The organism is Amycolatopsis sp. NPDC104819 (assembly GCF_055583145.1).
The window spans coordinates 143,835-187,891 of the sequence record NZ_JBVJON010000017.1 but is presented as its reverse complement, the minus strand read 5'-3'; the positions used below and the strand labels follow the sequence as shown (position 1 = coordinate 187,891).

The following is a 44,057-nucleotide window of genomic DNA, read 5'->3' as shown; positions in this document are numbered from 1 at the left end:
TTCCTTCCTTCCTCCTCTTCCTCTCTTCTTTTGTTTTTCTTTTTTTTTTCCGTCTCCCCCCCCCCCCCCCCCCCCCCCCCCCCCCCCCCCCCCCAAGTCCGGGAGGGCGTTGGCCTTCGCGACGCGGCCGAGGAACCGGCCGGAGTCCTTGACCGTCCGGACCTGGGTCTCGAAGTCGACGTGCACCAGGCCGAACCGTTGTGAATACCCCATCGCCCACTCGAAGTTGTCCAGCAGGGACCACGCCAGGTAGCCGCGGACGTCCACCCCCGCGCGGATCGCGTCGTGCACCGCTCGGACGTGTGTCTCCAGGTACCGCACCCGGTCGGGGTCCGCGACGCGGCCGTCGACGACCTCGTCCACGAAGGACGCGCCGTTCTCCGCCACCACCAGCGGCAGCCCGCCGGACCGCGTCGAGATCCACTCCAGCAGCGACGTCAGCACCGGGGGCGCCTGCTCCCAGCCGAACGCCGTCACCGGGCCGACCGCCGGGAGCACGTCGAGACCGCGCAGCCCCGGCAGCGGGCAGTTGCTGCGCCCCAGCGGATCCGCCAGCGGCGTGACCCGCGCCGGCGCGTAGTAGTTGACGCCCAGCCAGTCGATCGCCGCCGCGATGATGTCCGTGTCGCCGTCGCGGACCGCGGCCGCGAACCGGCCTCCATGGTGGAGAACGTCCGCCATGACGTCCTCCGGGTAGCCGCGGCCCAGCACCGGGTCCAGGAAGAACCGGTTGTGGATGCCGTCGAACTTCCGGGCCGCCTCGATGTGCTCCGGCGACGACCCGTCCGGGATGGCCGGGGCGAAGTTCAGCGCCAGGGAGAACTCGTGGCCCGGCCGCGCCTGCTCGGTCAGCGCGCGTGTCGCCAGGCCGTGGCCCAGCAGCAGGTGGTGCGCCGCGACCAGCGCCGTGTCGTAGTCCTGGACGCCCGGCGCGTGCACCCCGCTGCCGTACCCGAGGAACGCCGCGCAGAACGGCTCGTTGACCGTCGTCCACTGGTCGACGCGGTCGCCCAGCGCGTCGTGCACCACCGCCGCGTAGTCCGCGAACCGCGACGCCGTGTCGCGGGCCGGCCAGCCGCCCGCGTCCTCGAGCGCCTGCGGCAGGTCCCAGTGGTACAGCGTCAGCACCGGCACGACTTCGCGGCTGAGCAGCTCGTCGACCAGCCGGTCGTAGAACGCCAGGCCCTGGGCCGACGTCCTCCGCCCGTCCGGCATCACCCGCGGCCACGCCACGGAAAACCGGTACGCGCCGAGGCCCAGGTCGGCCAGCAGGCCGACGTCCTCGGGGTAGCGGTGGTAGTGGTCGCAGGCGACTTCGCCGGACGCGCCTTCGAGCACCTTGCCCTCGGTGGCCGAGAAGGTGTCCCAGATGGACGGTCCTCGGCCGCCCGCTCTCACGGCGCCCTCGACCTGGTACGACGCGGTCGCCGCGCCCCACAGGAAGCCGGCCGGAAACTCGGTCATACTGGCGCCCCTTTCAGGATCCCCCGGACGATGTAGCGGCCCAGCACCAGGAACAGCGCGATGACGGGCAGGACGCCCACCGTCGCGCCGGTGAGCATGAGCGCGTAGTCGGTGTAGTACCCGCTGGCCAGCTGCGAAAGCGCGACCTGCACGGTCGGCGTCTCGTTGGGGTCAAGGACCACCAGCGGCCAGAAGTAGTCGTTCCACGTGGCCATGAACGTGAGCATCGCGAGCACCGCGGCGTGCGGGCGCAACGCGGGCACCGCGACGTGCCAGTAGGTACGCAGGATCCCGCAGCCGTCGACGGTCGCGGCGTCGACGAGGTCCGCGCTGATCGCGTTTTCGCAGGCCTGCCGCATCCAGAACACGCTGAACGCGCTGACCAGCGCCGGCACGATCACCGCTTCGAGCCGGCCGTACCAGCCGAGGTCGCCGACCACGAGGTAGAGCGGGATGACGCCGAGCTGCGCCGGCACCATCGCCGAGCCGACGACCAGCAGGAACAGCGTGTTGCGCCCCGGGAACCGCAGCCGCGCGAACGCGAACCCGGCCAGGCTCGCCAGCACGACGTTGGACACCATGACCGTGCCCGCGACGAGCAGCGAGTTGCCGATGGCGAGCCAGAAGTCGACGGTGTCGAAGACCCGCCGCACGTTCTCCACCAGGTGCCCGCCCGGCAGCAGCAGCGGCGACGTCTCCCCGATCGCCGAGTTGTCCCTTGTGGACACCACGAACGACCAGTACAGCGGGAAGACCGACGCGCCGAGCACGCCGGTCAGCACGGCGTACACCCACCCGCCCGGGCGCCGCCGGGCTCTCACGCCGACCTCACGAACCGGCGCACCAGCCGGTAGTTGACCAGCGCGAACAGCGCGCAGATCACGAACATCACCCAGGTCAGCGCGGCCGCGTACCCGGCGTCGAAGTGCGTGAAGCCCTTCTCGTACAGGTACATCACGAGCGTCTGGAACTGGCGGTCGTTGCCGCCGGTCCCGCCCGACCCGCCGGCGTCGAACAGCGACGGCTCGGCGAACAGCTGAAGGCCGTTGACCGTGCCGGCGATCGCGGTGAAGGCCAGCGACGGCCGGATGCCCGGGATGGTGATCGACCAGAACGTCCGCCACCGCGACGCGCCGTCGAGCTCGGCGGCCTCGTACAGCTCACCGGGCACGGCCTGCATCGCGGCCAGGTAGATCAGCGCGTTGTACCCGGTCCAGCGCCAGAGCACCATGGACGCCACCGCGAGGTGCGACGACCAGGTCGTGGCCTGCCAGTTGACCGGCGCGACGCCGAACCAGCCGAGCACTTCGTTGACCACGCCGTAGTCCTTGCTGAACAGCTGACCGAACACGAGCCCGATCGCGACGACGGACACGACGTTCGGCAGCAGGATCCCGGTGCGCCACCAGGTCGCCGCGCGCAGCGGCCGGTCGAGCAGCGCCGCGATGCCCAGCGCCAGCAGGAACTCCGGGACCGCGGCGAGCAGGAAGATGCCGACGGTGTTGGCGAGCGCGTTGTAGAACCGCGGGTCGGCCAGCAGGTCGCCGTAGTTCGCCAGGCCGAGCCAGCCCTGGTCGCCGTCGAGGACGTTCCAGTCGTGCAGCGAAACCCAGATCGTGTACAGCAGCGGGAAGGCGCCGAAGACGACGAACAGGCCGAAGAAGGGCGCGATGAGCAGCAGCGGCGTGATCCTGCGGTCGAAACGGCCGAGCCGGTGCTGCACGCGGGCGCTACTTCAGGACGGCTTGCGCCTGCTGAACGGCGTCCGCCCAGGCGTGGTCGACACTCTTGTCCGTCTTGTCCTCGATCCGGCCGAGGGCCCGCCCGAACTCCGGCCGGACGTCGGCGTCCCGCAGGCCGCGGTAGTTCGGCCGCAGCTTGTCGGCCGAGGCGGCGAAGATCCGCCCGATCGGCGCGTCCCCGAAGTACGGGTCGGTGTGCGCGACGACCTGCGGGTCTTCGTACACCGACGGCTCGCTGGGCAGGATGCCGTCGGAGAGGAAGAGCTTCTTCTGCTGTTCCGGCGCGGTCAGCCAGCGCGCGAGCTCGTACGCCTCCTTCGGGTGCTGGCCCTGCTTCGGCACAGTCAGGAACGAGCCGCCCTGGTTGCCGCTGCTGCCGGGCACGGTGGTGACGTCCCACTTGCCCTTGTTGGCGTCCCCGCCGGCTTCCTTGATCTGGCTGAGCATCCACGCGGGACAGGCGACGGTGGCGAACGAACCCTGCTTGATCGCCACGTTCCAGGCCTGGGTGAAGGTGGTCGCGGCCGCCGTCTGCCCCTTGGCCGCGATGCCGCCGGACAGGAAGAAGGCGTTGCGGACACTCGGGTTGCGGTCGGCGATGAACGAGTCGTCCCGCTGCGCGAAGTAGTTCTCGGGCGACTGGTTGAGCATCGCCGTGTAGACGGTGCCCGCGGAGTCGGCGAACTTGACGCCCGGCGTCTTCTGCGTGAACCGGTCGGCGGCGGCCGCGTAGGCGTTCCAGTCGGGCATCAGCTTCGCGACGTCGTCACGGTTCGTCGGCAGGCCGGCGGCCGCGAACAGGTCACGCCGGTAGCAGAGGGCGAGGCTGCCCATGTCGGTGCCGAGGCCGACCACGAAGCCGCCGTCGGTTCCCTGCGCCCACTTCCACGCCGACCACTGGTTCTCGAGGTCACGGGCGCCGTACTGGGCGAGGTCGACGAACTTGTCCTTCGCCTTCCGGTACTGCGGGATGTACTGCTCTTCGATCGCGACGACGTCGGCGGCGCCGTGCCCGGTGGCGAGCTGCGTCGCGAGTCCCTTGTGGTGGGTGTCGAAGTCGGTGACCCGGTTCTGCACCGTGATGTCCGGGTGCAGTCTCTCGTACTCGGCGATCAGCGGCGCGTACCCGAACTCGCCGAAGGTCGCGATGGTGAGCGTCGTCTTGCCACCGGCGTCACTCGGGCTGCAGGCGGCGAGCAGGACCAGCGCGGCGGCCGCGGTGGCCGCCCGGGTGATCGTTCGCACAGGCGTGAGCTTCCCTCAGATCACACCGGCTCGCACGGCGTAGGCGACCGCGTGCGGCCGGTTGCGCAGGTTGAGCCGGTTGGTCATGGCGTAGATGACATTCTTCACGGTGCGCTCCGAGTAGCAGAGCTTGCCCGCGATCTCGGCAGTGTCCCAGCCTTCGGCCATCAGGCGAAGCACATCCACCTCGCGCGGCGTCAGCGCCGCGCCGACGCCGTCGTGGGCGAGGGCCTCGACCTGGTCGCGCAGGGACGTCGTCCGGCCGCGCGCGGCCGCGAGGACGCTGTCGGTGAGCCGGTCGAGCGCGGTCCGCGGCAGGACGGCGGAAACGTGGCAGTCGGCGAGCAGGGGCAGGTGCGAAGGGTCGACGTGCCCGGCGACCAGCACGATCGCGGCGGGCGACTCGGCGGCGGCGGCTCGCAGCGCGGTGACCACCTCGCGGTCGACCTGGCCGACGGCGAACACGAGCACGGCCGCCTCACCGCGGCGGGCCCGCGGCACGACCAGCAGCTCCGGGCGGGACTTCAGGTGGTTGATCAGCCCGGTGAGCGCGATCGGATCCGACGCCCACGCCGCCACTCGCACCTGGTCCATCGAACCCTCCCTGCCCACTGTCCGTGTTCTGGTGACGCCAGTCTGCTGAGGGTGGCTTCACGAATTCTCTAGCCGGGGTGGAGCCATTCTTCACGCCGTGAAGTCAGGCCGTCGACTACCGTCGTGGCGAACGCCGACGAGTGAAGGGACCGATGAACCGCCGTCGTCTGGCCGCCCTGGGGGTGGCGTTGTGCATCGTGACCGGGTGTCTGCTGGTCGCAGGCCTGCAACCGCGGATCGTGTCCGGGCTGGCGCTGCCCCGGCCCTCGGTGCTTTCCGCTCCCGTCCCCTCGGCCGCGCCGCCGCCGGCTTCCCCCGCGCCGTCTTCGAGCCTGGCCCGGCCCGGCGACTGCGCGTCGCTGGTCACCGGCCTCGACGTCCGCGCCCAGGTCGCCCAGCTGGTCGTGGTCGGGGTTTCCGGGGACAACCCGGCCGCCACGGTGTCCATGGTGCGCGACAACCAGGTCGGCGGGATCTTCATCGGCGGTAACGCAACAGCGTTGTTGAAAGACCGGTCCCTGGACGCGGTCCAGGGCGTGGCCCACCTGCCGGTCGCGGTTTCGGTCGACGAAGAGGGCGGCCGGGTCCAGCGCATCGACGACCTCGACGGCGACATCCCGTCCGCGCGCGAGATGGCCGCGACCAAGTCCCCCGCCGAAGTCCGCAAGCTCGCCGCCGACCGCGGCCGGCAGCTGCGCGCCCGCGGCGTCACCGTGGACTTCGCGCCGGACACCGACGTCACGAACGCGCCGGACGACGACGTGATCGGCGACCGCTCCTTCAGCCCCGACCCGCTCACCGTGAAGACGTACGCGACGGCGTTCGCGGAAGGCCTGCGCGACGCGGGGATCCAGCCGGTGCTCAAGCACTTCCCCGGCCACGGCCACGGCTCGGGCGACTCCCACAAGGGCACGGTCGTCACCCCGCCGCTCGCGAAGCTGCGCACGGTCGACCTGGTGCCGTACCAGGATCTCGCCGCGTACGGCCCGGTCGCCGTCATGGTCGGCCACCTCGACGTGCCGGACTTGACGAACGGCGTCCCGGCGTCACTTTCGCCGCCCGCCTACCAGTTGCTGCGCGGCGACTTCGGCTTCACCGGGCCGGTCGTGACCGACGACCTCGGCGCGATGAAGGCGATCACGGCGCAGTATCCGCTGCCCGACGCGGTGCTGAAGGCCCTGCAGGCCGGCGCGGACCAGGCGCTGTGGTCGTCCGGCGGCCGTGTCGACGAGGTGCTGAACCGGCTGGTGAAGGCCGTGCAGTCCGGGGAGCTGCCGAAGGACCGCGTGCAGGAGTCGGTGACACGCGTGCTGCGCGGCAAGGGCGTCTGCGGCTGAGTACCTAGACTCTTCCTCGGGCATCGGCATCTATCCGAGGAGTGGCATGGCGAACCTGGGCGGCACCTTCAGCCTCGGCGGCGAAGTTCCCGTGACCCGGATGGGTTACGGCGCCATGCAGCTCGCGGGACCCGGGGTGTGGGGGCCGCCGCGGGACCACGGCAAAGCCGTCGCCGTGCTGCGCGAGGCCGTCGAAAGCGGCGTCACGCACCTCGACACCAGCGACTACTACGGCCCGCACACCGTGAACGCCGTGATCAAGGAAGCGCTCCACCCGTACCCGGAGTCGCTGACGATCGTCACGAAGGTCGGCGCGCGGCGCAGTGAGGACAAGGGCTGGCCGCCCGCGCTGTCGGCCGAGGACCTCACCCAGGCGGTGCACGACAACCTGCGCAACCTCGGCGTCGACACGCTCGACGTCGTCAACCTGCGGCTGAGCGACAGCACCGGCGGTTATCCCGCGGCGATGTCGCTCGCCGAACCCTTCGGGGTGCTCGCCGAACTGCGGGAGCAGGGGCTGATCCGGCAGCTGGGCGTCAGCCACGTGACGGCCGAGCAGCTCGACGAGGCGAAGGCGATCGCGCCGGTCGTGTGCGTCCAGAACCAGTACAACCTGGCGCACCGCGAGAACGACGACCTCGTCGACAAGTGCGCCGCCGAAGGGATCGCCTTCGTGCCGTACTTCCCGCTCGGCGGCTTCAGCCCGCTGCAGTCCGGGCTGCTCGACGACTGCGCCGCGCGGGTCGGGGCGACGCCGATGCAGGTCGCGCTCGCGTGGCTGCTCCAGCGGTCGCCGTCGATGCTGCTGATCCCGGGCACGTCCTCGCCGGAGCACCTGCGCGAGAACCTCGCCGCGGCTTCCCTGGACCTGCCCGCCGACGTTCTCGCCGATCTCGACCGGATCGGCACCGACTGATCGCTACGCTGAGCGCGCAAGCAGGCACGAGGACGGAGGAAAGCGTGGCGGAGTGGGGCGATCTGGTCGCTTACATCAGGCAGGGCTACCGGGTGGTGCGCGACGACCCCGACGAGATCCGCATCCGGCTGGTCTTCGGCGACGACCCCGACACCGAGCAGCGGGCCCAGATCATGGTGATCGCCCACGAGATCCTCGACCAGCAGGAGGACTGGGTCCAGATCGCGACGCCGTTCGCCCGCCACGACGAGGTCGACCTCCTGTCGGTGCTGACCGAGGTCGGCGAGTCGACGGTCGTGGGCGGGCTCGCGGTGATGGGTGACCACCTCGTGCTGCGCCACTCGCTGCCGCTGATCCACCTCGACATCAACGAGTTCATCGACCCGCTCGAGCTGGTGGCGGGCGCGGCCGAGCTGCTGGAGCAGCAGTTCACCGGGCGCGACGACTACTGAGGGGAACCACAGCCACGGCGGCGGCCACAGTCAGCCCGGCGGCAACGCCGAATGCCGCGGTCGTCGTCCCGGTGCGCAGGTAGAGCCCGCCGAGCAGGGCGACCCCGACCGTGCCGCCGAGCTGCTGCACGGCGTTGAGCAGCCCGGCGGCCGAACCGGTCTCGTGCGGGCGGACGCGGTGCAGGGCCGCGGTGAAGAACGGCACCGTGAACGTCCCCATCCCGAGCCCGCACAGCGCCAGCGCGGGCCTCACCCCGGCGGCGACGGCCAGGATCCCGGTCAGCAGCAGCGCGAGCCCGGCGAACATCACGCGCGGGCCGAACTTCGGCACCAGGCGCGACCCGGCGAACCACGACGCCACGGCGAGCCCGGCCGAGAGCGGCAGCAGCGTCAGGCCCGCGGTGCGGACGTCGGCTCCCTCGCCGAGCTGCAGCTGCATCGGGACGACCTGCATCAGGCCGGTCATCACCGCGAAGAACAGCAGCGACCCGGCGAGCGCGGCCGGGAACCCGCGGTGGGCGAACAGGCTCGGCTCGACGAGCGGCGCGGCCGTGCGGCGCTGCTGGATCCCGAACGCCCCGAGCAGCGCGGCGCCGGCCGCGAGCAGCGGCCAGGACGTCCCGCCCGGGGTGATGAGCGGGTAGACGAGCAGCCCGGTCCCCGCGACGACGAGCGCGGTGCCGACGAGGTCAAGCCGCGGTCGTGTGGTGGCCTTGTCCTCGCGCAGGAGCCGCGCGCCGAGCAGCACCGCGAGCCCGAGCGGGACGTTGACCAGGAAGACCGCGCGCCACGACACGGCCTGCGTCAGCAGTCCGCCCAGCAGCGGGCCGGTGACGGCGGACAGGCCCATCACCGGGCCGATCGTGCCCAGTGCCTTCGCCAGCTCGGGCCCGTCGAAGAGCGCGCGGATGAGGCCGATGGTCTGCGGGATGACCAGCGCGGCCGCCGCGCCCTGCACCGCGCGCGCCCCGATCAGCACGCCCGCCGCGGGCGCGGCCGCGCAGACCAGCGACGCGAGCACGAAGCCGGCGACCCCGAGCTTGAACACCCTGGCCCGGCCGAAGACGTCGCCGAGGCGGCCGCCGGTGATCAGGAAGACCGCGAACGGCAGGGTGTAGGCCGCGCTGAACCACGGGATGTCGGCGGCCGGGCCGGGCAGGCCGGCGTGAATCACCGGCCCGGCGACCTGCACGATCGTCGCGTCGAGGAGGTTCATGGCCTCGGCGGTGAGCAGGACGGCCAGCGCGGCCCAGCGGTGGCGGTGCAGCGTGGTGGTCGGCAAGAGGTGCCCCCTTTCGTCGGCACCGAGGGTGGCTTCGGCACGCCCACCGGTTCCAGCTTTGCCGCTTCGGTTGCTGATTTCTTCCACGTTCTGGGCTTGAATGAGGGATATGACCGAGCTGGACGACGTCGACCGCGCGCTGATCCACGCGCTGCACGTCGACGGCCGGGCGCCGTTCACGAAGATCGGCGAGGTCCTCGACGTCTCGACGCAGACGGTGGCTCGGCGCTATCGCCGTCTTCGCGCCGAAGCGTCGCTTCGCGTGGTCGGCCTGCCCGATCCGCAGCGCGCGGGGCAGGCCGAGTGGCTGGTCCGGCTCACCGCGACCCCGTACACCGCGCAGGACCTCGCCCGGGCGCTCGCGCGCCGCGCGGACACGGCGTGGATCAAGCTGATGTCCGGCGGCACCGAGATCTGCGTGAACGTCCACACCCCGGCGGCAAGTGACCATTCCCTGCTGCTGCGCGACATCCCGCGCACGACGAGCGTCACGGCGGTGTCGGCGCACCAGCTGCTGCACCGCTACTTCGGCGGGCCGCAGGCGTGGCTGGGCCGCGCGAACTCCCTCTCCGCGGCGCAGGTGGCGGCGTTGACTCCGGTGTTCACCGGCGAGGGCAAGCCACTGACCAGCGACGACGAGGCGCTGCTGGCGGCGTTGCAGCGAGACGGCCGCGCGGGGCTGGCCGAGCTGGCGGCGGCCACCGGCTGGTCGGCGGCGACGGTCGCGCGCCGGGTGGACGGGCTGCGGGCCGGCAGGACGGTGTTCTTCGACCTCGAGGTGGACACGGGCCGGCTGGGGGCCACGACGCAGGCGCTGCTGTGGATGTCGGTGGCCCCGGCGCACCTCGACGACGTCGCGCGGACGCTGGCGACCCATCCGGAGCTGGCGATCGTCGCGGCGACCACCGGACCGGCGAACCTGATGGCGCACGCGTTGTGCGCGGACGCGGCGGCGTTGCACCGCTACCTGACCCAGCGGCTCGGCGCGCTGGAGGCGATCCGGACGCTGGAGACGGCGCCGGTGCTGCGGACGATCAAGGCGGCAGCTTCGCGCTGAGCCGTCCGCGATCCTAAGTGGACTTGGGCACGGCCAGGTGGTCGAGCAGCAGGCGGACGCCTTCGAACTCCCGGACCTCCTGGCGGCAGTCCGGGCACGCGGCGAGGTGCCGCTCCACTCGCGCCGCCTCGGCGGCGTCGAGCAACCCCAGGCTGTAGGCGCCGAGGTCGGTCCGGTCGTACCGGCCCATGGGTCGTGTCTCCGTTCCGCGTCCCCGCCGGGGAACACCCGCACTACCGGACGTCTCCAGAGTCCTGGCGCGTACGCGCCTCCGGCGAGGTTCCCCCGTTTTCCACCCGATCGGCCGACAACTTCGGCCGGCGAACAGCCCATGTGAGTGACAGGACGTCGTCACGGATTTCACCCGCCCGACCACGGAAAGTCTTCTCGGCACAAACTTCGCCGTTTCGCCGTCATGGCTCGCGGGCTCGCTCGTCCGACCTGCGTCGGGCCGGGATTTCCCGGCCTCGACCTGGCAGAAGGCGACCGAAACGAGGAGAGCGATGACCGTACGGAGCCACCGGGCGGACGACGTCGTCAACGAGGTCGGGGTGTGGCTGGCCGGGGAGTTCGCCGGGCGGCTCCCCGCCGCGGAGATCGACCGCGTGGTCCGGGTGACGCGGATCGACCTCGAAGAGAGCATCGCCCCGGAGGAGCTCGGCGAGATGCTCCACCGGCTGGGCCGCGCCCGCCTGCAGCGGATCCTGCAGGTCGCGCCGGCCACCAGGGTCCGGATCCCGCAGGCGCGCTGAGCCGCGGCCGCGCAGGCGAGCGGCGCGGACCTCGCTCCGACCCCGGCTTGAGCGTCGCGAATGACCCATTGGGGACGCCAGACGTCCCCAATGACCCATTCGCGACACCGGAACCGCGGCCGATCGCGCAGACCCCTTGCCCGGAACGCCCGGATTCTTGACTGGACTAGACCAATCTGCTCTAGTGACCCCTGTCACGTTCGTCCCGGCCGGATGAGCACACATCTTCGACACCGGACGCATCCCCCGTCCGGACTCTGTCGTGGCCGAAGGAGTGAGCGAGTCTTGAGAAGACGTCTTGTCGCGGCCCTGTCCGCTTTCGCGGCCGCTGCCGCATTGGTGCTCGGTGTTCCGGCGTTCTCCGACCAGGCCCCGCAGGCGGCCGCCGCCGCGTGCAGCGGGCCGAACTGGGTTGCCGGGCAGTGGTACGACGTGGGCGCGGTCGTCAAGTACACCAACGGCAGCTACTACCGCGCCAAGAACGCCAACCCGGGTTACGACCCGATCATCAGCACCTGGTACTGGGAGCCCTACAGCTGTGACGGCGGGGGCGGCGGCACCACCTGCACCGCGCCGAACTGGGTCGCCGGGCAGTGGTACGACGTCGGCGCCGTCGTGAAGTACACCAACGGCAGCTACTACCGCGCCAAGAACGCCAACCCGGGCTACGACCCCGTCATCAGCACCTGGTACTGGGAACCCTACGACTGCGGCGGCGGCACGAACCCCGGCAACCCGGGCTCCTTCGTCGTCAGCGAAGCGCAGTTCAACCAGATCTTCCCCGGCCGCAACAGCTTCTACACCTACAGCGGCCTGACCGCGGCGCTCTCGGCCTACCCCGGCTTCGCGAACACCGGCAGCGACGCGGTGAAGAAGCAGGAAGCCGCCGCGTTCCTCGCGAACGTCAACCACGAGACCGGCGGGCTGGTCTACATCGTCGAGCAGAACACGGCGAACTACCCGCACTACTGCGACTACGGCCAGCCCTACGGCTGCCCGGCCGGCCAGGCCGCCTACTACGGCCGCGGCCCGATCCAGCTGAGCTGGAACTTCAACTACAAGGCCGCCGGTGACGCGCTGGGCATCGACCTGCTCGGCAACCCCTGGCAGGTCGAGCAGAACGCGGCCGTCGCGTGGAAGACCGGCCTCTGGTACTGGAACACCCAGAGCGGCCCCGGCACCATGACCCCGCACAACGCGATGGTCAACGGCCGCGGCTTCGGCGAGACGATCCGCAGCATCAACGGCTCGATCGAGTGCAACGGCGGCAACCCCGCCCAGGTGCAGAGCCGCGTGGACAAGTACCGCCAGATCACGTCCATCCTCGGTGTCGACCCCGGCGCCAACCTCTACTGCTGAAGCATCTGACACGAGCGGGGGTGCGCCGGATCGCGGCGCACCCCCGCCCGCTTGCTCAGCGGGCGAGGCGGTCGCCGATCAGCCGGGTCACCGCCGCCGCGTGCTCGTTGAGGTAGAAGTGCCCGCCCGGGTACGTCTTCAGCTCGAACCCACCCGACGTGCGCGCCGCCCACTGCTGGGCCTCCGCCTCGGTGACCTTCGGGTCGCGGTCGCCGATCAGCGCGACGACCGGGCAGCTCACGTCCGGGCCGGGGGTGTAGCGGTAGAGCTCCGCGGCCTTGTAGTCACCGCGGAGCGCGGGCAGCACCAGCCGGCGGAGCTCCTCGTCCTCCAGCACTTGCGTAGCGGTGCCGCTGAGCCGCTCGACCTCGGCGAGCAGCCCGGCGTCGTCCAGCTCGTGGACCCGTTCGTCGCGGGGCGCCGTGGGGGCGCGGCGCCCGGAGACGAACAGGTGGGACAACCGCGTGCCCCGCGCTTCGAGCCTGCGCGCGACCTCGAAGGCCAGGCTGGCGCCCATGCTGTGGCCGAAGAACGCGACCGGCCCGGTGAGCTCCGCGGCGAGCACGTCCGCCAGCCGGTCGGCCAGCACGACCAGGTCGTCCACCGGCGCTTCGGTGTGCCGGTCCTGGCGGCCCGGGTACTGCAGGGCCAGCACCTCCACCGAGGGGGACAGCACCGCCGAAACCGGGTGGAAGTAGCTCGCCGATCCCCCCGCGTGCGGGAAGCACACGAGCCGCGCCGCGGCCGACGGCGCCGGGTGGAACCGCCGGATCCACGCCGCGGCTTCGAGGGAAACAGTCATGCCCTCGAATCTGGCAGGCCGCGGCGCCCGCGTCGACCCCTATCTCCCCGCGAACCGGCCCGGGCGGGCCCCGGTGCCCGGACCGGGACCCGCCACGCCGGTCGGTCAGCCCACCCGCCACAACGCCGGGACGGCCGGGGGCTCCCAGCCCGGCTGGGCGGTGTGCCCCTGCAGGCAGACGTAACCCTGCCCGCCGTAGGTGACCCGGGCGCCGGCCGCGTAAGCCGTGCCCACCGCCCACGAGGTGCCGCCCGGCGGGGTGGACGTGGTGGGGGTGGTCGTGGCCGTCGGCGGGGTCGAGGTGGGCGTCTGCGGCACGTTCAGCACGAAGTCGAAGGCGGCCTCCTTCGCGGAGCCGTTGTCCCGCACGGTCATCAGCAGCCGCGCGTCGAAGATCGTGTCGGTGTTGTTGCGCGGCTCGTTGGGGAAGTACAGCTGCGTGGTCAGGATCGGGCGGCCGGGCGCCTGCACCTTGACGTGGATGTGCCGCGTGCGGCCCGGGTAGAGGCCCGGGACGATCGTCGACAGCGTGAACGCGCCCTGGGCGTCGGTGTACTGGTGGCCGCGGAAGGTGTACCCGGTGTTGTCGTACGCGCCGTTGACGTCCGCCTGCCAGAAGTCCAGCAGCGCGCGGTTCACCGGCAGGCAGGCGCGCCCGAAGACGTACCCCGTCACGGTCAGCCGGGTGCCCTGGGTGCCGGGGGTGACGAGGTTGGTCCGTTCCGGCGAGTTCGGCTTGAAGTACGGACCTTCGGTCTGCTCGATCGTGGGCTCGTCGCCGTCGTGGCACGCCGGGGTCAGCTCCGGGGCGTTGCCGGCGACGGTGGTGCGCGCCAGCGCCGGGCCGCCGATCAGCGCGACGGGCGCGGCGACACCCGCGGCGAGCGCGGCCTTCAGCACCGTTTTGCGGCTGAGCTTGCTCTCTTCGTCCATGCCTGCTCCTCGTGGGGGCGTCGGGAATCCCCTCGAACGTAGGCAGCGCGCCGGGCGGCGACGATGGACTGGACCGGTCAGTCGTGGTGCTTCTCCCCGCCGCGCCGGAAGTCACCCGGGCTCAGCCCGGTCTCCCGGCGGAAGAACCGGCAGAAGTAGGCCGGGTCGGCGAACCCGACGCGGCTCGCGACCTGCCGCACGGTGAGGTCCGTCCGCAGCAGGAACCGCTGGGCTTCCCGGGTCCGCGCCTCGCGCAGCAGCTGCGCGGCGGTCCGGCCGGTCGCGGTCTTCACGGCCTCGGTGAGGTGACCGGGCGTGACGCCGATGCGGTCGGCGTGCGCGCGCACCGACCAGAGGCCGAGGTCGGGACGGGCGGCGAGCCGGGCGAACTCCGTCGCCACGGCCCCGGCCGGCGTCGGCGGCGGCGCCCCCGCCAGCCGTCCCACGCGCGCGAGGAGAACGTGCACCAGGGCCCGCAGCACCGACTCGTCACCGTGGCGCTGTTCCTCCTCGAGGTCGGCGATCAGCCGTGAGACGTCGGCGTCGGCGCGGTCGCCGAGCTCGAGCCACGGCCGTTCGCTCAGCCGCCGCAGCAGTTCGCGGTCGGCCGGGTGGTCGAGGAGGAAGTCGTCGGTGAACACGACGACGTGCCCGGTCAGGCCGCGCACCCCGGCCCACTGGTGGACCTGCCCCGACACGACGACCCCGAAGTGCGGCGGCCGCAGCGGCCAGCGCGCGAGGTCGACGACGTGCGTGCCGGTGCCGCCGGTGACGTGCACGAGCTCGTGGAAGGTGTGCCGGTGCGGGAACTCCGCGCGCGACAGCGGTCCGATGGTTTCGAAGGTCCCGACGGCGATGGGCGGCGCGTGCGGCGCCGGCACCTCCAGCCGGTGCATCGGCAGCTCCCCCGCCCGCGGCCGGGCGCAGGGGGTGCCGGGCGGAACGGTGGTGCCGCGCATGGTCTGGTCCCTTCGCCGCTCGGCGGAAAAGTCTAGACCAATCTGGGCGCGTTTCGCCGCTTTTGCCCCGATGATCGCAATCCGATCGTCGGGTACCAAAACGGGGCCGGTCCACTGTGGACCGGCCCCGTTCGTCGAGAGTCTTGCTTACGCGCGGCTGCGACGCCGGTTCAGCAGCAGCATCAGCGCGCCGCCGCCCAGCAGCAGGCCGCCGGCGGTGAACGGAACCGCCGCGTCGACACCGGTGTTGGCGAGGTCGCCACCGCCGCCCTGGCTGCCGGCCGGGGTGGTCGGCGCGGGGGTGGTGCTCGGCGCGGCGCCGGCCTCGGACCACTTGGCGGCGGCCTTGGCCGTCACCGCGGTCTTCTCCGAGTCGGCGACGATCAGCGACTGCGCCGGCTGCTTCGCGTAGTTCTCGGCGACGAACAGGCGCCCGGTGTCCAGGTGCCCGCTGACCTTGAGCGAGAACGAGCCTTCGCCCGGCTTCGCGTCCTTCGGGACGTCGACGAACAGCTTGCTGCCGTCCTTGACGTCCGTGGCCTTCTGCTCCTTGCCGTTGGCGTCGGTGATCTTGACACCCTCGGGCAGCTCGCTGGTGAGCGAGGTGACGTCACCGGTGGTGGCGACGTCGAACGGGCCGATGCGGGTGCCCGCGGCGCCCTCGGTCTTCGGCGAGGCGACGTTCAGGGTCGGCTTCGGCTGCTGGCCGATCCCGGTGTTCTCGCTGCCGGTGAGGTAGTCGTACAGCGCGACGACGTCGGCGGCCGCGGAGGCGTCGCCCTCACCGAGCGGGTTGCCGTGGTCGAGGTTGATGCCGTCGCTGAAGTGCCAGACCGCGGCCTGGGTTGCGGAGATGGCCTCGCGGTCGCTCAGGCCGCCGTGCAGCTTGGCGCCCGCCTTGGCCAGCGTGCCGCCCAGCGCGTCCAGGTCGGCGCCCGGGTAACCGTGGTGCAGCACCCAGTTGATCTTGTCGCTGTTCTTGGTGAACGGCGACTTGGCGTCCGGGTACTTGTTCCACGGCCGCTCGACCATGTCGACGTCGTTGCGCATGCGGACCGTGATCTGCACGCAGTAGAGCTTGAGGGCGCTGCCGTCGGACAGCTTGAACCCGAACAGCTCGGTGGTCGCGCCACCGCCGCCTTCGAGGTTGACCTTGTAGCCGTAGGTGCCCTTGTCGCTGACCCGGCCCCGCGCCGCGCCGTCGTCCGCGAGGGCCGACGGGGCACTGACCATGACTGCGGCGGCCGCGGCGAGCACCGCGATCCCGCCTCGCACGAAAGCTGACCTGACCTGCATAAATCTCCTATCCGAGCCCGAACCGCGACGGCAGTACCGCGTGAGATCACGAATCCCCGACCACAACGGCCACTGATTCGGGTGAGTGATCACCCGGTCAAGCGAGACCGGAGCTTACACGGACCCCACAAGGGCTACGCGCGGTGTCCCCGTTACCCGAATGAGTGGGCGAGACAGGGAAAACCGCCAGGAGAAAAGCCGCGGATCAGCGCGTCGGAGAGGTCTCCGCCGGCGGTGTGAGCGCTTCGCCGGTGTCATCGCCCGGGACCGCGATTTCCTTGACGTCGGCCAGGGACTGGTCGAGCACGGCCAGGGTCGAGCGGAAGAAACCCAGCGAGATCGCGAGCACGGCCATCACGGCCGTGAGCACCAGGATGGCGCCCGGCGCGCCGAGACCGTCGGCGAGCAGACCGGCGCCGAGGGGGCCGGCCCATTGCAGCGCCTGCGATCCCAGCCGGGTCGCCGCGGTCACGCGGCCGCTGTAGGAGTCGGGGACCATGCGGACCTCGTACGCCTCGAGGACCGAGTTCAGCGGCACCGTCATGGTCATGGCGACCAGCAGGAAGGCGCCGATCTGCCACGGCGCGGGCAGCCACGCGATCGGCGCCAGCGCGACGACGAACACCCACAGCGCGCCGAACAGCACCCGCTTCGCCCGGAACCGCCGCAGCAGCAGGGAACTGGCGAACGCGCCGAGCACACCGCCGGCCAGCGCCATCGCGTTGACCACCCCTACGACGGACGGCGAACCGCCCCGGTAGAGCACCAGCGCGACGAGCAGCAGCACGAACCCCTGCGTGACCGCGTTGAGCAGCGCGGTCCAGACGATGGTCAGCCGCAGGTAGGAATTCGTCCGGACCACTCGCCAGCCGGCCCGGAGCTCGGCGATGAAGTCGGCTCGCTGCGCGCCTTCCGCCGCGTCGGGCCCCAGCGGCTTGCGGATCAGGGCCGTGGCCGCGGCCACGACGACGAACGAAACCGCGTCGGCCAGGAACGGGACCCACCGGAAGAGCCCGAACAGCAGGCCGCTCAGCGGCGCCCCGACCAGCCGGGCCGCCATCGTGCTGCCGAGGCCGCGCGCGGTCGCTTCGCCGATCTGGTCGCGCGGGACGATGCGGCGCAGGGCGGGAGTCGTGGCCGCGTACTGCAACCCGGCCGCGAGCCCGCTGCCGAGCGCGGCGACGTCCAGGACGAGGATGGCAGGGTCTCCGGTGTAGACCAGCAAGGCCACCACGCCCAGCGCGACGGCCTGGACCAGCGGGCACACCAGCAGGATCGCCCGGCGCGAGACCCGGTCGGCGAGGGTGCCGCCGACGAGCATCGTCACGACGGCGCCGATCATGCTCGCCGCGCCGATGCTGCCGGCTTTCAGCGCCGAACCGGTCGAACTGAGCACCAGGAGCGGAAAGGCCGTTGTCGACAAACTGGTGCCCAGCGCCGAAAGCGCACTGCCCAGCCACCAGATCCGGTAATCGCGATTTTTTCCCAGCGACGGCCGCTGGGCCGCCGGGTCTTCAACGCGCGCCATCGCCCCTGCTCTCCTGTGGCTCGTTCCAGCCGACCGTGGCAGACCGATGGTTCCCGATTCCGGGCCCGCGCGGCCCGGCAACCGACCGGCAAGGTGCTGCCGGGCGGTTGCCGGACCGGCTCAGGCCGAAACGGCGTTGACGTATTCGCGCATCAACTTGGGTACTTCGTAAACGTATTGACGATCACGCCGGACCTGGACCGCCGAGACGTCGACCAGCCCGGCCAGCACGCCGATCCCATCGACGTCCGGTTTCCCGTTCGCGGAGATCGAATCCAGCGCGTCGTCGATCGAAAACGCCTCGGTGAATTGCGAAAGGCGCAGCAACACCCCGCGTTGCCGATTGTCGAGCAGGCCGAACGCCCACGCCATTCCCTGGCGCAGGGAACGCTGGTGGGAAAGCCCGCCCAGCGAGTTCTGCTCCAGGATCGGCAGGATCGGGCCTTCCGCCAGCATCATCCGCAACGGCACCGAACGCATGCGGAAAGCGGCGATTTCGATGGCGAGCGGCAACCCGCCCAGCCGCCGGCAGAGCTGCACGACGCTCGGCATGCTCTCGCTGAGATCCAGCGTCGGCAGGGCGGAGGCGACCCGCAGGCGGAACAGCTCCGCCGCGGCGGGGTATCCGGTGGTGCCCGGCGGCAGCTCCACCGGCAGCGGCGCGACCTCCCAGACGTCCGCGGGCAGCGAGGCCGGCGCCTGCAGCGAGGTGATCAGGACGTGCAGGCCCGGGTACTGGTCCAGCAGCTGCCGGACCACCGGCATCACGGCGCCGAGCACCCGCTCGGCGTCGTCGATCACCAGCAGCATCCGCATTTCGTCGGTCTCGTGGCGATCCGCGGCGGAACCGGCCGGGAGCAGCGCGTCCAGCGCCCGGCAGATCTCGGCGACGGCGGCCCGCTCGTCCATGTTCGCCAGGCCGGGCGAACCGAGCTCGGCGACCGCCACCCCGTCGGGGAACCGGTCGATCAGCTGCGCGGCGGCGGCGAGCGCGAGCCGCGTCTTCCCGACCCCGACGGACCCGGTCAGGACCAGTGTCTTGCCCCGCCGGATCGTGGACACCACGTGCTGCAGATCGGCGCGCCGGCCCACTGTGACGTCCTGCTTCGGCCGCAGCCCGACCCATTTCGCGCCGTGCGGGATGACGCTGAAACCCGGTCGCTGGTCGTTCTCCGAACAGAACGAACCGGCCGCGTCGCCGGAATTGCTGTTTTCGGTCGAGAAAAGTGCGGAATTCTGCGAAGGCGCCGCCGAACGCAACGCATCGAGAAGGAGGTCGACCGACGAACGGCGCGGATTCCTGATCGCGCCGGTTTCCAGATTTCTAATGGTGCGAACACTGACGTTGGACTGTTCGGCCAGTTTTTCCTGGCTCCAGCCGACCAGCTTTCTTCGCGCCACTAAAATGGCTCGAACTTGCCCGCTATCCACAATGCCCCCAGAGTGAATATTAAATTAAGTGAACGAGAATTCTTGAGCAACATAAGTTTTCTGCGAGGTTCCCCCACCGAGCCGCCGAGACCCGATTTCGAATTCCTTCGGACCTTCATCAGTCAATGCCTACTCGCGAAAGCGAGCGTACCCACGGGTGGCAGCCGTGTCAAAGAGCGACGAGACGCAGGACGCGGCCGACGCCAGGTCACACGACCGGCCTACTCGATCCGATATGCGCCGCCGGATCCGATATGCGCCCCGGCGAGCGGACGGCGGCCGGCCCATTCAGCCCGCGGAATCCACTCCGGATGGGCCGATCCCGCCGTTTTCATCGGTTGCTGAAAAGGCTCCGGCCTGCGCGAACGAACGGAAACGGCCCTCGCGCCTGGCGCCTTCCACCGCCGGTTCTCCCCGGCGTGGTCGGGGGAACCGGTGGCCCGGGTGCCTCGCGACGGGCGGCGGACCCCTTGGGCCGCAGCGGTGACAGCGCCGGGGCCCGCATCAGCTCAGGTGAATGCCATGCGCGATTTGCTGGTCTGAATGGCTCATCGCGCGCCGACTGACTACTGCGACCGAGTGAAATGTGGGACATCTTGGCTTGGAACGCACTCTCCAGTCTCCGCGAATTCGGACAAATACCTTATTTCGACATATTCTGCGGGTTGGGATAACGCTTTCCGGGGTGTGGTTCCTACTACAGAGTAGCCAAAAAGCGTGGGGTGCGCCGGATGAGGGAAGGTCGCGTTCAGCCGGATGAACGGGGCGGGACCGGCGTTCGGCGGACCGGGCTCGCCGGGATCGCCTGCCCTCGACGGACCGGGATCCGGCAGCCGCCAGACCGCGCTCGCCGGGATTGCTTGCCCTCGACGGACCGGGATCCGGCAACCGGAAGCCCAGCCGACCCCGGCTGACCAGCACCGATTCTCCTGCTACCCCAACGGATCCCTAAGCAGGCATCTCCAAAACAACCTGAAAGCCACTCGCGTTAGGCTCCGCAACCAGCGCCCCACCGAGCAGCTCAGCCCGTTCCCGCATCCCGCGGATCCCATACCCCGCACCACTGGCCGCCAGCTCTCCGGATCGCTCCGGCACCGAGCCGTTCTCCGGCAGCCGATCCCGCACGCTCATCCGGACAGCGTCCGTCAGGTACTCGAGTGTGATGGTGACGTCGTTGGCCGGGGCATGTTTGCGGACGTTGGTCATTGCCTCCACCGCGACCTGGCGCACCGCGAGCGCCGACTCGGCCGACAGGGTGCGGGGTTCGCCGGTGGAAGCAAACTTCGCGCCATGGTCCGCGGCCAGCGACACCAGCTCCTCCGCCAACGGGATCCGCTCGCCACGCAGGGCGAGCACTGCCTCCCGGGCCTCGACCAGGCCCTTTTCGGCCATCCGGCGCGCGGTCTCCACCTGCTCGGTGACCTGGTCCGCACCGGGGATCCGGACAGCGATCAGTCGGGCGGCGTCCAGGTGGACCAGCTGGGCGGTCAAGCTATGGGCGAGCACGTCGTGGATCTCCCGCGCGATGCGCGCGCGTTCGGCGAGGGCCGCCGCCTCGGCTTGGGCTGCCTGGGCCGCCTGTTCCGCGGCTCGCGCGGCGCGTTCCTGGCGCAGCAGCGACCGGGTGGTTTCCCTGGCCTCTTTGTCCCGCCTGCTCAGGAAACCCACGGCGAAGGCGATCGCGGTGACGATGAAGAACGGCTGCCACGGGTGGGTCGAGGCGACGACCGTCAGCGCGGCCGCGGCGAACCCGGCGGCCACCACCACCGGCGCCAGCTGCACCATCACCAAGGTCGTGATCGTCGTGGTCGCCAAGGCCAGGAGCTCGCTGCCCAGCAGAAGCGCGCCGGCGATCACCCCGATCTTCACCGCCAGGCAGCCGAGCAGCAACCCGATGTTCCGCTGCTGTGCGGCATACCGGGCCGCGGCCGCCGCGAGGAGGAGGACCACTGCGAGGCCGATCAGCTCGAACCGCCGGGTCAGCCGGTCCTCGGCGCCCGGCAGCTCGACGACCACGACGACCAAACCGCCGACCGTCAGCACCGCTCGCACCACGCGGCCCACGGTGCGGGCGGCCGGCGACCGGAAGCGGTAGACCGCTCCGGGCGCCGGCCACGAGTCCCACCAGCCCTGTGCCCCCATGACCCAGTTCCTCACCACGGCGGAATCCGCTCGATATTCGGTCATGGCCAGGCTACTGGGAGTCATCAGGCGGCGGCAAACGCCGGTGGCTCAGCTGGTCGCGGCCGCCGCCGGCACGAGCCGGACGGACTTGGCGGAGCGAACCGCGACCACGATGGCCCGGGCGAGCAGCATCGCGCCGAAGGAAATGGCGACGAACCCGAAGCTCGTGCCGGTGTCCATGCTGTTGCCGATCGCGTGGAACGCCTGCCGGCTGAGCACCAGGCCGGCCCAGATCGGGACGGCGATCCAGCCGCCCTGCAGCCACGTGACACCGTCGGCGTCGCGGGACACCTTGAGCAGCATGCCGTACACCGCGCCGAGCACCGCGCCGACCACGACGACCGCGGCGCCCAGGCCGATCGAGGCCCCGGGCTTGGCGTCGTCGATCAGGTCCGGCTCGAGGCACCCGACGGCCACCGGAAGGATCGGCAGCAGCCACGTCAGCACCTTCAGCTTGGTCCGCCGGAACTGCCGCAGGAACACGAACAGCAGCACTGCGACCGTCAGTACCGGAGTGATCGTCTCGCTCATCGGAAATCTCCGTCCTCACTGGTGAGGGAGCTCGGCTCACCGAGTACCAGTTGTGGGTGTCGTTCGGATGGACGCGGCCGGCGCTGGGGGGCCGCCGACCGCTGAAGCAAGACTAGGGCTTCGGCACCCCTTTTCACCTCTGCGTAGGGGTAGAGGTGCACACCTCCACCCCCGGGTGGAGACCGGTGCCGGTCTCCGTGCCGCCCGGCAACGCCGAACGGCCCGCCGATTGCCGGTTCCCTGCCTGGTAGGGCATTCGCTCCCGCGCAACCATGGTCGACGCGGACCGTACCGGCCCGTCAGCGCCGGCCACCGGGCACGGCTGCCGACCGAGTGGGGAGATGCCGCCTGTGACCACCGTCGATTCCCCGCTGGAAGCGGCACTTCCCTTGTCCCCCTTGCAGGAGGGCCTGTTCTTCCACGCCCAGCTGAGCCGGGACGGCCTGGACGAGTACACCAGCCAGCTCGCCCTGCGGCTGGACGGGGAGATCGACCCCGCCCGGCTGCGCTCGGCGTGCGAAGCCGTCGTGGCGCGGCACGCCACGCTGCGGACGAGCTTCCAGCACCGCAAGTCCGGTCAGCCGGTGCAGCTCGTGCACCGCGAGGTCGCCGTCCCGGTCGCCTTTGTGGACTTCGGCGCGGAAGCGCCGGAAGACCGCGAAACCCGGCTGCTCGCCCACCTCACGGAAGAACGGCTGCGCGGCTTCGACCTCACCCGGCCGCCGCTGCTGCGGTTCGACGTCGTCCGGCTCGACGAGCGGCAGCACGTGCTCGTCCTGACCCACCACCACATCCTGCTCGACGGCTGGTCGCTGCCGATCGTCGTGCGCGACCTCATCACGCTGTACGCGACGGACGGCGACACCGGCGCGCTGCCGCCGGCCGTCTCGGTCGCCGGTTACCTGTGGTGGCTGGCAAAACAGGACAAGGACGCGGCCGCGGCGGCGTGGCGGGAAGCGCTTGCCGGGCTGCCCGCGCCCACCCTCGTCGCGCCGGGACAGGCCGACGGCCGGGACCGCATGCCCGCGCTGTCCGTGGCCGAACTGTCCACGGAGTCCACCGCCGCGCTCGTCACCGCCGCGCGGACGCGGGGCCTGACCCTCAACACGATCGTGCAAGCGGCGTGGGCGCTCGTGCTCACCACCCTCACCGGCAGCACCGACGTCGTGTTCGGGCAGACGGTTTCGGTCCGCCCGGCCGGCGTCCGCCGGGTCGAGGAGATGGTCGGGCTGCTGATCAACTCCGCGCCCGTGCGCGTCCGCCTGGATCCGGCGGAAACCCTGGAAGCACTGCTGAACCGGGTGCAGGAAGAGCAGTCCGCCCTTTCCGACCACCACTTCCTCGGGCTCCCGGAAATCCAGCGGCTCGCCGGGCGCGGCCCGCTGTTCGACACCTTCGTCGCCATCAGCACCGCCCGGACGGACACGGACTCCACCGCCACCGAACCGCTGCCCGGCCTGCGCGTCACGCCGATCACCGGGGACGCCGACGGCGGCGCGCGGGACGGCGCGCTCGGGTCGACGCACTACCCGCTGAGCCTGCTCGTGGTGCCCGGGGACCGGATCCTCCTTGAGCTGAACCACCGAACCGATTCGTACTCCGCCGCGCAGGCCCAGCGCGTGCTCGACCTGCTCGAGTCCGTCCTGGCCACGATCGCCGGCGAGCCCACGGCTCTCGTCGGCCGCGTCGAGCCGCTGGAGGCGGCCGAGCGGGAAACCGTGCTGGACTGGGCCACCGGCCCGGAACTGGACTTCCCGGCCGACACGCTGCCCTCGCTCTTCGAGGCCCAGGCTCGCCGGACCCCGGCTGCGACTGCGCTTTCCGACCGCACGACGTGCCTCACCTACGCGGAGGTCGACGCGGCGGCGAACCGGCTCGCCGCCGAGCTCCTCGAACGGGGTGTCGGTCCCGAAGACCACGTCGCCGTGCTGTGGCCGCACAGCGCCGAACAGATCGTCGTGCTGCTCGGCATCATGAAGGCGGGCGGCGCCTACCTGCCCATCGACCTCACGCTGCCGCCCGACCGGATCGCGTTCCTGCTGGCCGACGCCGCGCCGGTGTTGACGCTCGTCGCCGAGGGTGTCCACGCCGGAGTGCCCGAGGGCGCGCTGACCCTGGCCGACCTCGATCTGGACCGCCACTCCGCAAACGCCGTGACCGACGCGCGGCTACGCCCCGACCACCCCGCCTACGTGGTCTACACCTCCGGGTCGACCGGCCGCCCCAAGGGTGTGCAGACCCTGCACCGGTCCGTGCTCTCCTACCTCGCCTACGCGCGGGAGGCCTACCCCGGGCTCGCCACCTCGGCGGTCGTCCACTCGCCGATCTCGTTCGACCTCACCATCACCGGCGTTTACGGCACGCTCAGCGCGGGCGGGCACGTGCACCTCGCGGGGCTCGACGAAACCGAGCCGCCGCCGATCGGCCCGGCGCCGTTCGGCAAGGCCACCCCGAGCCACCTGCCGCTGCTGACCGGCACGCACCCGTGGCTGGCCTCGACGGCCGAACTGGTGCTGGGCGGGGAACAGCTCGTCGGCGAGGCGCTGCGCGAACTGCGCACGGCGATCCCGACCGTCACCGTGATCAACGAGTACGGGCCGACCGAAACGACCATCGGCTGCATGCAGTACCGCATCGAGCCCGGCGACGAGGTCTCCCCCGGCGCGGTCCCGATCGGCCGCGGCATCCCCAACATCGACACCTACGTGCTCGACCCGTGGCTGCGGCCGGTCGCCGCCGGGGTCCCCGGTGAGCTGTACATCGGCGGGATCGGGCTGGCGCGCGGTTACCTCGGCCGGCCCGGCCTGAGCGCGGAACGGTTCGTGGCCAACCCCTTCGGCGCGCCGGGTGAGCGGATGTACCGCACCGGCGACGTCGTCTGGTGGTCGGCCGGCGGGCAGATGGTCTTCAGCGGCCGGTGGGACGACCAGGTCAAGATCCGCGGCCACCGCATCGAGCTCGCCGAGATCGAGGGCACGCTCACCCGGCACCCCGCGGTGCACCAGGCCGTGGTGGCCGTCCAGGAGAGCGGGCGCGCCAAGCGGCTGATCGGGTACGTGGTGACCGACGACGACTTCGACGACGAGCCGCTGCGGGAGCACGCCGCGGCGCAGCTGCCGGACTACATGGTGCCGGAAGCGTTCGTGCGGCTGCCGGAGCTGCCGTTGACCGCCACCGGCAAGGTGGACCGCGGTGCACTGCCGCCGGTGGCGGCGGAGCGAGCGCCGGTGACGGCCCAGCCCGCGCGCACCGACGTCGAACAGGTGCTGTGCCGGCTGTACGCCGAGGTCCTGGGTGTCCCCGAAGTCGGTGTCCACGACGGGTTCTTCGAGCTCGGCGGCGACTCCATCCTGTCGATCCAGCTGGTGGCCAAGGCCCGGCAGGCCGGGCTGGTGCTCGCGCCGAAGGACGTCTTCGCCCACCGCACGGTGGCCGCGCTGGCGACGCTGCCCGGGCTGGCCGACGCCGGCCTGACCGGTCAGGCCCCGGCCGACGACCAGGACGGCACCGGCAAGTTCCCGGCGACGCCGATCGTCCACCGGCTGCGGGAGCTCGGCGGCCCGGTGGACGCGTTCAACCAGTCCACGCTGCTCACCGTGCCCGCCGGGCTCGGCGTCGAGCACCTCACCACGGCCGTGCAGGCACTGCTCGACCGGCACGACGCGTTGCGGATGCAGCTGACCGACGACTGGTCGCTGGCCGTGCCGCCGCCGGGGTTCGCCGACGCGACCGGCTGCGTCCAGCGGGTCGACGTCGAAGGTCTGACCGGTGTGGCGCTGGCGTCGGCGGTCGCCGACCACGCGGCGCTCGCTGTGGACCGGCTGCGGCCGGCCGCCGGCCGGATGGTCCAGGTGACGTGGTTCGACGCCGGGAGCGAGCCCGGCCGGCTGCTCGTGGTGGTCCACCACCTCGCCGTCGACGGGATGTCGTGGCGGATCCTGCTGCCGGACCTGCACGCCGCCTGGCGTGCCGCGCGTGACGGCGCTTCCGCGCGGCTGGCGCCGGTGCCGACGTCGTTGCGCACCTGGAGCCTGGCCCTGTCCGAAGCGGCGACCCAGCCGCGCTGGACCGAGGAACTGGCTCAGTGGCAAGGAGTTCTCTCCGGTGACGACCCGGCGCTGGCCACCGAAAGCCTCGATCCGCGCCGGGACGTCCACCGCACGGCGGGCACCCTCGCGGTGCGGCTCACCCCGGAAGAGACCCGGCCGCTGCTGACCACGCTCCCCGCGGCGTTCCGCGGCGGGGTCAACGACGTGCTGCTCACCGCGCTGGCGCTGGCCGTCGCGAGCTGGCGCCAGGCACGCGGCACCGGCGGCGGCACCGACGTCCTGGTGGACCTCGAAGGGCACGGCCGCGAGGACGTCGGCGGCCTGGACCTGGTCCGCACCGCCGGCTGGTTCACGACGCTGCACCCCGTCCGCCTCGACCCCGGGACGTCCGGCGTCGGCGAGGCGTCGCTCGGCAAGGCCTTGCGGCGGGTCAAGGAACAGCTGCGCGCCGTTCCGGACCACGGCATCGGCTACGGGCTCGCGCGGTACCTCACCGAGGACGGCCGGGCCGCGCTCGCCGGCCGACCGGACCCGCAGATCGCGTTCAACTACCTCGGCCGGTTCACCACCGAGGCGGACTCCGAGTGGCGGGCCGCCGGTGAGTCGCCGGCGCCGTCGGTGCCGCCGGACTTCCCGCTCTCACACGTGCTCGAGCTCGACGCCGTGACCGAAGACCGCCGTGACGGTCCGCACTTGACCGCGACGTGGAGCTGGGCGTCCGCGCTGCTGTCCGAAGAGGACGTTCAGGCCCTGAGCGACGCCTGGCTGGCCACCCTCCGGGTGATGGCCGCGTACGCCGAGCGCCCGGCGCTGGCCGGCCTGACCCCGTCGGACGTCCCCCTGGCCAACATCACGCAGGACGAGCTCGACCAGCTGGCCGAGGAATCGCCGGTGACCGACGTCCTGCCGCTTTCGCCCACGCAGCAAGGCCTTCTCTTCCACGCGCTGTACGACCGGGAAGCCCTCGATGTGCACAACGTCCAGCTGGTGTTCGAGCTCGAAGGCTCGCTGGACCCGATGCGCCTGCGCCGGGCGTGCCAGAAGCTGGTGGACCGGCACGACACCCTGCGCACCCGGTTTGTCCGGCTGGCCTCCGGCGAACCCGCGCAGGTCGTCTCGGCGCACGTCCCGCTGCCCTGGCAGAGCGTCGACCTGCGGGAGCCGGGTGAACCCGAGCAACGGCAGCTGCTGGACGAGCTGCTCGTGCGGGACCGGCTCGAGCCGTTCGACACCGAACGCGCGCCGCTGCTGCGCGGCAAGCTGGTGCGCCTGGGCAAGTACCACTACGCACTTGTCCTGACCCAGCACCACATCCTGGCCGACGGCTGGTCCGGGTCGATCGTGCTGCGCGACCTGGCCCACCTCTACCAGCGCCACGGTGACCCGGCCGGCCTGCCGGCCGTCACGCCCTACCGCCGTTACCTCGAATGGCTGGACCGGCAGGACACCGGCGCGGCACGCGCCGCGTGGCAGAAGGCGCTGGCGGACCTGCCTTCGCCCACCCTGCTGGCGCCCCACACCGACACCGCGCTCGTGCGGGCCATGCCGGAAACGCGGACCGTCGTGGTGCCGCTGGCCACCACCGCGGCGCTCACCGAGCTGGCCCGTACCCACGGCGTCACGCTCAACACGGTGGTCCAGGTGGCCTGGGCCCTGACGCTGCACCGGCTCACCGGCCTGTCCGACATCGTGTTCGGCAGCACGGTTTCCGGGCGCTCGCCGGACCTGCCCGGGTACGCGGACATCGTCGGCCTGATGATCAACACTGTCCCCGTACGGGTCCGGCTCGCCGGGGCCGAGAAGCTCGGCGCGCTGCTGGCCGACGTCCAGGGGGAACAGGCGGAGCTGACCGGGCACCACCACCTCCCGCTCGGGGAGATCCGGCGGGTCGCGGACGCGGGCGCGTTGTTCGACACCTGCCTGGTGTTCGAGAACTACGCCACGCCGCAGCAGCACTCGCCGTCCGGCACGCTGAGCATCGCCGAGGTGCGCGGCCACGACCCGTACCACTTCCCGCTCAAGCTGACCGTGACGCCGGAAGAGCGCCTGCACCTGGCGTTCGGCCACCGCCCGGACCTGCTGAGCGCGGCCACCGCGGAGCGCGCGGCCACGGTGTTCACCGGCCTGCTGGCGGAGCTGGCGAACCGCCCGTCCTCGGTCGTCGGCGACTTCCTGCCGGACCCCGCCCGGGTGCGCCGGGTCCAGGAGACCGTCACCGCGCTCGTGGCCGGGCTGCTCGGCGTCGAGGCGCCCGGTCCCGACGACGACTTCTTCACCCTCGGCGGCGACTCGCTGCTCGCGATGCGCCTGACCGGCCGGATCCGGACGGCGCTCCAGTCCACAGTGGACATCAGCTCGATCTTCCACGCACGCACGGTGCGGCGCATCGCCACACTCTGCGTGCCGGCGTCGCCGGGTTCCCCCGGTGACGGACACCCGCAGCCCACGACGAAAGGCACCCGGTGACGCAGAACCCCTTCGACGACCCGGACGGCACCTTCCTGGTCCTTCGCAACGAAGAGCGGCAGCACTCCCTGTGGCCGTCCTTCGTCGAGGTCCCCGCGGGCTGGACGGTCGTGCACCCCGAAGACACCCGGCAGGCGTGCCTCGACTACGTCGAAGAGCACTGGACGGACATCCGGCCGCAGAGCCTGGTCGACGCGATGGACTCGGCATGAGCGACGACGACACGGTCGTGGTGACCGGGCTCGGGGCGATCACCCCGCTCGGCGCCACGGTCAAGGAAACCTGGGCGGCGCTGCTCGAGGGCCGCGGCGCGGTCGCGAAGCTCGACGAGCCGTGGGCGGCCCGCCTCCCGGTCCGGATCGCGGCGAAGGCCGCGGCGGACCCCGCCGAGCTGCTCGGGCGGGTGCCCGCCCGGCGGCTCGACCGGGTGGGCCAGTTCGGCGTCCTGGCGGTGCGCGAAGCGTGGTCCGACGCGGGTTTTGTCGGCCCGGCGGACGGCGACTCCGCGGGCCGGCCGGATCCGGAACGGGTCGCCGTGGTGCTCGGCACCGGCGTGGGCGGGGTGCACACCGTCGTCCACAACCACGAGCAGCTGCGGGAGCACGGGCCGCGCAAGGTGTCACCGCTCGCGCTGCCGATGCTGATGAACAACCACGCGGCGGCGCAGGCCTCACTGGAGATCGGCGCCCGGGCGCTGGCGACGGCGCCGAGCACCGCCTGCGCGGCGGGCGCGGAGGCCATCGCCGCCGGGCTCGACCTCATCCGCCTCGGCCGCGCCGACGTCGTCGCGGTCGGCGGCGCCGACGCGGGGATCCACCCGCTGGTCGTCGCCGGGTTCGCGCAGATGCGGGCGCTGTCGGCCCGCAACGACGAGCCGGCGCGCGCGTCCCGGCCGTTCGACCACACGCGGGACGGGTTCGTGCTCGCCGAAGGCTCGGCCGTGCTGATCCTGGAGCGCGCCTCCCACGCCCGGGCGCGGGGCGCGCGGGTCCACTGCACCCTGGCCGGGGCCGGCATCAGCGCCGAGGCCCACCACATCACCAGCCCGCACCCCGACGGCGCGGGCCTGGCGAGCGCGTTGCGCCGGATGCTGTCCGACGCGCGGCTCGACCCGGCCGACGTGGGCCACGTGCACGCGCACGCCACCTCGACCGGCGCCGGCGACGTCGCCGAAAGCCGCGCGATCAGCACGGTGTTCGGGCTGGGGACCGTCCCGGTCTCCGCGATCAAGTCGATGACCGGGCACCTGCTCGGCGCGGCCGGCGCCCTCGGCGCGGTCGCGTCCGTGCTCACCCTGGTGCACCGGGTCGCGCCGCCCACCGCCAACCTCGACGACCTCGACGAGCGGATCGACGTCGACGTCGTCGGGACCTTCCCGAGGGAGCTGACCGGCGGGCCGCGTGCCGCGATCTGCAACGCCGCGGGTTTCGGCGGCCACAACGTGTCCCTCGCCTTCACCCCCCACCCCTGACGACCGGAGGGCGCCAGCCATGCAGCGCACCATGCTCAAGTCCAAGATCCACCGAGCCACCGTCACCCAGGCGGACCTGAACTACGTCGGCTCGCTCACCCTCGACCCGGCCCTGATGGAGCAAGCCGACCTCCTGCCGGGCGAGCTCGTGCACGTCGTCGACGTCAACAACGGCGCGCGCCTGGAGACCTACGTCATCGAAGGCGAGCGCGACTCCGGCGTCGTGTGCATCAACGGCGCCGCCGCGCGCCTGGTGCACCCCGGCGACATCGTCATCATCATCGCCTACGCCACCGTCGACTACGCCGAAGCCGCCTCGCTGGCGCCCCAGGTCGTGTTCGTCAACGAGGTCAACGCCGTGGTCAAGGTCGGCACCGACCCCTCGTCCTGAAACCGCCGCACTCCAGCCCGAAGGGACCAGCACCCACGATGATCACCGAGTCCCAGGAGGAACAGGACTCCACACTGTTCACCCTCGAACAGACCACCGCCAGCCTGATGGAAGTCGACGCGTCCTTCCGGGCCAACCTGAACTGGAACTACGGGGAGCGCACCAACCGCATCTGGGCGCTCTACGAGAAGAACAAGATCAGCCAGTGGAACGCCGCGACGGACATCGACTGGGACCACGACGTGAAGTTCGGCGCGCCGCTGGAGGAGTGGCAGAGCCGCGGGGTCGCGTCGTTCGTCGTCAGCACCGACAGCCCGGTGCCCGCGGAGCTGCTCAACCAGTTCCGCTGGGAGTACCAGGCCTGGATGGTGAGCCAGTTCCTGCACGGTGAGCAGGGCGCGCTGGTCACCACGGCGCGGCTGGTGGAGACCGTGCCGGACATGGAGGCGAAGATCTACGCCGCCTCCCAGGTCGCGGACGAAGCCCGGCACGTCGAGGCCTACGCCAAGTACATCGACGAAAAGCTGGAGACGTCGTACCCGATCAACGCCGGGCTCAAGGCACTCCTGCGCGACCTGCTCAAGGAGTCCAACTGGGACATCGTCTACCTCGGCATGCAGGTGATCGTCGAAGGGCTGGCGCTGGCCGCGACCCGGCTGGCGAGCACCGGGTTCGGCGACCCGATCATCACCGCCATCACCAAGATGATCGCCCGCGACGAAGCCCGGCACATCGGGTTCGGCGTGGTCGCGCTGACCGGCATGTACGACAGCATCACCACGGCCGAACGGGACGAGCGCGAGGCGTTCCTGCTCGAGTCCATCCACCTGATGTCCCGGCGGTTCCTGCTCCGCGAGGTCTGGGAGCGCATGGAGCTCGACGTCGAGCGCGGGATCACCTTCGCCCGCAACGACCCGATGATGTTCGGCTACCGGCAGCTGCTGTTCCAGCAGGTGATCCACATCCTGCGGCAGCTGGGGATCCTGACCCCGAAGCTGCGTGACCTGTTCCTCAGCGAGTCACTGGCCAAGCCGGACGCTTTCCGCGGCATGTCCTGAGTCCACGGATCGGAGAACCGGCGTGCGTTGGCAGTGCGAAGACGTTGTGGTCACCGGCCTGGCGGCGACCACGCCGCTGGGCGGGGACATGCGGTCCACCTGGCGCGAGCTGCTGGCCGGCACGTCGGCCGCGGCCGCGCTGGCCGAGCCGTGGGCCGCGGCGCTGCCGGTGCGGATCGCCGCCCGCGCCGCGGCCGAACCGGCGCCGCTGCTCGACCGCGTACTGGCCCGGCGCACCGACCGGGCGTCGCAGTTCGCGCTCGTGGCGGTGCGCGAAGCCTGGCGTGACGCCGGTTTCACCGCCGCGGCGGGTGAGCCGGGCCAGCCGGAGCCCGCGCGGGTCGGGGTCGCCATCGGGAGTGGCATCGGCGGCCTCGGCACACTGCTGGCCACGCACGACCTGGTGCGCGACGACGACAGCCGGCGCGTGTCGCCGTTCGCGGTGCCCATGCTGATGAACAACTCGGCCGCCGCGCTGGCCGCGCTGGAGCTCAACGCGACAGCGGCCGCGCACGCGCCGTCGACCGCGTGCGCCGCGGGCGCGGACGCCATCGCCGCGGCGCTGGACATGATCCGGCTGGGCCGGGCGGACGTCGTGGTCGCCGGCGGCACCGAGGCGATCGTGAACCCGACCGCGCTCACCGCGTTCGCGACGATGAAAGCGTTGTCGCGCACCAACGAAACGCCGTCGAACGCCTCCCGGCCCTACGACAAGAAGCGGGACGGGTTCGTGCTCGGCGAAGGCGCCGCGCTCCTGGTGCTCGAGTCCGGCCGCCACGCCCGGCGCCGCGGCGCGCGTGTCTACGCGGAGCTGGCCGGGGCCGGCGTGAGCGTCGACGCCCACCACATCACCCGCCCGCACCCCGACGGCCGCGGGATGGCCCAGGCCATCGGCCGGGCGCTCGACGACGCGCGGATGCGGGCCGCGGAGGTCCGGCACGTCAACGCCCACGCGACGTCCACCCCGCTGGGCGACCTCGCCGAGTCGGCGGCCATCACGTCGGTGCTCGGCACCCGCGGCCACGCCGTCTCCGCGATCAAGGCGTCCGCCGGGCACCTGATCGGGGCGTCCGGCGCGCTGTCCGCGGCGACGACGGTGCTCGCGCTGCACCACCGCACGGCGCCGCCGACCATCAACATCCAGGACCTGGACGACGCCATCACCCTCGACGTCGTCCGCGACGACCCCCGCCCGCTGGCGGCCGGGTCGCTCTCGGCGTTGAGCAACTGCGCGGGTTTCGGCGGGCAGAACGTCGTGCTCGCCTTCCGCACCCGGAACCACTGAAAAAACGTCGCGAATGACCCATTGGGGACGTCTGGCGTCCCCAATGGGTCATTCGCGACACTGCGAACCTGCGCGGTCCGCTCTCAAGCCGGCAGCAGCTCCCGGACCTCACCGTTGATCCGGCCGTCGCACAGCGCCGACCACATCACCCGGCGCCGCGGCTTGCCGCTCGACGTCACCGCCAGGCCACCCCGCGGCAGCTGGGCGACGAGCAGGCTCGCGTCCCCCAGCGCCTCGCTGAGCACCTGGTGGGCCGCGACCTCCCAGTCCGGCGCCGGCTTCTCGAGCACGGCGACGCCGGTGGCGCGGCCGTCCCGGTGGCCGAGCAGGACCGCGACACGCCGCTCGGGAATGCCCAGGGCGTGCAGCTGCGACTCCAGCGTCTCCGCGAACACCATCCGGCCGCGCACCTTGAGGCCGTCACCGAGCCGGCCGACCACGAACAGCTGGCCGTCGTGCAGGAAACCCGCGTCGCCGGTGCGCAGCACCCCGCCGTCGAGCGCGGTGCCCGACGCCGAACCCGGGTCACCGACGTACCGGGTCGCCACCGACGTGCCGGTCACCAGGATCTCCCCGACGGTCCGGTCCGGGACCACGGCGCCCTCGTCGTCGACGACGCTCACGGTGGTTCCGGCGAGCGGGCGCCCGCAGCCGACGATCCGGCTGTCCGAAGCGCCGTCCGGCGCCGCCGCGCTCCAGCCCTCGCCGATCGGCAGACCGGTGACGGCGAGCGTGGCCTCCGCGCCGCCGTACGCGGGCTTCAGGGACTCACGGTCGAACCCGTGCGGCCGCAGCAGCTCGTCGAACGACTCCAGCACCTGCGGGTCGATCCGCTCGGCGCCGAGGATCACCGACCGGATCGAGCCGAAGGACAGCCCGGCGAGGTCGGCCGGGCGGACCCGGCGCAGGATGTAGGCGAGGCCGAAGTTCGGCATCGCGGCCAGCCCGACGTGGTTGTCGCTGATGCACCGCAGGTACCGCAACGGCGAGCGGATGAAGTCCTCCGGCTGCATCATCCAGCCGTCGCACCCCGTGGTCACGATGTTGATCAGGCAGCCGATCAGGCCCATGTCGTGGTGCACCGGGAGCCAGGCGATGCCCGGGTACTCCGGCTTCCACTGCAGCCACTCACGCATCGCGGAGACGTTGGCGCGCAACGCGGAGTTCGTCACCAGCACCCCGCGGGAGGACCCGCTGGAGCCGGAAGTGAACTGCAGCAACGCGAACTCGGCCGCCGGGTAGGGCCGCGGTGCGGGCTCGACGCCGTCGACGAGCGTGTCGAACGCGACCGGCGCGGGCAGGCCGAGGCCGTCGATGGCGGCTTCCACCGGCGTGAGCCACTCCTCGTCGCATACGACGAGAGCCGGCCGCGCGGTGTCGAAGAGGTGCCGGACGTGCTTCGCGTACTCACCCGCGCGCTGGAACGCGAACGGCGGCGGGATGGAACACGGCGTCGCCCCCGCCGCGATGGCCCCGAAGAACCCGGCGACAAAAGCCGGGCTCGACCGCTGGACGATCACCACGACGTCACCCCGCTCGACCCCCGCCGCCCGCAGCGCTTCCGCCGTGCGCAGGGTGAGCGCGGCCAGCTCGGGGTAGGGGTGATGGGTCCACGAATCGTTCGGGGCCGCGAAGTGCAGGCCGCGTTCGGTGGCCGTGTCGCCGAGCCAGTCGAGTAGTCCCCGGTCAGGGATGCCGCTCATCGGCCGCGTCCTTTCGCCGTCGTGGTCGTCCGCAGCCGCATCATGCGCGCGGGCACCGGCGGTTTTCCAGGCAGTGAGCCGGTAACTCGATTGCCGGTTCGTTTCCTGGTCCCCGCGCCCCGCGCGCGAAAGCATCGGGCGTCCGCCGCCTGAGAGGAGCACCCCGTGCAGCAGGAAGGTGAACGGCACCGGACGAGTCCGCGCGGCCGGATCACGACCGTCGGCGCCCCGGTGCCGCTGACCGCCGCGGCCCGGGGTGTGTGGCTCGGGCAGAAGTTCGCCCCCGGCTCCGCCGCCTTCAACTTCGTGCGCCGCTTCGACATCCGGGGCGAGCTGCGGCCGGACCTGCTCGAGCACGCCATCCGGGTGGCCCAGGACGAGTGCCAGACCTTCGACGTCCGCTTCGACGACGACGGCTCCGGGCCGTACCAGGAATACCTCGGGCGGCCGAACGCGAGCTTCCGGGTCATCGACTTCGCCGACCACACCGAGCCGGAAAAGGCGGCGCACCAATGGATCGACGAGCAGCTGCGGATCCCCGTCGACCTGCGCCGTGACGTGCTCGCGGTGGACGTGCTGCTGAAACTCGGGGCGGCGCACCACTTCTGGTACAGCTGTTACCACCACGCGCTGATCGACGCGCACGGGCTGAACATCCTCACCGACCGCATCAGCGACGTCTACGCGGCCCTGGTGGCGGGCGCCCCGATCCCGGACGCGCCGCTGGGCGCCGTCGGGGTGATGGCCGTCGAGGAAGCCGCGTACGAGGCGTCCGAGCAGTTCGGGATCGACCGCGAGTACTGGCTCGCGCGCCTGGCCGACCGCCCGGAACCGGTCACCCTCGCGACCCGCGCTTCCCACGGCGGCACCGGCGTCCTGCGCGCGGAAGCCGTCCTGCCGCCGACCGAAAGCGCGGCGCTCGCGCGGCTCGGCCGGCAGGCCCGCGCCCCCTGGACCGCGGTGATCATGGCCGCCGTCGCCGCGTACCTCAACGGCCTGACCGGCCAGCGTGACATCGTCGTCGGCGTCCCGGTCGCCGCGCGCCGCACGGACGCCGCGCGCACCACCCCGGCGATGCTGGTCAACGAGCTGCCGCTGCGGCTCGCGCTCCGGCCGGAGCTGACCGCCGCCGAGCTGATCGGGCACGTGACCCGCGAGCTCGGCGACCTGCTCACCCACCAGCGGTACCGGCACGAGAACGTGCGGCGGGACCTGGAGCTGCGCGGCGCCGCGGAGCGGCTGTTCGACGTGGTGGTCAACATCGTGCAGACCGGCGACCGGACGGCCCTCGGCGGTGTCCCGTGCACGGTCGACGTCCTCAACAGCGGTCCGGTCGGCGACCTCAACATCACCGTGCACCCCGCCGGCGGCGGCGCCGGCCAGGTCGTCGAGATCTCGGCCGACGCCGGGCGCTACACCCAGGACGAGGTGGACGCCCACCGCGACCGGCTGCTGGCGTTCCTGCGCGGCTTCACCCGCGCGGACGCGCAGACCCCGCCGTCGCGAATCCCGCTGGTGACCGACGCCGAGCGCGCGCGGGTCCTGGGCGCCTGGAACAACACCGCCCGCCCGGTCCCGCGGACCACCCTCCCGGCCCTGTTCGAGGCGCAGGTGGCCCGCACGCCGGCCGCCGACGCCGTGGTGGCCGACGCCGTGACCCTCGACTACGCGACGCTCAACGCCCGCGTGAACCGGCTGGCGCGGCTCCTGCTGGCGCGCGGGGTGCGCCGCGGCCGGTTTGCCGCCGTGGTCATGTCTCGCGGCCTGGACACCCTGGTGACGCAGCTCGCGGTGATGAAGACCGGCGCGGCCTACCTCCCGGTGGACCCGACCTACCCGGCGGAGCGCATCGCCGGGGTCTTCGCCGACGCCGGACCGGCGCTCGTGGTCACCCACCGCGCGACCAGCCTCACCGAGCAGGGCGACGCGCCGTGGCTGTACCTCGACGACCCGGCGGTGGCGGCCGAGCTGGCCGCGTCCGACGAGCACAACCTGGACATCGCGCCTACCCCAGCAGACATCGCGTACATGATCTACACCTCGGGGTCGACCGGCCGCCCCAAGGGTGTGCTGGTGCCGCACGCCGGCCTCGCGGACTTCGCGGCCACGCAGGTCGACGTCCTGCGGCCACGGCCGGGTGAGCGGGTCCTGATGATCAGCTCGCCCAGCTTCGACCCGTCGTTGTGGGAGCTGTGCACCTGGCTGACGAGCGGCGGCTGCGCCGTCATCGCGCCGGCCCACCTGCTGCCCGGCGCGCAGCTGGCGGAGTTCGTCACCGCGCACGGCGTCACGTGTGTCGGCACCGTGCCGTCCGTGCTCGCGACGTTCGCCCCCGGCTCGCTGCCGGAAAACCTGATCATCGCGGTCGGGGCCGAGGCGCTGCCCGGGGAGCTGGTGCAACGCTGGGGTGACACGCAGCAGCTGCACAACGTCTACGGCGCCACGGAAAGCACCGTCTTCACAACGATGAGCCCCGCGCTGTCCGGCCCCGGTGTGCCCTCGATCGGCGCGCCGATCCTCAACGCCCGGGTGTACGTGCTCGACGACGCGCTCCGGCCGGTCCCGCCCGGGGTTTCCGGCGAGCTGTACCTGGCCGGTCCCGGTGTCTCCTACGGTTACCACCGGCGGACCGGGCTCACCGCCCAGCGGTTCGTGCCCGACCCGTTCGGCGCCGCGGGCGCCCGGATGTACCGCACCGGTGACACCGGCTTCTGGCGGAGTGACGGCCGGCTGCACTTCATCGGCCGGACCGACCGCCAGGTGAAGGTCCGCGGTTTCCGCATCGAGCTCGGGGAGATCGAGACCCGGCTGGACGCGCACCCGTCGGTGGCCCGGGCCGCCGTCGTGGCCCGCGAGGAGCCGCCCGGCGTCCACCGCCTTGTCGCCTACGCGGTGCCGACGGACGGCGGCGTGGTCGATCCCGCGGCCCTGCGCGCCTGGGTCGCCGCGGCGCTGCCGGAGCACATGGTGCCCACGGCGGTCGTCGCGCTGGAGAGCTTCCCGCTGACCACCAACAACAAGATCGACCGGGACGCGTTGCCCGCCACCGGGTTCCGCGGCGCGACGGACGGCCGCGCGCCCCGCGACCGCGTCGAAACCGTGCTGTGCGAACTGTTTCACGACGTCCTCGGCGCGGTCGACGTCACCATCGACGACAACTTCTTCGACCTGGGCGGCGACTCCATCACCGCCGTCCAGTTCGCCGGGCGCGCGGTCCGGGCCGGCGTGGCCCTGACGCCGCAGGAGGTCTTCACCTACCGGACGGTGGCGACGATGGCCACCGCCGTCCGGGACTCCGACGCGCCCGCCGAAGACCGCTCGCTGCTGGGTGAGTCCGCTCCGGCGGAGTCGCCGGTGCTGCCGCTTTCGCCGTTGCAGCAAGGCATGTTGTTCCACACGGTGTTCGCGGCGGGCGACGGCGCCGACCCCTACATCGGGCAGAAGGTCTTCGAGCTGACCGGCGAGGTTTCGGCGCCGGTGCTGCGCGCGGCCGTCACCGCGCTGGTGGCCCGGCACGACGCCCTGCGCGCCGGTTTCGACCACGACGAGCTCGGTGAGGCCCGGCAGATCGTCGCCGACACCGTGACGGTCCCGTGGGCCGAGCACGACCTGCGGGGCACGGCGTGGGAAGCGCGGCTCGCCGAGCTGCTGGCCGTCGACAAAGCGACGCGGTTCGACATGGCGTCACCCCCGCTCCTGCGTTTCACGCTGGTGACCCTGGCCGAAGACCGGCGCCTGCTCGTCTTCACCAGCCACCACATCCTCTTCGACGGCTGGTCGATGTCGATCATGCTGCGCGACCTGTTCGCGTGTTACGCCGCGGGCGGCAGCGGCGAAAGCCTCCCGACGGCGGTGTCCTTCGCGGCCTACCTGCGCTGGCTCGCCGGGCAGGACCAGGAGCAGTCGGCCGACGCCTGGAAAAACTCGCTGGCCGGGTTCGAGCAGCCCGCTCTGGTGGCCGCCGGCGCACCGCCGTCCACCGCGATGCCCGCGCTGGCCGTGCACACGCTCTCCGAAGAGCTTTCGACGGCGTTGTCCCGCGAGGCCCGGGCCCGGAACCTCACGCTGAACACGGTGTTCCAAGGGGCTTGGGCAACGGTGCTCGGTCTGCTCACCGGACGCCGTGACGTCGTGTTCGGCACGTCGGTGTCGGCCCGCCCGCCGCACCTGGCCGGGGTCGGCGACCTCGTCGGGCTCGTGATGAACACCGTCCCGGTGCGGGTGAAGCTGACCGACGGCCACCGCCTCACCGACGTGCTCACGCAGGTGCAGGCCGAGCAGGCCGCGCTGACCCCGCACCACCAGCACAGCCTGATCGACATCCAGCGTGACCTCGGCCTCGGCGAGCTGTTCGACACCACGATGGTGTTCGAGAACGCCCCGGTCGACCGCGACGCCATCCGCCGGACCGTGCCCGGCCTGCGGATCGCGATGACCGAAGCCGACCGCACCGGCGTCACCCACTACCCGCTCAGCCTGATCGTCTACCCGGGCGCGCGGCTGCGCCTGGAACTGACCTACCGCGGTGACCTGTTCGACGCCGGGCAGGCCGAGACGCTGCTGTCCCGGCTGACCCGGTTCCTCGAAGCCTTCGCGGACCGGCCGGAGATCCCGCTCGGTCAGGTCGACCTGCTCGGCGCCGAAGAACGCCGGGATCTGGTGCACCGCTGGAACTCCACGCACCGCGACGCCCAGCCGGGCACGCTGCACGAGCTGTTCACCGCCCAGGTCCGTCGCACCCCGGACGCCGAGGCCGTGGTCTGCGGGACCGACCGCGTCAGCTACCTCGATCTCGAACACCGCGCGGCCGGGCTGGCCGCGGGCCTGGCCCGCCGGGGCATCGGGACCGGCGACGTCGTGGCGGTGGCGCTGCCGCGGTCGGTCGAGCTGATCGTCGCGCTGCTCGGCGTGCTCCGGACCGGGGCCGCGTACCTGCCGCTCGACCCCGAGTACCCGGCGGAGCGCGTCCGGTCGATGACGGCCGACGCCCGGCCTGCGCTCACCGTCGACGGCACCACGTTCGCCGAGCTGACCGACCACGACGAGCAGGCGCCGGACCGCGCGGTCGACGGCGTCCACCCGGCGTACGTGATCTTCACGTCCGGTTCGACCGGGCGGCCGAAGGGCATCGTCGTCGCGCACCGCGGGATCGTGAACTACCTGCGCTGGATGCAACGGCGGTTCCCGCTGGCGCCGGGTGAGCGGGTGCTGCAGCGGACGTCGATGAGCTTCGACCCGTCGGTGTGGGAGATCTTCTGGACCCTGCACGCCGGCGCGACGATGGTCATCGCGCGGCCGGAGGCCGACCAGGCGCCCGGGTACCTGCCGGACCTCATCCGCGCGGAAGGCGTGGGGACGGCCCAGTTCGTACCGTCCACATTGGAGCTTTTCCTGCTGGCGCCGGGAGCGGCGGAGTGCACGCGGCTGCGGCAGGTCTTCTGCGGCGGCGAGATCATGACGGCGGGGCTGGCCGAACGGTTCGCCCGCGTCAGCGGTGCCGCGCTCCACAACCTTTACGGGCCAACGGAAGTCTCGATCTACACGACGTCGTGGCAGGCCGAGGCGGGCGCGGGCACCGCCGCCGTCCCGGTCGGGCACCCGGCGGACAACCTGCGGGTGTTCGTGCTGGACGGCGCCCTGCGGCCGGCCCCGATCGGCGTGCCCGGGGAGCTGTACATCGCGGGCGCCGGCGTCGCGCACGGGTACACCCGCCGGTCGGCGCTCACCGCGGAACGGTTCGTCGCCGACCCGTTCGGTGCGCCGGGGACCCGGATGTACCGCACCGGCGACCTCGGCGTCCGCCGTCCGGACGGCGCGCTCGCCTACCTCGGGCGGGCCGACCACCAGGTGAAGATCCGCGGGCACCGGATCGAACTCGGGGAGATCGACGCGGCGGTTTCGGCCGCCGAAGCGGTCCGGCAGGTCGCCACGATCGTCCGTGAGGACAGCCCCGGCCGGCACCACATCGTGTCCTACGTGGTGCCGCGGCCCGGCGCGCAGCTCGACGTCCGGAGCGTGCGGGACCGGGCGGCGGCCGTCCTCCCCGAGTACATGGTCCCGGCCGCCGTCGTGGTGCTGCCGGTGCTTCCGTTGACCCCCAACGGAAAGCTCGACCGGGCGGCGCTGCCGGCCCCCGGGGTCACCACGGCCCGCGAGCGCCGCGAACCGCGGGACGACCGCGAACGCCTGCTGTGCAAGCTGTTCGGCGAGGTGCTCGGCCGGTCGCGGGTGGCCATCGACGACAACTTCTTCGACCTCGGCGGGGACTCCATCGCCTCGACCCGGCTGGCCGGGCGGGCCCGGATCGCCGGGCTGGCGCTCACCCCGCGCGACGTCTTCCGCCACCGCACGGTCGCGGCGCTGGCGGCGATCGCCGGCGCCGCCGGCCCGGACACCGCGGCCTACGTCCCGCCGGCCGCCCCCCTGCTCACGCTGGACGCCGATGAGCTCGCCGAACTCGAAGCGCAATGGGAGACCCAGAAATGAAGCCGACCTCGTTCGAAGCGGTGCTGCCGCTGACGCCGTTGCAGGAGGGCATGCTCTTCCACGCGCTCTACGACGGCGAAGGCACCGACTTCTACAACGTGCAGGTGCCGATCCAGCTCACCGGGGACCTGGACGCGGACCTGCTGCGACGCTCGTGCGAGCTCGTCGTCGCCCGGCACCCCGCGCTGCGGGCCGGGTTCCTGCAGCGCCGGTCGGGTGAGCCGTTCCAGGCGATCGCGGCGAAGGTGCAGGTTCCGTGGGCCGCCTTCGACCTCAGCGGGTTCGGCGAAGCCGAGCAGCACCCCCGGCTGGTCCGGCTGCTGACCGAGGACCGCGAGCGCCGGTTCACGATGACGAACCCGCCGCTGCTGCGGTTCACGCTGGTCAAGCTGGCCGAGCGGCGGCACGTGCTGGTGCTGACCAACCACCACATCCTGCTCGACGGCTGGTCGATGCCCGTCGTCGTCGGCGACCTCTTCCGGATCCTGCGCGCCGGCGGTGACAGCTCCGGCCTCGAAGCGGCCGCGCCGGTCGGGGACTACCTCGGCTGGCTGGCGGCGCAGGACCGCGGCAAGGCCGAAGCGGCCTGGACGGCGGCGATGGCGGGCCTGGAGCAGCCGACCCTGCTCGGCCGCGGCCAGGCCGCCGGGGAACACCGGCAGCAGCGGGTCCGGCTGGAGCTGTCCGGCGAGCTGTCGGCGGCGCTCACCGAGACGGCCCGCTCGCGCAACCTGACCGTGAACACGGTGGTGCAGGGCGCGTGGGCGCTCCTGCTGGGCATGCTGACCGGCCGCCGGGACGTCGTTTTCGGGTGCACGGTGGCGGACCGGCCGCCCGTCGTGCCCGGCATCGAGCGCATGGTCGGGCTGCTGATCACCACAGTCCCGGTCCGGGTGCGCGTCGACCCCGCCGAGCGGGTGTCCGCGCTCCTGGACCGGATCCAGGACGAGCAGGCGATGCTCGGGGAGTACCACCAGCTCGGTCTCGCGGACATCCACCGGGTGAGCGGGCACGCCGAGCTGTTCGACACCACGATCGCGTTCGAGAACTACCCGCTCCCGCCGTCGGCCGGCGGCATCCCGGGCCTCGGTGTCGCGCTCGCCCAGGGCATCGTCGAGGACGTGCCCGAGGGCACCCACTACCCGCTCAGCCTGGCCGTTTTCCCCGGCGCGCCAACAATTTTCGAGCTGAACTACCGCGCGGACCAGTACTCCGAAGCGGCCGCGCAAACACTGGTGGACCGGCTCGCCCTGCTGGTGCGCCACATCGTCGAACGGCCGGACACCGCGGCCGGCGCGGTGCCGCTGCTCACCGAAGACGAGCACCGGCGGGTGCTCGAAGAGTGGAACCCGCCGGCCGGCCCCGCGCCTTCCGGCACGCTGGTGGACCTCTTCGAAGCGCAGGCCGCGCGCACGCCGGACGCCCCCGCGGTCACCTGCGGCGCCGAGCGGCTGACCTTCGCCGAGCTGGACCGCGAAGCGAACCGGCTCGCCCGGCGGCTGACCGCGCTCGGCGCCGGGCCCGAGCGGTACGTCGCGATGGCGCTGCCGCGGTCGGCCGGCGCGGTCACCACGCTGCTCGCGATCCTCAAAGCCGGTGCGGTGTACGTGCCGGTGAGCACCGAGCAGCCCGCCGACCGGATCGCGGCCGTGTTCACCGAGCTGTCCCCCGCGCTGGTCGTCACCACCGGCGAGATCGCCGCCGGCCTGCCCGGCGCGGACATCCCCCGGCTGCTGCTCGACGAGCATCCGCACGACGGCGAGCCGGCCACGCCCCTCACCGGCACCGGCCTGCGCCCGGAGAACCTCGCGTACGTCATCTACACGTCCGGGTCGACCGGGCGGCCCAAGGGTGTCGCGGTCGAGCACCGCGCCCTGGTCAACATGTTCCACAGCCACCACGACCACTTCTTCGCCCCGGAGACGGCGGCCGCGGGCGGCCGTCAGCTGCGCGCGGCGCTCACCAACTCCCTGGTGTTCGACGCGTCGTGGAGCCAGCTGCTGTGGATGGTCGCCGGGCACGAGCTGCACCTGGTCGAGGACACCGTCCGGACCGACCCCGAGGCCCTGCTGGACTACGTGCGCCGGCACTCGGTCGACGTCCTGGACACGACCCCCAGCTTCGCCCGGCAGCTGATCTCCGCCGGCCTCTTCGACACCGGCGTCGGCACGCTCGCCCTCGGCGGGGAAGCGATCGACGACGCCCTGTGGACCCGCCTGCGCGCCGCGTCCGGGGTCTCCGTCTACAACCTGTACGGCCCGGCGGAATGCACGATCGACGCGATGTACAGCCGCGTCGCCGAGCACGACCGCCAGGTGATCGGCCGGCCGGCGGACCACCTGCGCGTGGTCGTCCTCGACGACAGCCTGCGGCCGGTCCCGCCCGGGGTCGACGGCGAGCTGTACCTCGCGGGCGCGGGTCTCGCCCGCGGGTACCTCGGCCGCTCACCGCTGTCGGCGGAGCGGTTCGTCGCCGACCCGTTCGCCGCGGACGGGTCCCGCATGTACCGCACCGGCGACCGCGGGCGGTGGCAGGCCGACGGCGTGGTCGCGTTCACCGGCCGGGCCGACGACCAGATCAAGATCCGCGGGTTCCGGGTCGAGCCGGCCGAGATCGAGGCCGTGCTGGACGCGGCGGAGGCCGTGGACCGCAGTGTGGTCGTCGCCCGCGAAGACCGGCCGGGTGTCCCGCAGCTGGTGGCCTACGTGACCGGCAAGCCGGGCGCGAAGGTGGACTCGACGGCGTTGCGCACCGCGGTCGCGGCCGTTCTCCCGGCGTATCTGGTCCCGGCCGCGGTGGTCGAGCTGACCGCGTTGCCGGTCACGGTGAACGGCAAGGTCGACAAGGCCGCGCTGCCCGCGCCGAGCTTCCGCGGCGAAGAGGGCGGTGTGCTCCCCCGCGACGACCGGGAACGGCTGCTGTGCGAGGTGTTCGCCGAGATCCTGAACGTCGACGCGGTGGGCGTCCACGACAACTTCTTCACCCTCGGCGGCGACTCGATCCTGTCGATGCAGGTGGCCGCGCGGAGCCGGCGGGCCGGGCTGGACGTCAGCCCCCGGGACGTTTTTGTGCACCAAACGGTCGCCGCGCTCGCCGCCCGGCCGGTCGGCACCGGCCCGGCCGCCACCGAAGCGCCGCCGTCCGGACCGCTGCTCACCCTCACCGACGACGAACAGGCCGAGATCGACACGCGTTACCCGGACGCGGCCGAGGTGTGGCCGCTGACGCCGTTGCAGCAGGGCATGAGCTTCCACGCGGTGCTGGCGCCCGACCGGATCGACCCG

29 protein-coding genes and 1 pseudogene (1 of these 30 only partly in view) are annotated in these 44,057 nt (G+C 72.1%); 14 read left to right on the top strand and 16 right to left on the bottom strand.

Annotation, left to right across the window (positions count from 1 at the left end):
• The 5 genes from ACZ63E_RS40205 to ACZ63E_RS40185 form a co-directional block, all read right to left on the bottom strand.
• The coding region (locus tag ACZ63E_RS40205; RefSeq protein ID WP_465341555.1) for a GH1 family beta-glucosidase at positions 1–1,464 on the bottom strand (1,464 nt) is incomplete at its 3' end.
• Entirely contained in the window at positions 1,461–2,285 is an 825-nt protein-coding gene (locus ACZ63E_RS40200; RefSeq protein WP_465302592.1) for a carbohydrate ABC transporter permease, read from the bottom strand. The genes ACZ63E_RS40200 and ACZ63E_RS40205, both read right to left, overlap by 4 nt.
• The gene (locus tag ACZ63E_RS40195) at positions 2,282–3,187 is read right to left on the bottom strand and encodes a carbohydrate ABC transporter permease (protein ID WP_465302590.1); all 906 of its coding nucleotides are present in this window, start codon (positions 3,185–3,187) and stop codon (positions 2,282–2,284) included. The genes ACZ63E_RS40200 and ACZ63E_RS40195 overlap by 4 nt, the downstream gene beginning before the upstream one ends.
• Before the next feature lie 7 nt (positions 3,188–3,194).
• Complete coding sequence (locus ACZ63E_RS40190; RefSeq protein ID WP_465341554.1) at positions 3,195–4,451, bottom strand: extracellular solute-binding protein; 1,257 nt, start codon at positions 4,449–4,451, stop codon at positions 3,195–3,197.
• Positions 4,452–4,466: 15 nt separating this feature from the next.
• Positions 4,467–5,045 carry a helix-turn-helix transcriptional regulator gene (locus tag ACZ63E_RS40185; RefSeq protein ID WP_465302586.1) on the bottom strand — a complete coding sequence of 193 codons (579 nt, stop codon included), beginning with the start codon at positions 5,043–5,045 and terminating at the stop codon, positions 4,467–4,469.
• A 152-nt stretch (positions 5,046–5,197) separates the two neighbouring features.
• Between ACZ63E_RS40185 and ACZ63E_RS40180 the strand changes: the two genes are divergently transcribed.
• Genes ACZ63E_RS40180 through ACZ63E_RS40170 form a run of 3 tightly spaced genes read left to right on the top strand, consistent with a single transcriptional unit; the run spans position 5,198 to position 7,750 of the window.
• Positions 5,198–6,382, top strand: a complete 1,185-nt coding sequence (locus tag ACZ63E_RS40180) for a glycoside hydrolase family 3 N-terminal domain-containing protein (RefSeq protein WP_465341552.1) — start codon at positions 5,198–5,200, stop codon at positions 6,380–6,382.
• 46 nt (positions 6,383–6,428) lie between these two features.
• Complete coding sequence (locus tag ACZ63E_RS40175) at positions 6,429–7,298, top strand: oxidoreductase (protein WP_465341551.1); 870 nt, start codon at positions 6,429–6,431, stop codon at positions 7,296–7,298.
• A gap of 44 nt (positions 7,299–7,342) precedes the next feature.
• Complete coding sequence (locus tag ACZ63E_RS40170) at positions 7,343–7,750, top strand: type III secretion system chaperone family protein (protein WP_465302580.1); 408 nt, start codon at positions 7,343–7,345, stop codon at positions 7,748–7,750.
• Here ACZ63E_RS40170 and ACZ63E_RS40165 read toward each other — a convergent pair.
• On the bottom strand, positions 7,728–9,032 hold the full coding sequence (locus ACZ63E_RS40165; protein WP_465341550.1) for an MFS transporter: 1,305 nt from the start codon (positions 9,030–9,032) through the stop codon (positions 7,728–7,730). The two genes, ACZ63E_RS40170 and ACZ63E_RS40165, sit on opposite strands and share 23 nt — an antisense overlap.
• 109 nt (positions 9,033–9,141) lie before the next feature.
• Between ACZ63E_RS40165 and ACZ63E_RS40160 the strand changes: the two genes are divergently transcribed.
• A complete protein-coding gene (locus tag ACZ63E_RS40160) occupies positions 9,142–10,089 on the top strand; it encodes an Lrp/AsnC family transcriptional regulator (protein ID WP_465341549.1) in 948 nt (315 codons plus the stop codon).
• 13 nt (positions 10,090–10,102) lie between these two features.
• Here the strand turns inward: ACZ63E_RS40160 and ACZ63E_RS40155 are convergent, their stop codons facing one another.
• Complete coding sequence (locus ACZ63E_RS40155) at positions 10,103–10,279, bottom strand: zf-HC2 domain-containing protein (protein WP_465341548.1); 177 nt, start codon at positions 10,277–10,279, stop codon at positions 10,103–10,105.
• Between the two features lie 313 nt (positions 10,280–10,592).
• Between ACZ63E_RS40155 and ACZ63E_RS40150 the strand changes: the two genes are divergently transcribed.
• Positions 10,593–10,841: a hypothetical protein gene (locus ACZ63E_RS40150; RefSeq protein WP_465341547.1), complete on the top strand. Its 249-nt coding sequence runs from the start codon at positions 10,593–10,595 to the stop codon at positions 10,839–10,841.
• A gap of 339 nt (positions 10,842–11,180) precedes the next feature.
• Positions 11,181–12,200, top strand: a complete 1,020-nt coding sequence (locus ACZ63E_RS40145; protein WP_465341566.1) for a chitinase — start codon at positions 11,181–11,183, stop codon at positions 12,198–12,200.
• A 55-nt stretch (positions 12,201–12,255) separates the two neighbouring features.
• Here ACZ63E_RS40145 and ACZ63E_RS40140 read toward each other — a convergent pair whose 3' ends face one another.
• From ACZ63E_RS40140 to ACZ63E_RS40105, 8 genes are all read right to left on the bottom strand, one after another.
• Positions 12,256–13,002 carry a thioesterase II family protein gene (locus ACZ63E_RS40140; protein ID WP_465341546.1) on the bottom strand — a complete coding sequence of 249 codons (747 nt, stop codon included), beginning with the start codon at positions 13,000–13,002 and terminating at the stop codon, positions 12,256–12,258.
• A 105-nt stretch (positions 13,003–13,107) separates the two neighbouring features.
• Positions 13,108–13,935, bottom strand: coding sequence for a dioxygenase family protein (locus ACZ63E_RS40135; protein WP_465341545.1), 828 nt, complete (start codon positions 13,933–13,935; stop codon positions 13,108–13,110).
• A gap of 77 nt (positions 13,936–14,012) precedes the next feature.
• A complete protein-coding gene (locus tag ACZ63E_RS40130) occupies positions 14,013–14,894 on the bottom strand; it encodes a helix-turn-helix transcriptional regulator (RefSeq protein ID WP_465341544.1) in 882 nt (293 codons plus the stop codon).
• A 147-nt stretch (positions 14,895–15,041) separates the two neighbouring features.
• Positions 15,042–16,190 (bottom strand): thioester domain-containing protein, encoded by a 1,149-nt coding sequence (locus ACZ63E_RS40125; RefSeq protein ID WP_465341543.1) that lies wholly within the window; start codon positions 16,188–16,190, stop codon positions 15,042–15,044.
• Positions 16,191–16,395: 205 nt separating this feature from the next.
• Positions 16,396–17,718 (bottom strand): MFS transporter, encoded by a 1,323-nt coding sequence (locus tag ACZ63E_RS40120; RefSeq protein ID WP_465341542.1) that lies wholly within the window; start codon positions 17,716–17,718, stop codon positions 16,396–16,398.
• 120 nt (positions 17,719–17,838) lie between these two features.
• Positions 17,839–19,119 carry a helix-turn-helix domain-containing protein gene (locus ACZ63E_RS40115; RefSeq protein ID WP_465341541.1) on the bottom strand — a complete coding sequence of 427 codons (1,281 nt, stop codon included), beginning with the start codon at positions 19,117–19,119 and terminating at the stop codon, positions 17,839–17,841.
• 978 nt (positions 19,120–20,097) lie between these two features.
• Positions 20,098–21,192: a sensor histidine kinase gene (locus ACZ63E_RS40110; RefSeq protein ID WP_465341540.1), complete on the bottom strand. Its 1,095-nt coding sequence runs from the start codon at positions 21,190–21,192 to the stop codon at positions 20,098–20,100.
• A 189-nt stretch (positions 21,193–21,381) separates the two neighbouring features.
• Positions 21,382–21,864: a hypothetical protein gene (locus tag ACZ63E_RS40105; RefSeq protein ID WP_465341539.1), complete on the bottom strand. Its 483-nt coding sequence runs from the start codon at positions 21,862–21,864 to the stop codon at positions 21,382–21,384.
• 350 nt (positions 21,865–22,214) lie between these two features.
• Here ACZ63E_RS40105 and ACZ63E_RS40100 point away from each other — a divergent pair, with 350 nt between their 5' ends.
• From ACZ63E_RS40100 to ACZ63E_RS40075, 6 genes and pseudogenes are all read left to right on the top strand, one after another.
• Positions 22,215–28,379 (top strand): amino acid adenylation domain-containing protein, encoded by a 6,165-nt coding sequence (locus ACZ63E_RS40100; RefSeq protein ID WP_465341538.1) that lies wholly within the window; start codon positions 22,215–22,217, stop codon positions 28,377–28,379.
• Positions 28,376–28,591, top strand: coding sequence for an MbtH family protein (locus ACZ63E_RS40095; protein WP_465302552.1), 216 nt, complete (start codon positions 28,376–28,378; stop codon positions 28,589–28,591). The genes ACZ63E_RS40100 and ACZ63E_RS40095 overlap by 4 nt, the downstream gene beginning before the upstream one ends.
• Positions 28,588–29,850, top strand: a complete 1,263-nt coding sequence (locus ACZ63E_RS40090; RefSeq protein ID WP_465341537.1) for a beta-ketoacyl-[acyl-carrier-protein] synthase family protein — start codon at positions 28,588–28,590, stop codon at positions 29,848–29,850. Before ACZ63E_RS40095 ends, ACZ63E_RS40090 begins: the two co-directional genes overlap by 4 nt.
• A gap of 19 nt (positions 29,851–29,869) precedes the next feature.
• Positions 29,870–30,238: pseudogene (gene panD, locus ACZ63E_RS40085) on the top strand (aspartate 1-decarboxylase); the annotation flags it as partial.
• A 41-nt stretch (positions 30,239–30,279) separates the two neighbouring features.
• A complete protein-coding gene (locus ACZ63E_RS40080) occupies positions 30,280–31,299 on the top strand; it encodes a ferritin-like domain-containing protein (protein ID WP_465341536.1) in 1,020 nt (339 codons plus the stop codon).
• A 22-nt stretch (positions 31,300–31,321) separates the two neighbouring features.
• A complete protein-coding gene (locus ACZ63E_RS40075; protein WP_465341534.1) occupies positions 31,322–32,584 on the top strand; it encodes a beta-ketoacyl-[acyl-carrier-protein] synthase family protein in 1,263 nt (420 codons plus the stop codon).
• 83 nt (positions 32,585–32,667) lie between these two features.
• Here ACZ63E_RS40075 and ACZ63E_RS40070 read toward each other — a convergent pair whose 3' ends face one another.
• Entirely contained in the window at positions 32,668–34,287 is a 1,620-nt protein-coding gene (locus ACZ63E_RS40070; protein ID WP_465341533.1) for an AMP-binding protein, read from the bottom strand.
• Positions 34,288–34,452: 165 nt separating this feature from the next.
• Here ACZ63E_RS40070 and ACZ63E_RS40065 point away from each other — a divergent pair, with 165 nt between their 5' ends.
• Both ACZ63E_RS40065 and ACZ63E_RS40060 read left to right on the top strand, forming a co-directional pair.
• On the top strand, positions 34,453–40,773 hold the full coding sequence (locus ACZ63E_RS40065; protein WP_465341532.1) for an amino acid adenylation domain-containing protein: 6,321 nt from the start codon (positions 34,453–34,455) through the stop codon (positions 40,771–40,773).
• Positions 40,770–44,057, top strand: the 5' portion of a protein-coding gene (locus ACZ63E_RS40060; protein WP_465341531.1) for an amino acid adenylation domain-containing protein. It continues 3,108 nt past the right edge of the window; the window shows 3,288 of its 6,396 coding nt (coding positions 1–3,288); it begins with the start codon at positions 40,770–40,772; the stop codon falls past the right edge of the window. Before ACZ63E_RS40065 ends, ACZ63E_RS40060 begins: the two co-directional genes overlap by 4 nt.

What these genes read in the sequence shown, in the direction of transcription:
- ACZ63E_RS40135 (WP_465341545.1), bottom strand. Translation starts at nt 13,935, where the DNA reads ATGGACGAAGAGAGCAAGCTCAGCCGCAAAACGGTGCTGAAGGCCGCG.
- ACZ63E_RS40070 (WP_465341533.1), bottom strand. Translation starts at nt 34,287, where the DNA reads ATGAGCGGCATCCCTGACCGGGGACTACTCGACTGGCTCGGCGACACG.
- ACZ63E_RS40185 (WP_465302586.1), bottom strand. Translation starts at nt 5,045, where the DNA reads ATGGACCAGGTGCGAGTGGCGGCGTGGGCGTCGGATCCGATCGCGCTC.
- ACZ63E_RS40090 (WP_465341537.1), top strand. Translation starts at nt 28,588, where the DNA reads ATGAGCGACGACGACACGGTCGTGGTGACCGGGCTCGGGGCGATCACC.
- ACZ63E_RS40155 (WP_465341548.1), bottom strand. Translation starts at nt 10,279, where the DNA reads ATGGGCCGGTACGACCGGACCGACCTCGGCGCCTACAGCCTGGGGTTG.
- ACZ63E_RS40150 (WP_465341547.1), top strand. Translation starts at nt 10,593, where the DNA reads ATGACCGTACGGAGCCACCGGGCGGACGACGTCGTCAACGAGGTCGGG.
- ACZ63E_RS40125 (WP_465341543.1), bottom strand. Translation starts at nt 16,190, where the DNA reads ATGCAGGTCAGGTCAGCTTTCGTGCGAGGCGGGATCGCGGTGCTCGCC.
- ACZ63E_RS40130 (WP_465341544.1), bottom strand. Translation starts at nt 14,894, where the DNA reads ATGCGCGGCACCACCGTTCCGCCCGGCACCCCCTGCGCCCGGCCGCGG.
- ACZ63E_RS40180 (WP_465341552.1), top strand. Translation starts at nt 5,198, where the DNA reads ATGAACCGCCGTCGTCTGGCCGCCCTGGGGGTGGCGTTGTGCATCGTG.
- ACZ63E_RS40175 (WP_465341551.1), top strand. Translation starts at nt 6,429, where the DNA reads ATGGCGAACCTGGGCGGCACCTTCAGCCTCGGCGGCGAAGTTCCCGTG.
- ACZ63E_RS40160 (WP_465341549.1), top strand. Translation starts at nt 9,142, where the DNA reads ATGACCGAGCTGGACGACGTCGACCGCGCGCTGATCCACGCGCTGCAC.
- ACZ63E_RS40105 (WP_465341539.1), bottom strand. Translation starts at nt 21,864, where the DNA reads ATGAGCGAGACGATCACTCCGGTACTGACGGTCGCAGTGCTGCTGTTC.
- ACZ63E_RS40080 (WP_465341536.1), top strand. Translation starts at nt 30,280, where the DNA reads ATGATCACCGAGTCCCAGGAGGAACAGGACTCCACACTGTTCACCCTC.
- ACZ63E_RS40140 (WP_465341546.1), bottom strand. Translation starts at nt 13,002, where the DNA reads ATGACTGTTTCCCTCGAAGCCGCGGCGTGGATCCGGCGGTTCCACCCG.
- ACZ63E_RS40120 (WP_465341542.1), bottom strand. Translation starts at nt 17,718, where the DNA reads ATGGCGCGCGTTGAAGACCCGGCGGCCCAGCGGCCGTCGCTGGGAAAA.